This is a genomic window from Legionella resiliens, assembly GCF_021344005.1.
In the GTDB taxonomy this organism is placed as follows: domain Bacteria; phylum Pseudomonadota; class Gammaproteobacteria; order Legionellales; family Legionellaceae; genus Legionella; species Legionella resiliens.
In genome coordinates, this window is the sequence record NZ_JAJTND010000005.1 from 288,358 (window position 1) to 346,028 (window position 57,671).

Consider the following 57,671-nt stretch of genomic DNA (forward strand, 5'->3'; position numbering starts at 1 on the left):
CAGACATAGCAGCCAAGCCATCAACTCCGGAGCCACGAAAAAGTTGCAAAAGAACAGTTTCTGCCTGATCGTTTAAATGATGTCCTGAAATTAAGCAATCTTGCTCTGTAAGTAAAGAAGAAAAAACTGCATACCTGGCAATGCGTGCCCTCTCTTCAACATTGGCTGAACAATCAAATTGTACCGTTTGAGTAATTAAAGGAATACCTAAATTCTGGCAAAACTGTTGGCAATGTAATTGCCAACGAGGGGCATTCGCACTGATACCATGGTTTACATGCACTGCGATTAATTTAGCAAGCAAGGTAGGGTGGGAAGCCAGAACATGCAACAGCACTGTTGAGTCAAGTCCACCACTAAAACCTATAATTAATTTATTAAAATGACTTAGGCGAGAAAACCACTCAGTGCTCAATAAAGGTTTAATCACTTGCTCCCATAACCATAAACTTTTGATATCTGTCTTCGACTAACTGTTCTAAAGAGGATTTCATTAAAGCTCTCAATTCGGTAACTAAAACTTCCTTTAAACGTGCTGCCATTTCATCGACATTCCGATGAGCCCCTCCTAAGGGTTCAGGAATCACCATATCAATTAACTTATTTTCCAGAATCTTATCTGCGGTAATCCTCATTGCGCGGGCAGCTTCACTCGCTTTGGAGGCATCTTTCCAAAGAATCGAAGCACAACCTTCAGGAGAAATTACTGAATAAATGCCGAATTCGAGCATTAACACGCGATCACCAACACCAATTGCCAATGCGCCACCGGATCCTGCTTCTCCTGTGATCACACAAATAATTGGCGTTTTAAGACGTGACATCACGAAAAGATTGCGGGCGATTGCTTCAGATTGATTACGCTCTTCAGCACCGATTCCAGGATATGCTCCTGCTGTATCAATGAAAGTAAAAATAGGTAATTTGAATTTTTCAGCCATATTCATTAAACGTAAGGCTTTTCGATATTCTTCCGGACGAGCCATACCAAAATTACGATATACCTTTTCTTTGGTTCGTTTCCCCTTCTGATGACCAAGTACCATAACTGGTTCACCATTCAAGCGCGCCAAACCACCAATAATTGCAGGGGCTGAAGAACAACTTCGGTCACCATGCAGTTCCTGAAAATCAGTAAAAATGCGTTCGATATAATCTGTTGTCTGTGGTCTAAGCGGATGTCTTGCAACTTGTGCAATTTGCCAAGGCTCTAAGTTTGAAAAAACTTGAGAGGTTAGCTCAGAACATTTTGCTTGAAGTCGCGCTATTTCATCACTTAAATTCACTTCGTTATCATTACCTATCATGCGAAGTGCATCAATTTTCTGATTCAACTCTTCGATGGGTTGCTCAAAATCCAAAAATTGTCGGCTCATTGAATACTCTTTGGTGAATTAAATATCATGGTATATGATAACCTTAACCGACAATTGATGCCAGATTCAAACAAGTATATGATCATTACCGAATTCAACCCTTTAAATACAGAAAACTGCATTTTAAATGAAGCTCGAATTGATCTTTGGCAATTTTCTTTAGTGCATGAATTAGAAAATGCATATGAACTATTAAATTCTGAAGAGCAAGCGCGCGCTGAACGATTTTATTTCAGTAGGCACAAACGACGTTTCTCTACTGCCAGAGCCACTATGAGAATCATCTTGGCAAATTATCTCAATATGCCAGCAGGACAACTGGAGTTTGCTTATAATAACCACGGCAAACCAGAAGTCATTAATGCAGCAAAGTTACAATTTAATATAAGTCATACGGGTGACTTAGCACTCCTTGCAGTAGGGAAAAACTTTCCTCTGGGAATAGATATAGAAAAGTATTCCGCTCGACCTTATGAAGGGATTGCAAAAAATTTATTTTCTGACCAAGAATATGAAGAGTTTATTAAAGTCCCTCTTGCTCTAAAACCAGCTGTTTTTTTTCATGTTTGGGCGCAAAAAGAAGCCTTTATCAAAGCCTGTGGTTTAGGCCTTTCTTATCCAACCAAAAATTTTAGTGTTCCCATAACTATGCCAACCAAACAATTGGTAAATGACCCATTACACAATATGACTTGGCAGCTGCGTTCTTTTATGCCAGAAGTAGCTTGCAGCGGCGCTTTATGTTATCACCCGACTGTAAGGGAAATCAGGCATGGATTTATAAATCTGCAGCAAAAAACTCAATTGATTTTTTAGGTTTATATCCATGCACTTCACCCCCGCACAACTTACATTATTAGAATTACTTGGCGATGGCGACTGTCATAGTGGTTCTGAATTAGGGGCAGCTTTAGGTATCACCCGATCAGCGATTTGGAAACAAATCAATCATTTAATTGCATTAGGGATCCCTATAAAACGAATAAGACATCAAGGCTATCAGCTTCCCAATCAATTGATTCTATTAAATAAAAAACAAATTATGGAACATCTTGCTTCCCAAAAACAATCTGGTCCTTTCAATTTACATCTCTTCACTTCTATTGATTCAACAAATCGCTATCTAAAGGATTTACCTCCCACAAATACTGTTGATATTTGTTGTGCCGAAGCTCAAACTCAGGGCAGAGGTCGATTCGGCAGACACTGGCACTCCCCCTTTGGTGAAAATCTTTATTGTTCCAGTCGTTGGAATCTTAACTATGATCTTAGCAAGCTTTCAGGATTAAGTTTGGTCACCAGCTTGGCCATCTTGGCAACTTTAAATGAATTTGACGTTTCATCTAATATCAAAATTAAATGGCCCAATGATATTTTATGGACTCACAAAAAACTATGCGGTAGTTTGATTGAAATATTGGCTGAATCCAATGGCAATGTTCAAATCATCATAGGTATTGGTTTAAACGTTAATACGGATACAGAGAACCATCCTCTTCCAGATAAACCTTGGTGTTCATTATATGAAATAACCAAGCAGCGTTTTGATCGTAATGCTCTTATTGCAAGGCTGATTATCAATTTGGAACACTATTTAATCAAATTTATTCACCATGATCTCAACTCCTTTATGGATGAATGGAACAAATCAGATTATTTGTTTGGAAAAAACATCAAAGTGACTCAGTCTTTAAATACTTTATCTGGGATTGCTTGTGGAATTAATCAGACCGGACAATTAATATTGCAAGATGAATCTGGCACAATGCACTTCCTTTCATCAGGAGATACATCGCTTCATGAAAGACCGTAAAGGGTTACAAGATAAGGTGAGAATAAAGAAAATTTAAAGTTTGTCCCGAGCATTTTTAAGTGCTCGGAACTGGATGACTGCGAGGAAATCGATTTATACTGCTTCTTCAGATTCGTCTGATTGTTTTTCTTGTTGTATGCGCAAATAAATTTCTTCACGATGGACAGATACATCTTTAGGTGCATTAATACCTAGGCGAACTTGATTACCTTTTACACCTAACACGGTAATATTAACATCATCACCAATGATTAAGGTTTCACCGATACGCCGAGTCAAAATTAACATAGAAATCTCCCTAACAAAGCAGCTACCTATTCCTCCACAGAACGCAATCCATGGTATTCTTGATAGCCAAAAATACGATCTAAAAACAAACTAATATTTGTTATACGTGTTTAATTTTACACTCTGATTATTAACAGAGTATTAAGAAAACTAGGAAATGTACCTCTTTTTACCTGTTAGGGCAAAAAAATTGTGAATTATTTTATTTCTAAAATTAACTAGCCCCTTTAAGTGACAGTTGATGAGACTATATTTTAGACATGGGGTGAAAGCAGATAACCCTGTTTTTTGTCAAATACTTTAAATGATGTTTCTTCTAATTTACCTACGAAAAATGACTCATACAATGAGCTATTCACTAGGTATTAGAAAGTCAAGGAAATGAATTAAATAATTTTTCCTTAATCACCAGTCGCAAATATCCTACATTTAGAGATATACTTACCAAACCTTTTTAAACAGGAAATTTTGCATGTCCTTGAAGGCCATGTACAACGACAACTCTGAAAACTATACTATGGCCAATCGTTTTGGTGCGATTAGTCAAAGTCATCAAATAGCAATTGAACAAATGAAGCACTTTTATTTGGGAATGAAACCACATTATAAAGTTCTTGATTTGGGCGTTGGCGATGGTGCTTTTCTGAAAAAACTGCAACAAATTATGCCAAAAGCAGAGTTTACTGGAATTGATGTTTCTTCGGAGATGTTGAAACATGCCCGTGAAACGTTACCGCTGATCACTATAGAAGGCAGCGCTGCAAAAGCGAGTAAGTTCTTACCACCTCACAGTCAAGATTTAATTCTGGCACACTTTATTAATGCGTATATTCCAATTAAGGTTTTATTTCATGAGGCCAAATTACTGACCCGGGCAAATGGTCATTTTTCAATGATTACCACAACTTATGATTCTTTTCCGGTAGCACAACAACGTTTAGCTGAATTTATTACAGAAGATTCAATTTTAAGTAGTGTGGTTGGCCATTATTACAAATCCATTGTAAAAAATACTACAGTTGCTGCAAATAACAGTGAATTGATGCAGGCATTCAAACAAAATCAATTCGAAGTCATCGCGCATCAACGTTTGGAAATACCCATCACCTTAAATACTATTGATGAATTGGCGCTTTTTGGTATTGAAGGGACCTGGTTTCTCAATACTTTATCCATTAGAATGTTGCCAAAAATATTTTTGCTCCAAAGAATTAAGCGTCTTTTTAGCAAAATTTTTACTTTCCCCTATCATGATACTCATATAATTGATGTCGTTCTTGCCAGAAAATGATAATCTGATAATTATCCTTAGGTGGCGAGGTAAGAAAAATGATTTCTCAAGAAGTGAAAAATTATTTGCCTGAATTAGCTCTGCGACAAAAACAAGCCAATAACATCATATTTATTACTTTTTGGAGTCAATTTTCAGTATATGCACTCAATACCATATTGGTTTTATTTTTAACTCGTCCTGTGTGGTCTCAGGGGTTGGGTTATAGTCAGGCTAAAGCATACGCTTTTATTGGGGTAGCTCATGCAATGGGTTACTTAATGCCTATGCTCGGTGGCTACATGGCTGATACTGTAGTTGGGATTAGGCGATCTATTCTTCTTGGGAGTATTCTATTAGCCTGTGCTTATTTGCTTATTATGATCAGTGGATACACAGTAAGCTCCCTGGGAGATACGTTTTTCATTGCTGCTTATGCATTTATACCTGCTACCAACTCCCTTCTAATGGGGACTTCTTCAAGCATGGTATCACATATTTATTCAGATGATGCCGTCAAAGCAAAATCAGCTATGACCTACTATTACATAGCAATAAATGTCGGCGCATTATTAGCCACCTTAATTGCTCCACTGCTTTTTGAAAGCCGTTATGGCCCGCTTTCTATCCTTACTTTGACATTTGTAGGTAAATCAATTGCGGCTTTGAATTTTGCGAAACGCTACTCCATTTATGAAAATGTCATTTGGGGCAAAGATCAATCCAAATTTTCTAAATCAGGCATACTTCGTTTAATTGCCTACATAATTATTATTTATGTCCTGACTTTATTTGCTTACTCCCATGTTTACATTGCCAGCACCATCATCGCAGCAGGTTGTGGCATAGGAATTATATGGTTTTTAAGAAAAACGCTAACACTTCAAGGTTTGGTACGCGACAAGCAAATGATTGCTTTATTGCTCATTGTTGAAGCAGTAGTGTTTTTTGTTATCTATAACCAAATGAATAGCACATTAATTTTATTTGCCGAAAATAATTCAGATCATAATTTATTTGGTATAACTGTTTCACCAGCTCATTATCAGATATTAAATCCATTACTCATCTTAGCTATTGGCAGCCAACTGCCTCGTTTTTATAAAGTATTTCCACGCTTCACTATTCCCTATCAATTTGCCGCAGGTACCGCGCTAGCAGGGATTGCTCTTTTGGTGATGGCATTCGCTGCTACAACTACTATTAATGGAATAATTAATGGGAACTACATTGCATTAACCTACATTCTCATTTCTATTGCAGAATTATGGGTCAGTGCTATTGGCTTAAGCATGGTAGGTCTATATTGTGACAAAAATTCAATTGCCTTTGCTATGGGCGTATGGTACCTCGCAAGCTCTCTTGCACATGCCATATCAGGAAGAATTGCTGCTTGGGTTGCGATTCCTAACACGATTACCTCTCCCATAGATAGTCTCCCATATTATGAAAACTATTATTTAGCTTTAGGAGTAAGCGCCATAGCACTAGGTATACTCATGTATTTTCTCGCCTATATTTTGCAGAAAATAATGAGGAACAAAGGAGAAATCTTAGGTTAAATACGTACATTTTTTGTAATCGTCCAGGCGGTATAGACTTTAGCTGTACCCGAACAGAAAGATTTTCTCTCAAGATGGACAAATATGGCTGTTCCTTCAAGGAGGCTGAACATTACCAAATTTTTTACCCTTACGCACCGCACTCTATGTGCGGTATTCAGAGTTCTAACTTCATAAACCTAAATTATCTTGTTTAAATATTCGGTCAGCACGATAACTTGAGCGCACTAAAGGGCCAGAAGCTACTTCAAAAAAGCCCTTCTTTAATCCGATCTGCCTTAATTCGGCAAAAGTCTCAGGGGTCACATAACGCTCAATGGGCAAATGGTTTTTTGTTGGTTGCAAGTACTGTCCCAGAGTAAGAATATCTACTTTATGCCGACGCAAGTCATCCATTGTTTGAATAACTTCTTCGTCTGTTTCGCCTAAACCTAACATCAAACTGGTTTTAGTGAGCACATTGGGTCTATAGCGTTTCGCAAATGCGAGAACGTTTAATGTTTGTGCATAACCGGCTCTATTGTCACGTACTGGATGGGTCAAACGCTCTACTGTTTCTACATTTTGCGCAAATACATCAACACCACTATCCAGTAATACTGCCACATCTCGTTCTATACCTTGAAAATCAGGCGTTAGTGCTTCCACTTTAGTTTTGGGAGAACGTTGTTTAATCGCACGGATGGTTTGTGCGTAATGATTTGCGCCACCGTCTGGTAAATCATCTCTGTTTACTGAGGTTAATACAACGTAGTCCAGATTCATTAAGGCTACTGTATTTGCTGTATTTTCTGGTTCCTGCGGATCCAGCCAACCATGAGGATTTCCTGTGTCTACTGCACAAAAACGACATGCACGCGTACATACTGCACCCATCAACATAATTGTTGCAGTACCGTGTGACCAACATTCAGAAATATTAGGGCATTTTGCTTCTTCACAAACAGTAGCTAAACGATGCTTTTGTACTTGTTCTTTTACTTGGTGATACTCAGGGGTAGTATGATTTATCACACGTAACCATTTAGGCTTAGGTAGCCGTTCATAAATTTGCCCAGTTGGTTTTACTCCATCTTTAATTGCTGTAACACCATGAGATGTTTTATATTTTTTTCCGCTCTCCACAACAACGGGAATATTAATGGGCTTGTTCATGTTATCACCTGAAAAACAAAGGTAAGTGCTCAGCTCCTATCAGGGAACGGCCGTATTTTGCGTATCTTGCGAGAAAATTTTCTCACAACCCGCACTCAAATCCAACCGTTCGAGTAAACATGAACATAGAGGGATCTGAGCTATTGCAAACAAAGAACGATGATAATCCCAAATCATCAAAATAAGATCAAGTCAAATTTAAAAAGCAGCCAATAACCGTCAAGATAAATAAAAGCACTATCGATAGTCCAAAGTAAGATAATGCGAATGGATAGACGATTAAACTGACAGCAATAGCGAGTAGGAACAATAAGCCTATAGTGGCTAATTTTGTTTGCCATGCGGTGAAACGTTCAAATTTGAGCAAAATAAAATAAACTAGCAAAATCAAAAGCAAAGGAAGAATATACACTCCCTGATAGATTAATTGATATAAACTTTCCTGCCGACTGGTCAAATGTTGATCGCCCAGCCATTGCTCAAAAATTGTAGACCAATTCATCACACAGGTTTGTTGATAAATTGTTGTGATCAATCCTAATAAAAAAGCCAATGAAAAATATAAAGTCATAGAGGGCTGCTTTTTATAATATTGCATCACAAAATAAATCGTTACTAAACCTAATAATACCGCCGGAATACGCATCCAAGGCAACAACTCAAAAAATGTACTGGTGTACACTTGCTGAAAATAATGCACAATTGCTACAGAAAAAATAAATAAGAGGCTTGCAATAAGCTGCTTTTTCTTCTGTGTTTCAATTAAAAGAAAAGCCAGGAACCCCGCAAAACAAAAGAACGCACAAGGACTAAAGGAGTCCATAAATGCTATAGTGGTTGTAAAGCCCAACTTCGAAGGCTTTTCGACCAATCCAGTAACAAATCGATTCGCATTTGCCAAATGACGCAGTGCATTCACTGTTTCTTGAGTTAATTTACCTTTATTTTCAATTTGTTTTTTACAATAATTAATTGCTTGCAATAAATCCTTTCCAGTAGTTTCTGCAGAAGTAAATCCAACCCACCGTGAATTACAAATATAAATTGACGGAACAGCAAAATCATCCATTTGCTGCGCACTCAATAGTTGATAAAAACGACTCAATGCACCTTTATCCTGATTAATATAATACCGTTGAACATTCAGATCAGGATTTTTTGCTTCTACTTCCTGAAAAAACACATCAGCTTTTTGACAATGAGGGCAAGTAGACGTAAGAAACATTTCTATGTTGAGAACTACTTTGTTATCTGTCTTGGAATACCATGTGGGCGATAATTCGGCGGCCCACACAGGAGCATGAATTATTAAGAAAATTAGAAGGAATCTGAAGACTGTTTTCATATATATTATAAGTGCATTAAAGAAGATACTATATCATCCCTTAAAGATCTGTTAATAGGTATGAATGTAATTTTCTAATTGTTCTATAACATGCAACTTGTCTTCCAATATGTGATAAAGCAAATCACCTATGGATAAAATGGCCACAAATTCATTATTTTCATCACGAATTAATACATGTCTTCTTTTGGTTGCAGTCATAGCTTGCATTGCTTTTTCTACAACATCATTAGGGCTAAGAATAGTAACATCCCTATACACCACATCGGAAACCTTTCCTGTTTCCAGATTAATGCACTTATGCAAGCAAGAACGCACTATATCTCGTTCACTTACTATGCCGACTAACTGATTATCATTATCAACTACAACTAATGCACCTACATCATATTCTGTCATCATATCGATGCTTTTCTTAACAGAATCATCTGGATGTATATAAATAATTTCTCGTTTAGGCCTTGGCAAGGCATTATGAATTAGGTCAGCCATTTTTATTCTCCATTTGAATATATACTTAACCTCCTTTATAAATATAGTACAAATGGAGAATATTAAAGTCTATTGTCGGATAATTATATGATTTTCTACAGAGCGCACACCAGGAACCTGACGAGCTATTTGTTCTGCAGTATCACTAAGGCGAATTTTTTTAACATATCCTGTAAGAATCACAACATCTTGTCGTGTTTGAACATGTACTTGTGACACAGCAAGATCATCATGACGCATTAAAGCTTCTTGGACTGTTTGTGCCAAATTTGCACTCGGAGTAACCAAAGGTGTAAAAGAACTAAATAAACCGGAACCCGCCTTATTCGACTGGCAACCAACTAATAAAAATAGAAAAAAAACAACAAGAGTACTGAGTAAGTTCTTATGCATAAAGGTCTCCGATATAAATTCCAACAATCCTGCCATACTTCATGTAGTTGTTACTATTATTTTTTATTCTACTGTCTTAAGAAAGGCAGGAAATCGCAGCTAAAATGAGCTACGCCCAAAGTGCATAGTATGTACTTTAACTAATTAATATACAAATAAATATCCAACAGACTATACTATTTTATAATAATAACTGTGATAAGAACTGAACCCATGAAAAAAATGGCTAAAGTTGTTCTAAAAGAAAAAAAGCTATCACAAAAAATTAAAGCAAAAAGTGGGCAAGCAAACACAAGCCATAAAGAAAATAATTCATCTGTCCCGTATGATTTCTTTAATTTAATCGATAAATATTACCAAGCTAATCTGGGAAAATTTACCGCGAGCATTAGCCCTGCCTCAGTAGCAACTTCATTTTTTTCATGGGGAGCACAACTATTACAAGCTCCAGGTACCTTTTTAAAATTAAATTCTCATCCCTTATTGCATTGTTCTGATTTCATTGAACGACTCATAAACCAGGAAAAACCTGGTAATGGTGAAGATGTGCGTTTTCATACGGAAAAATGGGCGCTTTATCCATGGCGCTTGTGGGCTGAGCAGTTTTTACAAATTGAGGATTGGTATTTAACTGCAGCAAATGAAATTCCTGGATTAAATGAACCCAATCGTCGAATTGTATCGTTCACTATAAAACAACTCCTTGATGCAATCTCTCCTTCCAATTTTGTCTTGACTAATCCAGATTTATTACAGGAAACATTAAATTCATCTGGAGAAAATCTAATTCGGGGAACACAATTGGGTCTGCAAGATTTAATTGAAAAATTAACTGGTACTCCTCCAGCAGGAGTTGAAAACTTTATCCCGGGAAAACAAGTTGCCTTAACCAAAGGTAAAGTGGTCTTTAAAAATCACTTAATTGAGCTCATTCAATATGAGGCACAGACCCCAAAAGTGTATAAAGAACCTGTACTCATTATTCCAGCCTGGATTATGAAATATTATATCCTGGATCTTCTGCCTGAAAATTCCTTAGTGAATTGGTTGGTTCAGCAAGGTCACACAGTATTTATAGTATCTTGGCTCAACCCATCATCTGAAGACAGAAATTTGGGAGTCGATGATTATTACCGGCAAGGCTCTATGGCTGCAATTAATAAAATATCAACCATAATTCCCAATACAAAAATTCACTTAATGGGGTATTGCATTGGTGGAACTTTAGCCATGATTACTGCAGCAACTATGGCCAAAGACCATGACAATCGCTTGAAAAGTCTTTCTCTGCTCGCTGCCCAAGGAGATTTTACCGAAGCTGGTGAATTATTACTCTTTATTAATAACAGCCAGGTATCTTTTTTGGAAAATATAATGTGGGAAAAAGGTTACCTAGATACCAAACTTATGGCCGGAAGCTTTCAAATGCTTCGCTCATACGATTTGATATGGTCAAAAATGGTTCAAGATTACATGCACGGAACACAAAGAGGAATGATCGCTTTACTTGCTTGGAACGCGGATACGACACGTATGCCTCATAAAATGCACAGCGAATACCTTGAAAAATTGTTCCTCAAAAATGAATTCTCCGAAGGTCAATATACTATTGAAGGAAAACATATAGCACCTGAAAATATCAGATTACCTGCCTTTGTAGTCAGCACAGAAAAAGACCATGTGAGTCCCTGGAAGTCCGTGTATAAAACCCATTTGCTGATCAAGCAAGAAGATATTACTTTTGTTCTGACAAATGGAGGTCATAATGCGGGTATAGTTAGTGAACCCGGACATCCTGGACGAAGTTATTTGATTCGGGAACAAAAAAAAGAGGAAACATATATTTCACCCCAGAATTGGTTGGAAATTGCCGAAACTAAAAAGGGCTCGTGGTGGATTGCTTGGCATGAATGGCTAGTGAGACAATCAATTAGTGAGATGAATTTACCTCCTAAAATTGATAAAAATTTACCTGATGCACCGGGAAAATACGTCTTACAAAAATAGGGTACTGTTTTTACATCCCGCACCGGAGCGCAGAAATTTGGCCCCAGATAGTAGGAATGTAAACACCCCCTAAACCACGTGCAAGAGGTCTAATGAAAAATGATTCTTAAATTGAGTATAAAAATATGGACAAAGACTATTACAAAATAATGGGAGTAAGCGAAGACGCTTCTGATAAAGACATTAAGATGGCATATCGAAAACTGGCGCGGAGATACCATCCTGATATAAGCAAAGAACCCCATGCAGAAGAACGCTTCAAAGAAATGGGCGAAGCTTATGAAGTTTTAAGAGATCCCGTAAAACGAGCAGAATACGATAGGTATCGAAAAAGCAAAACATTTCATCAACAAGAAGCATATAATCATTGGGGGCCTGCACAATCGGAACACGTTTATACGGGTCAATTTAGTGAGGACTTATTTGAAACATTATTTGGTCATTCCCGCTATCGCCAGCAACCCATAGCAGGACAAGACTATCATGGAAAAATTAATATCAGCCTGGAGGAAGCATTTACAGGAACAGTGAAAAATATCCAGGTTCCAATTGAACAAGATTCAAAAGTCACAATGCAAACCCTGAAAGTGAAAATACCAGCTGGTGTAAAATCAGGTCAACAAATTCGCCTTGCCGGACAAGGAGCCCCTGGTATACATGAAGGGCCCCGCGGTGATATTTATTTAACGGTACATGTTGATAAACACTCTCTATTTGATGTAATGGATAGTGATATCTATCTCACCCTGCCTATTACTCCATGGGAGGCTGCTTTAGGTGCAACAATAGTAGTCCCTACTCTGGGAGGAAAAATTGATTTAAAAATTCCCCCCGGCTCCCAAGGAGGGCAAAAATTAAGGCTTAAAAATCGTGGTTTGCCTGGAGCAAAACCTGGACACCAATACATACTATTGAAAATGATAACCCCGCCACCAACAACTGAAACCGCAATAGAGTTTTACAAAAAAATGGCGCAAGTAATGCCTTTTAATCCACGTGACAAAATGGGGGTCTAAGCATGAAGCAAAACAATACACTAATTGGCGTGCTTGTTGAAGAAACTACAACAATCTCATTGACTGAAGTAAGTCAAAAATATCATATATCTAAAGAATTATTACTTGAAATGGCAGAATATGGTTTATTTTCTTGTAAAACAATGAAAGCAGAGCATATAAAATTAAATCAAAACGATTTACGTAAAATGGAATCTGCCTTCCGCTTACACAAAGATCTGGGAATTAATCTTCCGGGAGTGGCGCTTGCATTAGAATTATTGGAAAAAATAGATCAATTAAATGAAGAACTCAATATTTTTCGTAAACATTTTTGATTATTTTATCTCGATATATCTAACTCGCAGATAGGTTAAGCACAGCGGCACTCTAGAGCAGAGACATCTACTTGCAAGCCTCCGTTCTATACTTTATGTGCGAAATCCAGCCCCTGTTCTTCGTTCATGATCAACTGGATGCCGTGCATAAAGCACGGCAAGTAGGTAAAAAAAGTAGCAGGAAAACACTTCAAATAACATAATATATAATCAAAATGACTAAATCCAAAAAATCAAAAATCCTACTTTCCGCGCTTTATGCGCGGAATCCAGCCCCGGTCTTCATGCAAGATAATGTAAAAAATTACTCAGGCAGATATTGCTACATATTGTGATATGGTAATAAAATGGTACAAGGATACCTTTAAATTAAGCAAAACGTATGCGCCCTGTGTTTATAATTTTGATAGTCTCCTTGGTTGTTTTACAACATAAGCTATGGCTGGGCGATGGAAATTTGATTCAGTGGCATAATCTTGAAAAAAAATTGGCAGCTCACGAACAAGAAAATAATAAACTGGCTACACGTAATCGTGCACTTGAAGCAGATATCAGAGAGTTAAAAAATGGTGATCAAGCTCTGGAAGAGCAAGCACGCTATGAACTCGGGATGATCAAAGGAACTGAAGTCTATTATCAATTTATAGACTAGAACAAGAGGTTATGCATTCAATAATTCGAGATTATCTGGAGGTTGCTTGTCCCAAAGGCTCAGTACAAACCCCCCTCCTCCGGAACCTGTAGGTTTTACAGCTAAGGCGCCTGCAGCAATTAATCGATGTATATGTTGCTGTAAACTCTCACTAACCAGTTTCCATTGATAAAAACAATCAGCAGCTTTATTAATTGCTTGCGCCAAAAAAGAAATTGCATCCGCCCCACCCTTTTCCAATGCATTTCTAGCTTCTTCAACAGCCATAACCATTTGCAGATCAATTTGCTCGGCCAATACAGGATTTTTAGCCCATAAACTTTGGACCTGATGAATACAATGAGAAGTAATTCCAATTTGTTTACATGAAGATAAAAAAAACTGAGGATGAATTTTTTGCTTTAATGGAGTAGTTGTTCCTTTTTTAAAATAAAGACCAACTTCCGTAGCAACCCCAGCAACGTCAAGCCCACTGCTTTTTCCGTGAAATAAGTGCTCTAATTCCTTTGCAAAATCGTTGCATTGGCTGAACTCTATCATGTTCTGGGCACAGAACCAACGACTCATCGCCACACAAAGTGCTGCTGAAGCCCCCATACCTGCTCCCACAGGAATTGTGCTGTGTAAATGAAAATAACCGCCTAATTGATTTAAAGAGCGCCCCAGTAATTGCATGCCATGTTCTAGTACACTCCAGAATAGAAGCTGCATATCGGCGCCGCTGCTTCCCGTATAATCTGCTCCCAAAGAAGGCGCATCAGCAGAATAATTTAAAGTTAATTTTTTTTCCTTCATTGGAAATACCAGAGCCGGATGTCCTCGTACTACAGCATGTTCACCTGCTAAAATCCATTTGCCAAAAGTTGTGGTTTCAAAATCAAAGAACATCATAATTGCCCAATAAATAATCACGTTTGAATTCACGTGCCAATTCTGTTTGATCGGAACGATACAGCAAATGTATATTTGGCCCAGCATCCATAGTCACTATAGGACCATCATTCTTTTTACTCCAAAAACTTTCTAGGCTGTGTAACAGATCAGTACAACTTTCAGTCATGTATGAAAAAGGCTGTTCACAAGAACTAAACAAGCGATGCATGTCATGAAATTCACGCCAGCAGATTTGATAGGCTGCAGTCCAATCTTTGCTCATGAATGCATCCAATAGAAGTTTTAAGTTCTCCTTTGCCCTTTGGCTACGAGTTACATAAAAGGGACTGCTTTTTACTCGTTGATGTGCCTCACTTGAAGGAACCTCTTTCTTTTTGTTGCTAATCACAACCCCTTGATAGATTAATTCCTTATAAGGTAAATCTAATTCTTTAACTTCATTTTCATCCCATAAAGCCCAGGGGGAATAAAAAGACCTGCAAGATGACCCTGATCCCAAACGGCTTAACTGCGCCTGTTCCTCAACCGAAGGCATGGGTTTATTTGTCAATTCACTCAATGCAATTACAGCACATCGAGTTAACGCAGCGAAACTTGAAGCAGAACTTGCCATCCCACTACTATGAGGAAAATTGTTACAGGACTGCACTAAAAAACCACCTTCATACTCAAAATATGCTTTTACTCGAGCAAGATGGTCAAGAAATCTTTTTTGCGCTTCTGGGGAAAGAACAAAATTTTCGATTCCAGCAGGTACAATAAGGGGTTCCCAAATATCCTTTTTTGAACTCATTTTTTCCAGTCTTACTGTACTTTTAAGCTCATTTAAAGTATAGGATAATGAAGGATTATCAGGACTATTTGAGTTGTCATCCTTTTTTCCCATATATTTAATCAAAGCAATATTAGCTGGGGCATGGGCTAGCCAATACATAATTTCTCCTTGGGATCCATAAGTTATTTCAATGTAGCCTGGTTAAAAGCGAAACCAGGGTTTTCCATCGTAGGTTTCCAAGTTTACGTTTTCTCCTAGGCTACAATTTTTACAAATTTCGGAGCTACGTATAAAAATTCATTAATTATATTGTATGTAATTTTGAATTAGCCAATTGAGCTGTAGGCGTACCAGGATAAGCTCTCACTACTTGTTGCAGGAATTTCTTGGCCTCCTGCGTGTCACCTTGTGCAGCATAAGCATAACCAATCTTTAACATGCTTGCAGCAGATTTACTTGAGGTAGGAAATTGTTGTAAAACTACAGTAAAATGCTCTATGGATTTTGGATAATCTTTTTTGACCAAATAAAGCTCGCCTAGCCAATATTGTGCATTCGCTGTATAACCGCCTCTGGGATATTTTTGCACAAATACATTCATCGCATTTATAGCATCATCATACCGTTTGTTTTTTACTGATTCATAAGCTGCTAAATAGCTAATTTGCTCGTCTGCAGGATTAACTCTAGAAGTAGTAGTCACGGGTACTGGAGTTGGCGTAGGAACAGCCGATTTGGCTGCCTGAACATTAGATGCAGATCCGGTTGCCTTAGGTGTAGTTTCTTTTGATCCAGCAGAAAGGTCCAAAGCCGGTTTACTTGAAGATTTGGCAGAACTACTTCCACTTAAGCGTGCATCTAAATCTTTATAAAAAGCAACTTGTTGTTGCTGTAATAACTTTAAATCATGAGCTTGTACTTCCAATTGACCACGCAGCTCTTGTATTTCTTGTTGTAGGCTTTGGATTTTGTCTATCAGTTTAGCATTGTTGGTAATATTAGTACTTAAACTGGTTGCCTGATCGTCTTTAGCAAGTGCAGGCTCATCATCGGTTTGAGAATTATCTATTGTATAATTCTCATTTCGAGCCACATCAAACTGACCACTTTCAATTTGTGGTTCATCGTACTTAGGGCCGTAAGCAGGCGTTTCATACGCCTGTTGGCCCTCAATAATTGCAAAATTATCACTATCATCAACCACAGGTGCTTCTGCCCAACTGGCTAAAGGAAGCATTAATATAAAACCTGTAGCGATAATGTGTTTTTTGCAATTTATCATCTTGTTGCCTCATAAGTAAATTCTACACGTCGATTTTGTGCATGTGACGCGTCATCATGCCCTAAATTAATTGGACGCTCTTTACCATAGCTCACAATGCGCATTTGTTGTCTGTTAACACCAGCCATACGTAAAATATCAGCTACAGTATTTGCACGACGCTCGCCAAGAGCTACGTTATATTCACGGCTACCACGCTCATCTGTATGTCCAGCTATTAATACATGGGCACCTGGATGTGTCTTCAAATACTCTGCCTGAGCATTAATCGATGGTAAATATTTAGGAGCCAAATTACTGTCATCATAAGAGAACAAATACAATTGATTATGGGGTGCCTTAGTTGTATAAGATTCGCCTGGCTCTTGACCAGCAAAATGAGTGAATTGTCCTAGACCTTGGGCCTCAGCTTCGCTCACGCCTACTCCTCCTTCAGCACTACCTGGTGCTTTAGAACAAGCAACAACGAAAACGGCACTCGCCACAAGCAGACCTAATTTACTTAATGATCCGGCTTTCATCCTCAATCTCCTTCGTTCTTTTTATTATTAATAAACTTCGAAATACCCATGCAGGGTTCATGGGGGCACATTGTACAATTCTTTTTATTTTTTGGCTACAGTACTATTAATCATCGTAAGTCATTCCATCTACGATCGGAACCTGGCTGTTTATAGTTTTTCCTGGTCCCACTTCATTGCACCCGAGCGTTTTAATTGGAAGGATCATTCATTAGGGTTTAACGTGAGATCCCACAAAATGAGCAAGATTCGCGGTAAACTGCTGGGTTGCTTTATTAGCCGCGATCACCCCACCATAAGGTGTATCACTGGGGCATGGGATCCGTAAAGTAATAATTTTTGAAGCTAAGACGTTATTATCACTAACATGAGTTAAAACAACTTTGGCTGAAAACTCAAGAACGCTCGGTTTTTTAAGAAAGTTTTGTTGTAAAGAAAGTAATTGAGTATCTAATCGATAAGTCGCACCTAAAGTATAAGCATTGGAGGTAACTGCTTCAAAAAGATTTGTCCGTTGTAAGCTTTGCAGAATTAAAGGATAAAGCATATCTGCAGGCGGATTTACCCATGCATTTTTTACAAAAGGCTCCAATCCATATGGTTTTTTAATATAAAGCATCTGTTCTGTTTGATACCCCGCAGCAGCATCAGGCAGAGTCACCAACAAAGTCATAGCTATGGGTTTTTTAGTCAACTGTTTGGTACTGTACGCACTTAATTGATATTGATTTTTTACAGAGACTTTAACTGGTGAGCAGGCACTTAGTACTGCTGCGCTTAAACCCATAAGAAGTACAATCAACTTTTTCATCTTTATTCTCCAGGCCCAGGCTTTGGTGGCTTAGTTCCACGAATAACCACAGCAGGGTTTTGACGCATTTCCCTACTCACCTTTTCCAAATTTGCAGAAATTGTATTCAATCGCCGCAGCAAGATTACGACAGGTGGCAGCGCTTCCTCGGAAATTTTATCTATGGCATTTTTTCCTGTACCCATAGTTTTTGATACACTGCTCCCAGCTTGACTCAAACTTTCCGCCATAGTATTAAATTTAGATATTCCCACCCTTAATTCGTCAAGCATATGCGGAAAATCACGGCTTGTTTTGGCAAGGTTTTTAGAAAAATGGTCAATATTAGTTAAGATATGGCGTACATGTTTTGCATTTTCTTCATTAAATATACGTTTTGCTTCATCACTTACAGAACCTACATCTTCAGAAACCTTTTTTAAAATGCTATCCAATTGAGTAAATACAGAAGGTTTTGAAGGAATAACAGGAAATGGTTCACCAGGCATTTGGGGAATTGGCGTCAGATCAGAAGTACTTGCGCTCAAACCAATATAAGTGACGCCGGTAATTCCTTGTGAATTTAAAGTGGCATAAGTACTGGTCGTAACGGGCGTTCCATCTTCGATATTTAACAAAATTTCAACTTGCCTCGGATCGCTTTGATTCAATTGTATTTCTTTTACATATCCAACTTGCACTCCATTGAATTTTACCGGAGCATCTTTGGTCAGGCCAGAAGCTGCTTCATGCATATAAACGGTGTAGGTAGTATATTTTTTTTGATTAAAACCAACGGATAACCATAACATTGCAGCCAGCAGCCCTACCAGTAATATAAGTACGACTACACCTACTATGGTGTAATTGGTTTTCGCTTCCAAGTATTCTGTCTCCAGTTATTGCCCAGGTTACATTTTACTAAAATAACCCGCAATTATTTTATTCTTATTCTTCATTAAATCATCAATCGGCTCAACACTTAAGATTTTTCCATCGCCAATAAAGGCTACTCTATCTGTAGTGCGTTTTAAAGATTCTATATCATGACTCACCATAACTATAGTGAGCTTTAAAGAATCTCTTAAAAAAACAATCAGCTCATCAAAAAGCCGTGCACTCAGTGGATCTAAACCTGTAGTTGGCTCATCCAAAAACAACAATTCTGGATCCATTGCAATTGCACGCGCTGCAGCGGCTCTTCTTTGCATTCCACCACTCAATTCCGAAGGTAATTTACCCGCAGCTTCTTTGGGCAAGCCTACTAAAGTGACTTTTAGCAAAGCCAGCTCATACATAAATTCATAATCCAGATTAGTAAATTCTCGCATAGGAAACATGACATTTTCCAACACATTCATTGATGAAAATAATGCACTATGCTGAAAAAGCATTCCCCATCGCCGACGAAGCAAAAACGATTGTTCCGCATCAAGATTACTAATGTCTTTTCCAAATATCTTAATATAACCTGCCGTAGGCTTCAGTAACATCAGTAAGCTGCGTAATATCGTCGTTTTTCCACTCCCAGAACCACCAATAATAGCTAGGATTTCTCCTTTTTCTACAGTCAAATTCACATCGGAGTGTACCCATTGACCTCCGAGACGATTCTTTAGCCCTTTAATTTCGATAATGGGTTCGCTCATCTATAAATGCATCCGGCTATAAATAACTGAATAAATTGCATCAGCAATAATAATTAGAAATAGTGCTTGCACTACACTTCTGGTCGTTTGGCTTCCAATATTTTTTTCCGTACCGGCTTCAACCCTAAACCCCTGATAACAACCAACCAAACTGATTAACAATGCAAATGCTGGTGCTTTATAAAGACCTAAATTCAACTGTGAAATTCCAACAGAGTCTCTTAATCGTTGTAAAAAATCAACAAAACTAATGCCCAGCATGTTATTGGACATGATCATTGCACCTAAGATACTAAAAAGATCAGACCAAAAAATCAATAAAGGGAATGCGATCAATAACCCCAGAACTTTAGGAAGCACTAATAATTCAGTGGGAGAAAGCCCCATCGTTAATAGCGCATCGACCTCTTCATTGAGTTTCATACTGCCAATTTGCGCTGTAAATGCGGAACTCGTTCGTCCAGCAACAATAATTGCTGTCATTAACGGTGCAAATTCACGAAAAATAGCCATTCCAGATAAATAGGCAATAAAGCTATTGGCTCCATATGTTTGCAATTGCAATCCCATTTGATAAGCCAAAACCACACCAATTAGAAAAGAAAGCAAAGCCAGAATAGGCAAAGCAGTCACGCCTGTAGCGTGAATATTTGAAATAATACTGGGTAATTGAAAGCGGCGCCAATTGCCAAATGCTTTAAATATTTTAGTAGACAAATCACCCACTAAAGCGAGAAGACCATCTACCTGACGAAATTTGCTCTCAGATTCTTTCCCCAATTGGTAAAACACATTTTCTTTAGGTGGGGAAGGAATTTGATAACCTAATATGTCTTTTTTTGATTTTATTAAATCGACCAGTTGCTGTTGTGTTTCGGTAAAATCGGTGAGTTCAACCTGATTTTTTCGTTCTTCAAGCGTGTCAATACATTTAATGAGGGCCAAAGCTCCTGCACTGTCAAAATGACTGATATCCTTGCCGCTAATAGTCACTTTTTGAGTTTTAGGCAGCTCATCTACATTGAATCGAGCTAATAAATTCTCAATTTTTAAAACAGACCAGGCACCCGTACAGTGAAATCTGGCACGTTTCTTATCGTAAGTGATTTGCGCGCTATTTGGTACCATAGTGTTGTGTATTGAAAAATAATCTCAAGAATAATATGACTATTCTAGAAGAACAAAAAACAATAAAACATGGTAACACAATAACAAGATATTCGGGTAGGGTAAAAATATAGTCTGAGTGCAGAACAAACCCAGACTACTTATTTCTTGTAAATGATTAAAGGGTTGCTTTTACGGAACTAATTGCGTTACTTAGATCGTTAATTTTGTGTCCCCCATCGGTTGTTGCAGGTTTAAATATCGATAATTCATGCACACGCATTGAAGAACCCATACGAGTAAGCCCTGAATTTATAAGTTCAACCAAATCGTCTAAGAATTTTTCCCACCAACCACGGTATGCCCGTAATGTTTTCACATCATCATTCTTCTCATCACCTAGAATTTTTTGGCTATTTAATTTAAACGCGTCTAAATCCCCATCTCGAATGTACTGATCAACCAATCGGGATATCTGAGAATGAATGTTTCCCGCAGCTTTTGCAGCTTTTCGATATTTAACTTCTCCTTCTTGGTCCTTCTTCCTATGAAACTCTTTAGCCTTCCCGTCATATTTTGTCTGTTTTGTATGAAGCGTCTTTAATTTGTCTTTAACCTCAGAGACTTGTCTGGTTCTATGTCTTATTGATCTCGAATCCCCATGCTCCTGATGCTGGTTTTCCCGAAGCTGGTTTTCATTCCAAGTGACATGCCTGGATTTTGGTTTATCTTTATCATCAACAGGAATTCCAAAGGACACACTTTGCTTTGTTACAGAGTGAGTCCTCTTCCCTCCCACCTCATTTTTAGGAGATTCCTCAGCAGTTTTAATTTGAGTAAGGGAAGTACTTTTCTCTTTTTTTGCAACAACTTTGGCTTGAGCGCCTAACTCCTGCTCTTCAATATGAGACAACTCATCTAAAACGCGTGCTTCAGATAATGAGGCCGTTGGGTCTCTTTTTACTGTTTCTTCAACTCTTGGTAATGATTGAATTGGTGTTTTTGGATAAAATTTATTATTTAATTCTTCGGTTAATTGCTGGATCTGTAGATCTAATCCACGAATAACTCCGTTATGATGTGGAGTTAAATTAGCAGGCTTAGGATTTTTTCTCTTTTTCTCTTCATATCTACTTGAAAAAGTTTCAAATTGGGCAGCAGATTTACATTTCTGCAATTGCTCAATGTATGTTGTTCTCATACTTGAGGCGGATTCAAAAGCTTTTTTTTCCTTAGCATCTTTTCCCATGACATCTCCTAACACATGAAGTCCAAATTAAAGTGCTCTTAATTTACACTTCATGTTAAAAAAACTCCAGGGAATTTAAATTAAAAAACAATCGCCTGATCCAAAAAAACATCATTAGATTATTAGTGAATCATAAAAACCAAAAACAGCGCATACTTATATGACAAAGGATATGCCTTTCCACATTAAACAATTTATACATTGATGAAGCAGATAAAAAATACTGATTATGATGATAAATTTAATATCATTTACCGGATTGAATATTCCTTTACAGAAGACCTCCGCACTTTAATAATGCGGAGACAGCTTAGACAAATAGACTTATTCGGAACCTCGCTACAGAGAGACCCGCGAGAAGACGTGGCGCGCAGAACCGGGATGTGCATCTCAGTACATGAGGATTCGGGCACCGCATCGACAAAGCAATTCTACCCTGTTGTAGAGTTTTTGAAGGAGTCTAATAAAACAAAATCATATTATACCTATGATTTTCAGGTAGTTTGCTTCTCTATTTTATGATAAAATTGCTTTCATTTTTTTCAAGAAACTAAAATCAGGTATGCAAGAAAATTACAGCCAATTTGAACAACGCAAACATGGCATTACAAAACTTGCGTCAATGCCGGCTACTCAAAGGAGAAAGCATGCCTTTATCTTCTAATACAGATGAGCTATTCCGCGGGTTTTCCAAACTCTCTCGAGAAGAACGTTTTAAGCGTTTGTTAGCTCTTGGAGCAATAACCCCTGAAGATATTTCTTTTCTTAAAAGCGGTGGCATAAAGGATCTAAATTTAGCAGATAAACTCATTGAAAATGTAATCGGCTATTTTCAGCTTCCTTTAGGCGTAGCAACGAATTTCAATATCAATGGTCAAGACTATGTTATCCCAATGGCTGTTGAAGAAACATCCATCATCGCGGCCTTATCTAAATCTGCTAAATGGATCAGACAATGTGGCGAAATAAAAACCTGGGTTCAAGGCGAATGCATTTTGGGCCAAATTCAATTAGCAAAAGTTAAAGATTTTTCTAAATTTTCTCAGATTTTTTATGAAAATCGAACCTATCTGATTAATAAGGCTAATAAAGATGTTGCAGATAACATGGTAAAACGCGGTGGTGGCGTCATGGATTTGCAATTACGTCAGCTCAAAAGAGAGGATAATCAGGACATGGCCGTAATTCATTTAACTATGAATAGCTGTGACGCCATGGGAGCCAATATTATTAATCAGGTTCTTGAATACTTAAAAACACCTATAGAACAGTTAACTGGTGAAGAAGTCACCATGTGTATTTTGTCAAATCTAAATGATCAAAAGTTAACAACCGCTCAAGTGACGATCCATACTATTGATTCTGAACTAGGCCAAAAACTACAAGAAGCATCGCTCTTTGCAGAAATGGATCCTTATCGAGCTGCCACCCATAACAAAGGGGTAATGAATGGCATTGATCCTGTTTTAATCGCAACTGGAAATGACTGGCGTGCAGTTGAAGCAGGGGTACATGCCTATGCCGCTCGCCAAGGACAGTATCAAGCCATTACACGTTGGCGCTATCACGATGGAATACTCACAGGACAACTTACCGCACCGATTATTGTAGGAACTATAGGCGGTGTTACTTCATTGCACCCTACTGCAAAAATGTGTTTACGCATGATGAATATTTCTTCAGCCAATCAATTAGCTCAAGTCATTGCTGCAGTAGGCCTGGTACAAAATTTGGGTGCAATTAAGGCATTATGTACTGAAGGTATTATTCAGGGCCATATGAAATTACACATTGATAATCTGCTTTTGGCAGCAGGTGCCAATGAAAATGAAATGCCGGTACTTAAAGAGCATTTACAAAAATGGTTGGATTTACATAAAAGAATTAGTCTTAACAATGCTCATGATTTATTAGCTAAAATCAGACAAACACCGATTGCTGTATGAAATGGTCAATTCCCGCAAAAACCTTTTTACTGGGTGAATACGCTGCTTTAGCTGAAGCATCTGCACTGCTTCTAATGACTGCTCCCTGTTTTGAGCTTACATTAACAACTCAAGAAAAGTTGGCTGGAATTCACCCTGAATCCCCAGCTGGACTTTGGTGGTTACAACAAAACTCTGGGCAAGGTCTTTTATGGCATGATCCTTATGCAGGCCGTGGAGGATTAGGCGCCTCCAGTGCACAATTTTTAGCAAGCTATTTAGCGGGTTGCTTCGTAAATAACACACTGCCTGATTTAAATAAAATGCTAAGTGCTTATTATAAATCATCATGGTTCGGAAAAGGCTTGAGGCCTAGTGGATATGATGTCATAGCACAGTCACAACAAGGATGTGTGTACATAAATAAGCAACAAAAAACGATAAAGTCTTATAATTGGCCCTTTAAAGATTTGTCGTTTTTTCTCATCCATACCGGGATGAAACTTGCTACTCACCATCATTTACAAGACTCTGCCCTTCCAGATCAAATCGATTATTTATCTTTTTTAGTAGATGAAGCAAAACAAGCATTTGAAAAGATTGATTCCAAAAAATTGATTACCGCCATTAATAGCTATCATCAAAAATTAGCAGAGTTAAATTTGGTAGCAGAACACAGTTTAAAATTTATCAGTGAGTTTAAACAATATCCGGAGATATTGGCAATCAAGGGTTGTGGGGCTTTAGGTGCAGATGTTTTACTGCTTATTACTTCAGCAGACAAGGGTGCAATTCTTGCTGATAAACTAAAAATACAAAGCTGGACTATTCTGGCTACAGAAAAAGATCTTTATTTTCAAACCCAATTAACTCAAGAATTTTATTTTTTATAAAGCGTCAATTTGTATAAAAAAAGCATTTGTGCCCTTAAAAATGACAAAAATAATAGAAACATCATAAAAAGACTTGAAATTCTGTGCTAATCCGGTATTATTCCAGCCTCTTTAGGGCCGTTAGCTCAGGTGGTAGAGCAGGAGGCTTTTAACCTCTGTGTCATAGGTTCGAATCCTATACGGCCCACCAGTTTTAGAGTACAGTTTTAAAAAATATTTTGTCCTGCGGGCCGTTAGCTCAGGTGGTAGAGCAGGAGGCTTTTAACCTCTGTGTCATAGGTTCGAATCCTATACGGCCCACCAATCTGGTAACTAATCAAATATTAACCAGAAAGCAAGCGGCAAAATATTAAATCTATACCCCATTGCGCTCGTAGCTCAGCTGGATAGAGTACTTGGCTTCGAACCAAGGTGTCGGGGGTTCGAGTCCCTCCGAGCGCGCCATTTAAAATCGGTCTATTCCGAAGACATCGGTTACAAATTATAGGCTCTTCCCCATTTCCGGGGGCATGAATCTTTTTTTAAATTAGACTATTGCTCTAATTCCACACTGATTGTATGGACCTCACCTTTTTTACTTAAGCTCTTTACTCACTTCGGCTTGGATAATTAAATTCGAGCGTCCAATAGATTACTTAATTCTGCTTGAGAATAATGAGTGCTGATCCTGCCAGAACGATGTCCTAACAAATCCTGCCTATCCTCATAACTAACACCAGCGGCTCGAAGTCTTCGTCTAAAAGCATGTTTCAAATCATGGATAAGCTACTCCGTTAAGGATTACAAAATCCTTAATTGATAAGGCATTTTCTTCGTCGTATCTCATCACTGAACTCTTAGAGCAAGAGCTAATGAAGTATGGGGCCAAAAACTTTCCAGCCTATTATGGCTAATAAAATGAATAACAATATATTGCCGCCGACGATACCATAGTTGCCACGAGAAAACTCAGTTCGATGCCAATATAATCCGAAAAGTAACCAAACGAACATCAGAACCCAAAACAAAACTCCAATAGGCATTTTATACTCCTTGTTTGTTAACCAGAAGCCGCATTTTCAATTTAATCATTAAACTACAAACACCTTAGTAAATTATAGCTGATAATTGCTCCCATTTAGATCGGTTGGTTTTATATGCCGTAATTTTATGAAAATGAAAGGTGATACTACTATAAATATTTCGCTGCAATTAAAAGCACTTTTCTATGAAAAGATTATTTTGTCCTATTAGCTTGATTTCCTCCCTCATTATCCATGGCTTGTTTTGCTTCGCTCTCTCCTTTTTCCTGTGTTTGTTCAGGTTCTTCTGAGTGATAAGAATGAGGCATATCACAAACAGGGCAAGATAAGTGTTTTGATGGGCAAACATAACAACACAGCTTATTAAACAGACATAAAACAACTCCTGCAGCAAATAATGCGACTATTCCAAGACTACTGTGGGTAGAGATAGTTAAACCGGTTGCGATAACCAATAGGATAACACCTAGCACTTCAAAGCGAAGCGTCCAGAGACAGGTGATCTTCGAACATTCCATTTTCTTCATTATATTTCTCCTAGTATTAACGATGGATTGATGTTATTAACTTAAACGAGCTTTCATTAATTCTAGACTACTATTTGATTCTTCGTAACTTTGCGTTGAAGGTTAGCCCCCATTAGGTGAAGCCCATAGTATTTTCCTTTCCATGTCTGGATAAATGATGGAGTAGTGACTCTATTTTTTCTTTGTCTTTAGAATTAAAGAGAATTTGGATTTATTTTTGGGAGCAGTCCCTCAAGCCCTTGCTTAAAAATTTAAATAAGTTGTAGACTATTAAGTATGAAACCTCTTGCACGTGGATACATACATCTAGCAGCATTTTTTATCGCTCTTTGTGCATGCACTATACTAGTCCTTTATAGCAAAGGGGATTATGCCATTGTTGCCAGTATTATATATAGTGTAAGTCTTATTGGACAATATGGTGTGAGCGCGCTTTATCATACCCGCATGTGGACTCGGCAAAAATATTTATTACTGAGACGCATTGATCATGCCGCTATTTTTATTTTAATCGCAGGATCAGCAACTCCCATTTGCCTACTTAAGTTAAAGAACGCATCTGGATTGCAGCTTTTATCCGTCTTTTGGCTAGTTGCACTAATTGGACTTTTAACGACTACCATATGGACTCACGTACCCAAATGGGTTAGAGCGCTTCTTTATGTTACAACGGGTTGGATTGGCATTCTCTATTTTCCTGAAATTAAGTCTTCGCTAGACACAACAAATATCCAGTTCTTAGTCATAGGAGGAGTTACCTATACACTAGGGGCCTTGATCTATGCTTTTAAGTGGCCGGATCCCTTTCCTAAAGTCTTTGGATATCATGAAGTCTTTCATGTTTTAGTTGTCTTAGGGAGTGGGTTTCATTTTTGTCTTAACTATAATATAGCAACTTAATTCTGTATCTGAGTTTCGCATCGATTGGTGAGTTGCCTCAAAATAAAGGTTACCAAAAATAGGAAATTTTTGATTCGTTGCCATAGTTATGGCTTCTTGACTCAAACTATACACGACCTAACAAATATAGGATTAAAAAAATTATTAAAATAGTCCCTATAATTCCTGATGGACCATACCCCGCTCTCTACTATGGCCCCATGTTGGCAACACACCAATTAAAATGAGTATCAAAACAACAAAATTTGTGAAACCAATGAGATCAACAAACCCTACGCATCTTTTGCTATTTACTGTTTAAAAGGATTTTTCCCCTTACCTTCCTGCTCGGTTAAGGGATGCTCGGACTGACTTGTATGATGCTCAGATATACTATTCTGAATGTCAGGTAGATTACTCGTTGAGTCATCCAGTATACTCATCTCATTTAATAATAAACCCTTTCCTGGTTCTGGCATTCCCATCTTACGCTCTAATTTCGTCATCCTGGTTTTTAGCCTATCTTCCTTTTTATCAGAAATAGCCTTACTGAGCACTGGCGCATCTTTTTGTCTCTCGCTCGAAATGATAGGTTTATTTATTGAGATAACCTTCTTCCTCTCTGACAGGACCGTTTTGCGCGCGGGTATATCTTTCTTGCTTTCTGGCAAAGCGCTTTTGCGAGCAGATACATCCTGTTTACGCGTAGACTCCGTTGTTTTTTGTTCTGGCTTAACTTTATTTTGTATGGGTATCCTATTGGATGCGGTTTTATCTTTTGATTTCATCAAGGTATTCTTAGTCACAGCAATTTTATTTTTATTTGCAGTTTTCTTACGCTCTGAAGGTTTCACCGTTTTCGTTATTATTTCAGAGACAGTCTTCCGATTTTTAGACGGCTCAGCACCTGAGTTTTTAATTGATTGAACGGCATTTTCTTTAAATTGTTTTGAGTGCGATAAAAGAGCATATTCAAAAAGTTGAAATGATTTTGTTACATAATCTAGAATCATATGACTATTTTCCATCATAAGCTTAACCTGTTTATCCAGTAATTCTCCAGGCTGTTTCACAGAGGACATTTCTTCAAGCGTTAAATACTTTAAGCCTTGTAATGTTTTAACATTAAGCGCCAGCATTTCTTGAAATGGTTTTTGCATTTCACCTGCCATCCTAGTCCAATTCTGTAAATAGTCCTGATTCATGATCATCTCCATATGATTACAACATATAATTTTAGACTAGCAGATAAATTAAACCATCGCGAATTATTGTTACTGTAAAACTGATTGTGAAATAATTTACACTAACAATCGAAAACAGCGATGGTCAAAAAGGATATGTGATCATCAATTTTAAAGGAAATTACACTTAGCAAGAGTTCAATCAGCGGAGGTCCATTGGATTCAGATGAAGCTTTTACCAAAAGTGTATTTGTTGTATCACCAAACGCTTAGTCGAACAGTGATGGAGTCACTGTACAGGATCATAAATCATTCTTTTTTGACCGATAAAAACCTAATGCCTAATAGAAAATCCGATTAGGCTTTAAAATACAGCCTCGGGTACCACTGACAAATGACGTCGGCCTTTTTATTCGACTACTCTTGCTAATTTTGACTGTGGGGATTTTGTGGGGATCAGTACAGTGCTGTTATGCACTGTACTGCAATTGTAGTGGGTGGTGACATTTAATTATATAATAAATTCAATGATTTAATTTTCAATTACCGGGCTTCGAACCAAGGTGTCGGGGGTTCGAGTCCCTCCAAGCGCGCCAATTTAATGGGCTCTTTCGGCTCTTTCCCATTTAAGGGGGCAGCTATAATCACCCGCAGAGCACCTTAACACGCACCCTGTAATTTTCAAAATTTCTAAAACCATAAGCTCTTCGCTGAATGAGTTTCATTTTGCGATGGAACCCTTCTGTTATTCCATTAGATTTACTAAACCGCCACATTCTGGCGACCTCATCTTTCCAGGCATCTAGTGTTTTTCCTAGCGAGGCTAATGCTTTAAATGCGCTCTGCTTCAATTCAACAAGCATATCCAAGAATGTAGGAATTACTTTACGACATGCATGTTGAGTTAATCCTCTTTTTTTAGAGCGGTGTGAATACAACATTTTGAAAGGGTTGCCACGGCCCCACATTTAAGGGTGGGGATTCAACATACTTTCTCTGGTAGTAATGCATAATGATCTGAGCCTGTTGTTCTCGATTGAATAATTCAAACACCTCAGCAGGAGTCAATCCAGGATTATTAGTGATCGCTTGCGTCAGGTCGGGGCCTGCGCCGTCACCATTGATATAACCAGTAGCGCCTGAACCCGTCGTGTATCCGTAATTGTATCCAGCTCCCAATGTTTGAGCATGAATAGCCTGTATCATATATATCGGACCAGCTTCCTGGTATTGCCAGACATGGGTTAGCTCATGGATCATCGTCCGATCAGTCATTGGGCCGTCATCCAGATCATGATTGACAAGCTTGAACGTGACAAATGGCCTGGAGCTTGGGTTGTTGGTGAAAAAATCCTGGACGCCGAAAATGATCGCATTTGCCGTCCCCACTTCAGAAAAGTAAATCGTGTCATATTCCAGCGAGGAACCAAAAATCAACTGAGCGGTAGCGATCTCGGCAGCAGTCATTTTCCGGGCGACGAAACTAATCATATAGTTACATACTTCATCCAATGCCTCCTGATGAACGTCCTTTACTGCTTGTAAAAATTCGCTTATCGGCTTTTCTAATTCTATCCATTTCCTTACTAAATCTTCCAATAACTGACGGGAGTGAGCAATAATGACTGATCTTAAAATGTCATCCAGGGTTTTTCCAGACTGACTGGCGGCTTCCAGAAAATCATTGAGAAGGTTATTATTCAGGGCATTCTCCAGCATTTCAAAGAGAATCCGGCTTTCTTCAGATGGCTCATCAGCCATACCGATCGTATCCAAAAGTTTTTGCAGCAATTCCATCAATTCTGCAAATGGATTAGTGGCAACCATAATGTTCGATTATTCCGGTAAATATGCGTATTGATATATTAATACATTGTCCTTGTCTGTCAGGTACATTGTATCTCCTTCATTATTCCACACTGCTTTTTTCCTGCCCATGAAGAGCAGCTTATTCTTACGGGTCTTGTTAATTTTATTAAGGTTAATGTTGCCTCCGGTATAGATTCTCAAATGATCATCCGGGCGCAGAGTAAATTGAGGTAGAACATATTTGTGGCCGGCTTTATCCTGTAGCAGCCATCCTTGCACCTCCAGATCTGAACTGCCCCTATAAATAAACGCCACATGCTCTGCCTCTACATCAGGTCCCGCAGGATCACTTTCAATCGACACGTCAAAATTAGCCCTCTTATAATGGGCTTCTGCATTAACAACAAATGGAATGGTTTCTCGTATGGTGCCCTCACTACCGTCTGCTTTGATCCAGCTCACTTCCAGGATATTCAATCCGTCTTCAGTTTCATCCAGTATTTTCTCCAATACCATGTCATTGCCCAATTGGGACCAATTCGAAGCGCTTAGTGTGATTGGAACGGAGTTGAGCGTGACTTGTATTCTCCTCGAGGACGGATCGGATACCATATCGTGGTTTCCATTTTTTAATCTCATACGCAGTGTGATCTCCTTGGGGTAAATAAACGGAAATCCTCTTACTGGATCACTCACTTCAAGTTCCACCAAGGGGTTAAAGTTATTTCTGTCGTATTTAGCTTTGGTTTTGTTCTTTTCTGCTTCTAGAAAAGCCAGTTCTTGTTCATGATTCAGTTGCTGTCTTTCCAGCTCTTTTTTATCCCTGCGTGCGATCAGGTATTCCTCAATTTTGATCAACATCGATTCAGGAATCAATGCGTTTAGCAGCTCAGTAGCCGTTTCGTCAATGGGTTTTAAAACAAAGCCAATGAGACCATCAATAATGGCATCTTCAACGGTTTGTTTCAAAGCGATCATTTCCTCCGCGATATCTGTACTCTCATCCACGTTCTCTGCCATTGTATTGACAGAAGTTTTTAAGGTGGTGCTTCCGGCCGTAATGGCAGTGTCCAGAATTGCAGACTCCACCGGCCAAACCGTATTCTCGAACGTTAGGATGGCTCCATCCCTTGTTGCTCCAGCTGGAATGGATTGTTTGATCGATTCGACATGGTGATAATGAATATTGGCTTTGATCAATTCCGCCCAGGTGTCCAGGTGTTCCTCGAATGCGGTTTTAAAATCGTCAATCAGAGTGTCAATTCCGATCAATATGTCTATGATATAATCATCTATGTAATCACTCAATTGATTGTATGCATCCAAGGCCTTTTTTGCCGCGAAAGATAATTGTTTTATATAGGACAGGAGGTCGGATTTGAGTTTAGTCAGAGCAGGCAGACTCAGTGTTAGGAAAAAATCTCCAAGTGCCGGTATCACCTTTTCGATGAAAACGCTGAATGCTTCCACATTGATTTTGAGCAAAAGATTGCCTAATTCTCTGACCAGCTCAATGTTTGGAATAAAGCCGCAATCCAGCAGCTTTTCGATATAAGAATCAGGGGATTCTGAATAATCGATACTTCCCGCCGTGGATAACAAAATATCTCTTTTTAATACCCGCATAGTGTTTCTACGCTCTGAGGTAAAAATGGTCGGGCCGCTTATTTCCTTAAACGCGTAGGTCAGGTCCAGCAACAATTGGCGTAATGCTTCCACATGATCATTGAGATTAGATAAGTTCGGAAAGGTTTGTGAGAATAAATTCTTGCAATGGATAAAGAAGGGATCCTGCGGATTGTTCAAACGGGTTCCCATATAATCAAAACCCTGATAGGTATAATCCAGGATAAAGTCGTTTATAATCTGATCAAAAAACGCAATATTTCTGGCAAGCACAGTATAAACCACTACGCCACAGCCTGATGATATGCCATTCACAAATTGTGGCAGGTTAGTTATACCATTCAGGTCCTCGATGAGGAAATTGTCCAGTTTTTTAAAAACAAATTCAGAAAACAGGTAAATTGAAGGACGGATGACTTCCTCGGTATATTGATATAAATACTCATTGCCAATATCATTGGTAATTTGAGGAAGCAGTTCACCCATGATCAACTGTTCGACGAATTGGGTTTTGACCAAGCCCTTAATTGCCTGATAAGAATGATAAGTAGAAAGATTACCTTCTCCTTTTAAGCCGCGTAATGCATCTTCGAAAATTTCCCCAAAAGTAAGGTCGAAATTGGATTCGAAATACTGTTTGAAATCCTCCAGTTCAGGAAAGATTTGATTTGCTACATTAGCTATTCCCACTTCCACCAAATAATCTACTGCGAGACTGATATCCACTTCGATAACGCTTTCATTGAGCGTCAAACTGATTTCTTCTTTTATGAATTCGGGGGCTGATGGAAGATTTGAGTACTGTATGGATGTTCTCGCTTCACCGACTATCGTAGAGCCAATTCCGATTTCAGTTGAGTAAAGGCTCAGAAGTTGTTTGATCTCAAACCCGATAACACTACTTGCCCAAAATAGAGTCAGCGGTCTTTTGAAGCCATCCAATGCGCCACTGTCCAAAATATCTATGATATTGAACGCTTCAGTGATGAACTCGTTTAAGTCTGTCAGTCGCAGGTCATCTTTGCGCAGAGTATCGACTAGGCGATTTATGGACTCTTCCAGATCCGCTTTCTCAGGATCGCCAAGCTGGATGTTAAAAACTTTGTAATAGATCTTAGAAAATTCATTGGTAAGACTGCTGACTGCCGATTCAATTATCTTATCAACCGCATAACGCTGGAGGTTAGCGATAAAATTGGTAAACACAACTCCGGCAACGTCTTCTTTACTGATAAACTCTCCGCGTTCCACACTTTTGTGACCGAGATCGTAGGATATCAATACCAGTAAGGGAAAGCTGAAATCGAAACATTCTGCAAGCAGGTATTTATTAGAGATATCGGATTTGAGAATATACTTTTTAATTTCTGAACTGACCCGAATGGATGACCGATTAACCGCTCTGCGCAAATCTTTAAAGCCCGCATCACAATAGAAGTCATATCCAGCTCCTGCCTTAAGCCCGTATTTATACCCGCCAGAGATCTCAAATCCAGCACTGAGTTTTTTAATATCACAAACGATGTTGACATTTCCCTCTGCCATTGCAGAAAAGGCAATTCGCCCCCACACCCCCACTTCTGCTTTGACTTCTTCCAAAAATATGAGAAAAATATCTGCGGTAAAATCATCCAGGTGATTTTGAATCTGCTGTGAGAAAAACTCTGGGGTCAGGTAAATGGCAAGACTTCCAGACGCCATCGCCCTGGCGTAAGCTCCAAGGTAAATTGATAGTCCCAGCTTTTCCAGGAGATTGGGTTCCAACCGGACCAGAGCCCTTGCACCGGCAGCAGCAGAAACATTCCCTTTGGCCTGTGCTCCGATGAAAAGAACATCCATGTTGCCCAGGATTTGACCTATTATCTCTCCATCCAGGCCTAAATTGATGCCGTGACAGAGATGGGCGCTAACTGTCACACCTGCTCTAATGGAGCCTTCAATATTTCCATTGATAATCCCTTCTCTAAAGCCAGCATTTCCAGAAAGGTTAACTATTTCTATAGGTATTTCAGGCATAGTGATTACTCAATCTTTCCATCCCTGGTTTCTTACAGACCACCCCCGCTTAAAGCCGTCAAATACATTCTGATTTTCACCTGATTTCCAAACCTAGTCAATTATGAATTTTTACCGATCAAAGCTATGTCTTTGACATAGCGATTGCATTAAAAAAATAAATTCAATTGATCTACACTGCTTTCACTGCCCAAGGCCAATTATAACTGCTTTACAAAACCGTGGTCTATTCCGAAGACATCGGTTACAAATTATATCGGGGTCTTTCCCAATTACAGAACTCGTGTCAGGGTGCTGTGCTGTTAAATCTGAGTGCCCCTCAATTGGTGTAGAGTCCCAACTTGTATTATGGGATATAAATGCGGTTTTCATGAGTGATTATTTGTTAGATTACATTAGTAATGTAATCTAACTCCAATCCGTACAAGCTGTATTAAATCGAAACGGAGCCTATCATCAATTACGCAGTCATATTTTCTTGCAAATAAAAACGCGACCTTTGCAGTTAAAACAATCCCTAATAATGATTTTTTAGAGAAGTAGATAGTACCAAATTAATACATGAGCACGCGCATATTTTAGTCAACGTTTCATAGAGTATCCAGAAATAGATTTTTTCAATAAGACTCGGAAAAATAATCATGAGTCCCTTGGGCTGCGACAGCTTCCGCCTGTCGATTTAATGCATGAATATAAGCAGCAGTACGCTGGTCAACTTGATAAGCTTCCTGTAACTCAAAAACTTTGTTAAATTCTCTTGATATGATAGCCCGCAAACGTCTTTGGACCTGTGCTAAGGTCCAATAGTAACCTGATTTATTCTGAACCCATTCAAAATAACTTACCGTTACCCCTCCTGCATTAGCTAAAACGTCAGGCACGACGAGAATATCTTTTCTCTTTAGAATATCATCGGCATCTGCTGTAGTAGGTCCATTAGCAACCTCAATAATGATAGGTGCTTTTATCCTTTCCGCATTTTCTTTAGTTATTTGGTTTTCCAGTGCCGCCAAAATTAAAATATCAACCTTTAATTCTAAAAGTTCTTCATTAGTTATCTGAGTTGCTTTAACCATTTGGCAAACTGAATCTTCACAGTAGACGGCTTGGACCTGTTCAAATTTGTTTTTTGCATAAATAATACTTGAAATATCAAAGCCTTGTGCCCGGTATATACCACCTCTGGAATCACTCACTGCTACAAGTTTATAACCATCTTGATGTAACAATTGCGCTAAAGGTTGTGCGGCGTTTCCAAAACCTTGAATAGCTACGCGCATTTTTTGAGGATGCCATTTTTTTATTTTTTCCAGTTCTTTAATACAATAATAAGCACCTAAACCTGTAGCATTTTCCCGGCCCTGGCTTCCACCCAACGGTAAAGGTTTCCCTGTAATTACAGCCGGTGTTGCTTGACGGACAATTTTAGAGTATTCATCCATCATCCATCCCATAATCATAGCGTTTGTATACATATCAGGGGCAGGAATATCTAAATCAGGTCCAATAAAATCTGCTATGGATGTAATGTAACTTCGGCTTAATCTTTCTAATTCAAGGCGTGATAATTGTTTCGGATGAACAATAACGCCACCTTTTGCGCCACCAAAAGGTATACCAACTACAGCACACTTAATGGTCATCCAGAAAGCTAAAGCTTTTATTTCAGAAAGACTCACTTCTGGATGGAAGCGAATGCCTCCTTTAGTGGGGCCCCGTATAGAATTATGATGGACACGATAACCGGTAAATATTTTTAATTGCCCATCGTCCATTCGTACTGGTATCGCCACCTCAAGGCATGCTTTCGCATGTTTTAACTTTTCAACTGCTTCTGGATCAAGAGAAGCGAGAGTAGAGGCATTATCGAGCCTGAGTAATGCCTCTTTATATAAATTATCATCCATAAAAATATCCTTAAAAACATCCTCTTATTACTATAACAAACATAATTATGTCCCATCTACTATAGCTATTTTTTAAAATGGATCCATCTTCGTAAAAGATAAATGTTTTAAATTCGCTCATTAATGATGAGTAATACTAAGCCCCATGCGAGAAAGCGTATTAAATACTATAATTTCAACAATACCAGTTGGGCGTTTAGGCCTCCCACAAGATGTTGCAAAAGCCGTTGTCTTTTTAGCATCCCCTGCTTCAGGTTTTATCATCGGGGCTAATCTAGATGTGAATGGCGGCCAGTACATGTAAGAGGCTCAAAAGCAATGGTTCAAACACTATGCAGAACCATTGCTTTTCAAACAAACTCTTTTCAAGGAGGAATAACTAATGCAACGATTTCATAGTATCTTATTTGTAAGCCATGGAGTGAAGGATGAAACAGAAGCTTTAAAGTTGGCACTAAAATTAGCCTCTAAAAACGAAGCACAACTGGGTATCTTAATTACGTGCCCTCCTTTTCCTGACACACTGAGTGAATACAAAACTTCTTATGAAGAATCGTTAATTGGCAAAATGAACAAACACCCGATTAATTTAACTACGTGTTAGAGAATAATCAGATGACTACAGTCAGTGAGTGGTGGATGTGGTTAGGTTTTTTGGCCTTTGTGGTCATGATGCTTGCTATTGATCTGTTTTTATTGGGCGGGCGAAAAGCACATCGTGTTTCTACGAAGGAAGCACTGTCCTGGACAATAGTATGGTTCACATTAGCCCTCATTTTTAACCTGCTTTTATGGTGGTATCTTATTCATAATTCCAGCACCCAAATAGCTAATGAAAAAGCACTGGAATTTCTCACAGGATATCTCATCGAGAAATCTTTATCTATCGACAATGTGTTCGTTATTCTCATGATTTTTAGTTATTTTTCCATCCCCGCAGAATATCAGCGTCGAGTCCTAATCTATGGGGTACTAGGTGCCATCGTCATGCGCTTAATCCTTATTTTACTGGGCATATGGATAGTGAACCAATTTCACTGGGTACTCTATCTCTTTGGCTTTTTGATGATAATTACAGGCATTAGAATGGTTTTATTCGCTGAACACGAACCCGATCTGGCAAAAAATCCTATTCTTCGCTGGATGCGCCAGCATCTGCGAATTACTAATGAACTACAGGGCGAACGATTTTTTATCGTCCAAAACCAATTACGATATGTTACACCCCTTTTTCTTGTATTAATTCTTGTTGAAGTCAGCGATCTGATTTTTGCAGTAGATAGCATTCCTGCTATTTTTGCAGTAACGAATGATCCCTTTATTATTTTTACCTCTAATATTTTCGCAATACTTGGATTACGTGCCTTATATTTTTTATTGGTAAATATGCACAGCCGCTTTCATCTGCTAAAATATGGGCTTGCATTTATTTTGATCTTTGTGGGCTTCAAAATGCTCATTGCACCCTGGTTTAAAATCCCTATCTTCATTGCTTTGGGTATTGTAGTAATCACCTTGATCTTTTGCATAGTACTAAGCATCTATCAAACATCGCTATTAGCAAAGAAAACAATTTCCCGTAAATAATTTTATTGGATAGATAAAAAGAAAAGCCCGTATTACGGACTTCGTCTAATACGGACTACGCTGTAACGCTTGTTAATTAAGATCTTGTAGTGTCCATAGACGATTTATTATTAACAACAGTGAGCGAATAGAAAACTTTTATCTTATCAATTATCCAATACCTAATATTAAATTTTAATCTGGATCTAATGTCGCCAGACTTTAATCAATATGCTATGTTTCATGCTCATTGGGTAGTTAAGGAGTAAGTATGAGATTGACCATTAAAACCATACAATATTTTATCATTACAGCTTTATTATTTAGTTTAAGCGCTTGTATGAAAATAAAGCCTGATATGGCTTCTTACAAAGTTAAGGGGAAAGTATATACGCCTCTTAAATCTGCAAAAGGATATAAAGCACGAGGACTGGCTTCTTTTTATAGTAAACGCTTCCATAATCGTAAGACATCAAACGGAGAGCGGTACAATATGCATTCTATGACGGCTGCGCATCGTACGCTTCCATTTAATACCCGACTACGGGTTAAGAATGTAAAAAATGGACGAACAGTGGTGGTTCGAATTAATGATCGTGGTCCCTTTTATAGTACGCGAATTATAGATCTTTCTTATGCAGCTGCAAGTCATTTGGGAATCACAAGTACTTCTATGGTAGAAATACAGGCTCTAAATTAGTGCTCTTTCCCATTTATTGCTTTTTATTTCACTGGAGAGTTCTCGGTAAGTCATCATAGATTGATGTTGCAATTAACGGATCATATGGAATCTATCGGCAACTATCATTGCATTAGCAATGAGTAGCCCGTATTAGACGTAGTCATAATACGGGTTTTTCTCTCTGATTTTGGTACGTAACTATGTTTTACCAGTTAGATTTTATTCTTTGACTTTTAATAAAATTGGGATGAGGATGAGACTATGCCCGTATTACGACTTCGTCTAATACGGGCTACGCTTGCTATTCATTTAGTATGCTGGTGGTTCGTGCGCACATGATTATATTTTTTATTATTATGTATTCATTAATCATTCAACAAATTCTTAATGATAGTAGGGAATTTTCTCAATGCAAATTAGAAAAGTAATGCTGGTTAATTCAGGACTCGTTTCTTCTGCTCCCAATTTTTTAATGTTTCCAGGTTGATGGTAGACGGATGAAAATTCTTTTTTAGTGTTCTTTATAGCTCTCTAATGTCATTAGGTAATAAAGACACAACTTCTAGAATGGGATGTAAATTAAATGTATAAAAAACCACTGGGAGATGGGTGAATGATTTAGAATAATGTACAGGAATAATATACAGTATGTGAAAAGAATTAATTGAATAAGTCCCAATACGATTTATCATCTGCAATTTACTGACCAAGACTCGATCTACGCTTATTATCTTTCAGGAGGCCATCACATAGTTATGCTAGTTTCATAGGTCTCTGGCTTGAAATCTGTTCATTAAGCCAATTCTCTAGAAGGGTTTTTGCTTGTAACGGCTCACTAATTTCAAATGAATTACTCGCTTCTAATCCTTTACCAAGACTTGCATTATGGATAGAGCTTTGACTTTCGTCTAAATAAGTTCGAGCTAAATCACACGATCTTATTGCAGCTTTGATAGAAGCGGTTGTTCCACTTAGATTATCTTCTCGAATAGCCCAATTGGCATAATGAAAATACGCTTCTGCCAACATCATATAGGCATAGCTTCCATAAAGCTCAAGTAATTTTTTACAATTTCCTATAGCTTCTTTTAATAGTTTGTCACAATGCTCGCTATCGAGCTTAGATCGCTCAATCTTAGAGTAGATATATTGATTATATCGCTGAACTGCGTGTACCGAATTAAAGGTAATTGCTTTTTTTAACCAGAAAATTTCCTCTAAGGAAAAATGGTCTTGTTGTTTTTTCGCTCGCAGTGCTTTCTGAAAAAAATAAGCTCCTTGTAATAAATCGAACATATCTACATTTTTATGAGGCAAAAAAACAATCTGGGTAGTTTCTGAAGCAGATAAATAAAGTCCATATAAACAATATTGTTGCTCCCATAAAGAATTGTAGATGTCCCTTTTGCAGAGTGATTTAAAGATTGGGTTTATATTGGCCAGTTTAATAATTAAATTAAGATTGCATGATACTCTCATTCGTCTAAAAAATGCTTCTTCATCGAATGTATTGTTTTTAACTTGCTCCAACAGTAGTTCATCGGCGGCGTTTAAATGATACCTATTTCCTGATACCACTTTATTTTCCACACCTTTGAACATTGAGCACCTCCACAGCATAAATGTGTCAATAATAGTACAGTTATTTGTATTAACAATCAATTCCAACTTATAGGCTACGCTCCGCTTTCGATCTCTATGTAACCTCCCTTCCACAGAATCCAAAAGTCCTACTGGCACATCAACCATTGTTTCTCAATAAATAATGACATTCCACGAAAACGATCAAATATTTATCTTATTTAAGAATTCGTTAACATTAAGACCTTATTATATACAAATAAACAAATGTGACAGGTATAAAAATGCATTTAAAATTTGATAAACATAGTCGAGCGAAGAGAAATATTCTAGCACAAAGGTCAAACGCTAAATTAGCAAGTGAGGAAAATAATCATTCTCCTGTAATTACTACCCCGCATTCAACAGAATATCTAAAAAAAATGACTACTTTGGTGACCTCTACTTTTTCGACTTACGACAAAGAAGCGCAAAAACAGTTCCAAATTAAACCTATTGTTCAAGGAAGCATGGGACTTTTGCTCCACGGAGTCGATTTTCAGAAAAAAGATAACCCTGGTGATGTAGATATCCTTGTATCGAATGTGAAACTAGCTCATCAGTTAGTCCGTTATTTAGGAGAGCAACTGAAAAACACGGGGTCACCTTATAGAATAGTTACTCGTGGTAATATATTAGTTTATGATTGTACTATTGTGGATACAACTAAAGAAAACCCAGATTTAACAGTTCAGCTCGTCAATAAAGACGATTTTGGTGCTAGCCATATAGTTGCTATAGAAAAAGAGGGAGTTCCTGTCTTGCCACCGAAAGAGGCCTTCATTAGCTTACATGATCGAATCAATCGTCAGGGTGGCAGAAGAAAAGATTGGTGTGCATTTTATACGCTCATAGAGAAATACGGCGAAGAATTTCTGCAAGATGGCTCATTTAAAGAAGAATGGCAAGATGAGATGAGAGAGTACTTTGCTCTGCCTAATGATGAAAAAGAACAGCGTAAATCTCATGGAGTTGGCCCTACCTCCGCGAGCAAAGATGATACGTTTGCTGTTCCAAAAATTAGTACAGAGCAACTTGCTAAACCAGAATTACCCCTTGAAAAGGGTTTAATTGCCCAAGTCGGCATGTTCAGTAAAGAAACTGAAAAACAAACAACTACTACTAAGCCAGCTAACATTGCCGCATCATCAGTGTTAATTTTGACCAATAAAGGATAATGGTAATGCACCAAGATTGCAGGAGAAAGTTTATCATGTAACCAGCATAGCCCTTGATGCAGCGAAGCGTAATCAAGGTTGATTTTTATTACGGGGCATCACGTTTTTCTTTACCGTCATATGACCTTCTCTATTCTATGATTTTAGGAGTTTATCCTTAAATAGCATTTTTATTTTTTTAGACAATAATTGTTGGGTCAAAATGATCCATCCTACTTGCTAACTCGACAAAACACATAGCAGTTAGCGACTCGCTTGGACTCATTTTTAAGCTACACTTAAGAAGAAGGCTAAATTTTAAGTTCTCTATGGATAATGAGGAATAAAATAATGGCTATGTCGAAGCGTAATGTAACAGTAGAAGATCAGGAATTAGAAGTTATTACCCTTGATGTTAAACAAGTGACCTCATCTGGTGAAGCGTATGATCTCCTTAAAGCGCTTTTAAAAGAATATGGAATAAATGATGGGGAAATTAAAAGCATTAAACCAGGGAAGATATATCCGATTAATTACAATTCCCAAAACGTTTACGTAGAGGTAAGCGCACAACTTGATCCAGAAGAACACCCAATAAAAAAGGATCAAAAAAAATGGCGGATAAGGGGAGATCGTTTATCCGATGAAGGAGGAACTGGAATTGTTTATGACACTGAACGAACTTATCGCCTGACTGATAATGATGAGTTGATCATCAAAGAAAAACAAGAAATAAAACACCCTAAAGTATTAAAAGAAAGAAGATATAAAAATGAAGGTACCGAGGATGAGGTTGAGAATACGCGAGAAGTTGGAAAAAAAGCTTATCTTAGCGGAAAATATGGATTCTTTACTAATAAAGCACTCGGCACAACGCTTGATAAAATATATTTTCAACGTGGTACTCCTTTCCCTGAACTATTAGCTTTTGTTAAAGCATGTACTCAAGAATTATATAATGTGCACAAAATAAGCGGCAAATCACATAGTGATTTGTCGCAACTGAATAATATTTTTTATGATCTTAATACAAAGCAAGCAACAATAGTTGATTTTGAAAATCTTGGTTTTGAATATGATCAAGATAAAGCTAAAAGAACAGATATTTATGATTTAAGTGTTATATTGATGGATAAGGTAGGATACTATCTCTCTGGAGAAGAAGGCGAAAAATTAAAAAAAATAATCCAGTCTATGAATCAAGTACAATACAAAAAAGATGGAGATGGAAACATTGGTAAATTTTTGGATGATATCAATGAAATGGAAAATAACACCTTTAAACCACCTTTATAGCAAGCTAGGTTGACCCACAAAATCAATCTCAAGTCACTCACTATATTGAAATCCTGGCATTATTACTTCGATATTCCATGATTTTAGGAGTTTATCCTTATACAGCTTTTTGATTTTCCGGACAATAACTTTAAAATGGTTGGGTCAAAATGACATGAGGTATCGTCCTTTTTTTGGGAAAAAATTATCTTACATCTAATAATAATGGTTGATAGCTGCTCACTTTTACTATGGAAAATCCAGGTAAATTTAGGATAAAATTCAAATAAGTGAACTGGCTATTCTACTCACTCCCAACCTCTACTGGTAATATGAGTTATGGTTAAAGCCCTCATACAGGGCTATGCATGCTATTGATTTAGGCTCATATCTTAGGGGAGTTCTCAATGTCTGCAACAAATTCTGTTTGAGGAGCTGTCAGCTCAGAGGACCAAAAACTATCTGGATGCCATTTTGTATCCTGCTTATTTTGAATGGTGTAATCTATAAAAATATCTTTAAAAAGTTTGAGCCATTCTGCATGCCACAAATGAGTAGATAAAAATTTTGATAGTTTATTTACTTGCTTCTCTTCAGAATCATTTTGTTTTACAGATACTGAATTGTCTTTATCTGAAATTGAATAACTAAAAGATCTGGATTGAAGTCGGTAAAAATCTTTTTCCATACTCCAGACAGACTTTAAAGAAATTGTAGGCTTTTCAGTTGACACAGGCATATCCGCCATGACTCTTTGACAAGCTGTTTTGATAACAGTAGGAGTGTATCCATAGTTTGCCAACAAAGTGTCCATATAATCCTGCATCAATAATTTAAGATCTTCGATATCGTTTGTATCATTAGGAGCGTATTTATCACTCATAGAGCATAATTGTTCCATATCTCTAATAAAATTATTTAAATTAGGGAAAAACCTTTCTACAACAGGGTAGAATGACACCTTGGCGGGTAATTCCTTAAGTTTTTTATCACTTACAAAATGATGCGAGAAAAATTCTTGGCCTTCTTTAATATCATCTTTAGATAAATCAGCTGAAAGAAAGCCAAAATAGCCACGTGCAAGCAAATAGGAAAAGTGCTGTAAGGGCTTTGCTGAACTACCAACATTTTTTGCTGGAATATTCATAGGTTCATGAACTATATAGCCATTTTCATCTTGTCTATACCAAGTTTCGATTTCACGGTAAAACTTACTGGCATTTATATCCATGTTCCTTTTCATTGCTATGATATCGTATAAAGTTGGCATAAAGGTTCCAATAATAAAATACAAAAACGCATCATGTTGCTTCAATGCGAAATGGCTATTCTAACGGAACATTTTTGCAAAAACATTATTTTTGAAGTGTAGCACTGCATCGTTATAAATTCCGGGACATCCATGCCCCTGAAATTCACACGCATTTTGTCCTGCGCCCTTCTGGCGTCATGACTAAAATTCTTCCCTAAAAACCATCGAATAGATTCATTAATTATCCATAATTATATTCCATATAATTATCTAATTGGGGTGGCTCTTTTTTTGCTTCTCTATTACCAAATAACCCCAGGTTAGGCTCCCCTGAGAAACTCATCTTTTTTGCTGATGGTTTTTGAAGATCATTTTTATAATTCTCTTCAATCACCTTCTTGACTAAAATATTGGAGTAAAGATTCTTTGTTTGTTTAAAACCCTTAGGCGCCCCATCTGCTGGTGGTGTCATTCCATTATGATCGGCTAAATATTGTGTAATCCATGCCTCTTCATATGATTTACCATCCATCGCAACAACAGGGTTTCTATATATTTCATTAGTTTCTTTACAAATCAAACATGGGGGTAGTTGAGCAACATTTACCCCAGGACGTTTGTAATGCGTTAATAAATCCTTCACCAATAAATTGGGAATTAAATCTTCCTTTGTTAATGGCTTTCGTGATAAAGGGTCCATTTTTAAGTGAGTCGCTGTTTGTATGTCGTAAGTAATACCCGTAGGAACAATAACGGGCTCTTCAATGGGAGTGAATGATACTGAATCTTCAAACAGCTCCTCTACTTCATAAGGCAATTTACCAAATTTAAATAGCAAAGGATTGATAACTTCCGGTCGTCCTTCTGTGATTAATAAAGTAAGAATTTCTTTTTGTTGGGTCTCAATTAGTTTTTTGAAATATTCCTCACCCTCTTCAAGGGTAAAATAGGACATCGGCGCGCCAGCTTTTAACAGAGCTCGGGCTACTTCGATTTGATCTGCCTGTAATGCATAGATCAAAGGAATATCATATTGAGAAAGCATGGATTTATCACTGGGATGAAGGACTGCAATTGCCCCAATGCAGTTCCAGGCTTTACGAGTAACTGCCAGTTTCATGGGTGACAAACCCGATTTATTCAACATCGTCAAACTGGCTCCATGATCGAGCAGTAGTTTGATAAACTCAATACTCCCCTCTTCCACCGCTTTATGCAATCCGGTATTCCCATTGGCATCAAGAGGAGTATTTGGAGAAACTTTTGCCTTTAAAAATTCTTCCACTGATTTTAAATTTCTCTCTGCAAATGCTTTTTTGTAATTTTCCCTATTTTTTTCTTCCATCATTTTCTCAAGGGAGTACTTTTCTTCAACTAACATTTTAACTAGGCGATTTTTGTATAAAGGCCTGTTCAGCTGCTGGTGACCACAAGGAGTTTGGTTATTGTTTTTTTGCAAATAATCAGTAATCCATGCTTTTTCGTACGTGACTCCATCACCAGTAACAACTGGTTCTTTATAGACCTCGTTGGTCTCGGGGCATATTAAACAAGGGGGGACATCCATAAGATTAACATGAGGATGTTTATAATAAGCCAACAAATCATAGACGATGAGATTTGGAACTAATTCACTCTGTTGCAATGGTGCTCTGGTAATTGGATCATGAACCAGCTTTTTGATATCTTGTGCGTTATAGGTTGTCCCTTGCTTGGTGATAACGGGATTTGTTAACTCTTCACCCATAATAATTTCTTCAAAATAGTCTTTTACTTGATTAGGTAAAACACCAAATTTCATTCGAAATTCGTTACTTCCTGATAATAAAACATAAATCATATCATTCCATTGATTAGTAACCATTCGGTGGTAATCTTGCACGCCTTCATCAGTATTAAAATAACCGGGAAGTACTTGCATACCTTGTCTTAGTAAGATCTTCAGTATGTCTGGCTGATTCGCTTTTAAAGCGTGCATAAGAACTAATTGATATTGAGCCATATTACTTTTATCAGGTGGCCGTTTTTCCAAAATTATTTTGATTAGATCCCAGGACTGCAACTTCAAGCCCAACTCAATAGCTGTTAATTGATTAATGTCTCGTGCATTAAGTTGAATATGGTTATCTAAAAATAATTTAACCATATCCGCCCTCTTATTAGTAATGGCGATATGTAATCCGGTCTCTTTATTGGGGCCCAGTAGAGCATCCACAGAAACCTCCTTTCGAGCCAAAGCACCGGCAACAAGGAAAAGGTCGTTATTACTGATTGCAACTAAGTACATTAATTCTTGAACCGCCGGGGATGTGGATAAAACGGCGAGCATTTCATCCTGCTTGTTAGCTACCAGTTTTTCAAAATAAAGTTTACCTGCAAGAGTAGTAAAATATTTCAACGAGGCACCAGCATTAATCAAAACTTGAACCAACTCAACCTTATGGGCACGTAAGGCAGCGAGTAAGGCCGCATCAAGAGATTCGTTATGTTCAGGATCATTTTCGACAATTGTTTTAATACAGCTCCAGGCTTCATTCTCCAACGCCAACTTTAAAGGAGTTTTACCTTGTTTATTTTTACGATTTGAAACAGCTCCATTTTGCAGTGCAAGCCGAATTAATTCTAAATTTTGCGTTTTTACACCTATATGCAAGAGGGTATTGAATTGAGCATCAACGACTGTATTAACAGATACCTTAGCCGCTAATAGTTGAGTAATTTCAGCAATATTACCCTGCTGAACCGCTTCTTGATATGCCATTCTTGGAGATACTTTTTTCGCGATCTTGGGTTTGTCTATCTCCATTATGTTATTATTATTAATATTATTAGAAATTTCCCGCTTGTTCCCGTAATCAGCAATGAGTTGATAGCACTCCCAATCCTCTATTTCCGCTGCCAATTGAAGTGGTATCCTCTGTTTTTTATCGGCAAGATTAAGATTAGGTCCATATTGTAATAATAACGCAATTAATTCTTTATTTTGTTGTTTTACTGCCTGATGCAGTGCTGTGCTCGACTCACTATCAATGATCATGTCGACGGATGAACCTGATTCAAGGCATTTTTTTACTTGGGTAAGTTCCCCTCTCTTCACAGCCTCTATGAATGGATTTGTCACCGATTCGTTTTGAGAGGAATGGAAAATTTCCAGCAAATTCTTATCAGCTGCTTCGAGTTTCAGATTGTTATTGAGCAAACAAAAATCGGCAATGATGGATAAACATTCATAACTTTCATTCGAAGCCGCTACCTGAATAGCGGTTAAACCCTTTCTGTTTTTAAGACTAATATCAGCATTATGTTTTAATAATAATTTTAGCAAATCTTTATTTGCTACCATAACGGCATGATGCAAGCCTGTATTCAAATCTTTATCGCGGATATTAGGGGAAACTTTATTAACAGTTAAGCAATGTTCTACAGTGCTGGTATCGTTATCGGATAAAGCAGTTAAATAAATTTCACGTACAGATCTAGTAGCATACACAGCGGTATTCTCCTTAAGTATTAAATTATTGAGGTAGAATTTCTACATTCCACCTCAAAGAGTGAGTTTCTATTTTTAATTATCATTAGAAAAATATGTGGTTATGATGGTGATGATGGTCAGGTATTGATCTACTCTGATATGACGCTTCATGGGTAGTACGCCCTTTGAGTAATGAATCAACCTTTCTCTTGAAAAAACCCACCTTGTTCACAAGACTCTGATAACTCTGACTAATATCCTCAATGCGTTCAGCCATGCGAATGGTATTTGCCACCTGGGATTTGACTTTGTGATGGATGGCTTCACTGGCATTAACCTGTTTTAACACATCCATTAGTTCTTCAGTCGATAATTCTTTTTGGAAATCTCGTAATGCCAAAAGTCCTTTACGTACTCGCATTAAATAGCTGGTCGGCTCCCCCGCTTTAAGTGCTATTCGGATATGCTTTGTTAACAGAAGATCAAAGCTGGTATTAAACAACTTGTTTTTTATAGCCGCTTGAGGGATATCGGACAGGACGTTCGCCAATTGCTTTAACTCCACCTCATTGGGAGGTTGCAAAGACATTTCACCAAAATCATACAATCCCAGCTGATGGTTCTGATGGCGCAATTGATTACCATGGCGGTCGGAATCAAAACACTCCCCCTGAAGAATGTTAATGAGCTCCACCGTGATGATTGCTTTAGCAATGGCTCGGCGAATTTCGTTGTCCTCTGGAGTTTGGTTAGGAAGCTCATTAAATTCGGTTCCATAAATACGTTCGATGAACCGATAGCCTTCCCCACTTTTAATCAAATGAGCCGGATTCATGGCAAAAGTATGTGATTTACCATCAACGTTCACTGTGATGGAACGGGCGTATAGCTCGGCTGCAATCTGGTTTTGCTGTTCACTTAACTTCCTGTCCATTTCAATTTTCGATAGTTCTTTGGCTTCACTGATAATCGATAAAATACTCTCCCGAATGGGTGTCATATCGACGTGCGAACAAGACTCAATGGTTTTTTGCAAATGCATAAAACCTTCTTGCGCATTTTTTGCTGCATTTTCACGCAGCATCAATAGCACCACGTCCTGTCCATTTTCTAACTCTGCTTCCAGTGCTAAGTTATAGGAGGCTGAGCCTAAAAGGGCACCGACACGTTTAATCATTTTGCGATCGTCACGAGAAACCACTTCGCGCAGGAGCCGCCACAATTGCCAACGATGGGGTGGGTTCGCTCGTCCCTTCAAGTGATCCAGATCGCGGCGAATATGCTCAGGTGTATTCGGATGACTATGCACTGCCTGAGCCAGTTTGACATAGGCAGGTCCCATGTGTTCACATAACATGGCTAATTTTTTACCCGCACTCGGTGATTGCCCAGCCCCATTCGACTGATTGGTGGCTACTAACATTCCTGCTAACAAATGGCTGCGAATGTATTTATCCGCTGTGTCCAGATAAGCTTTCAACAAGGCGTAAGCAAAATTTTCCTCTTTATCTGTTTCGGCATGCGGGAATAATTTATGAGCAACGTAGGAAAAGGCCTCTTCGTAGGCATCTTCCATCTCATCAGCGGTTTTTACTTTATTGGCAGGAATAAGCAAGTGATCCACAATAACCGCTCGCTCTTCCAGGCTCACATCCCAGAACTGCGCGTAAAAAGTTCTTAACATTAACGCAATAGTTCCTGGCTTTTCTTTTTCAATTTCTGCCAAATTCTCACTGTAGCCTAACAGTTTTGCCAGCTGGTTTATTTTATTATGGCTTAATAAATAACTGGAAAATTTATCTGTGGTTTGACGACTGATAGGAGAAGAAATAAATTCCAGAAATTCCTTTATGTCGTTCTTGTCTTCACTTAGTTTCCGTGAAGCTGCGGCCAGGCTACTAATAGAAAAATCGATCTTTTCCTGTTGATGAGTCGGTAAATATTTATCAGGCTCTAACAAAATGCCTAAATGTTCAGTTACTTCCCACTGAGATTCGATTGCATTGGCCAATCGCGAAAGCATTAATGTGACATCTCGTTGTGACATATTTTTATACAGACGATTAATCACGGCAATCATCTTTTCTTTATATTCCTGAGATTGGTCATCCTGACCATATTTATCTCTTAGGTCTTTGACTAACTGCTCAATGGCTTCATTACGCAGAGAAATATAGCTAATCGGGAGACTGATCGCATTCTCTACGAAGAGAAGCTCTTCCAATGCTTGGATACGCTCATCGCGGTCTGAAATCCCTTTTATCCGTTCGATAACCAGTTGAGCAAAATGCTCTTGCACTTCGGTAGAAGGAAATATCAGTTGTGAATCAAACACACGATAGATAAGGATTAAATCATTCGGTGTTAAATGATTTGTTCCATTAACGTCTTGAGGTAAATACCAGAGGAATGATTTAAATATGTCAGCACGATCAACAGGATTGTGCACAAACTGAATGGCAAGTTTCAGTAAGGCTATTGTCTCTTGGGTTAATACCTTATAATTTCCATATTGTTTGATATGTTCCTTAAAAAAGCCAGGTGCAATAGAATATCTCCGCCCCCAATCATCATCTATTTTAATAGTTAAAGGGAGTAACTGTTCCAAACAATCAAGACTGAGTGATTCAAAAGGCAAGCGAAAAATCTGAATAAATGCCTGCGGCGGAATTTCATGAAAATACATTGAGATAGTATCAAGTAATTTCAGTTGTTCTTCCGTGGTAAATAAATCAAATTTTTTGTCCTGAAACTGCTGATTAATAAAAAATTGAACATAGGGAGTGTTATAATGTAATGTCGATTTCATTTCATTAGAAACCTGTTGCAAGTGCTCCAGATCTCGTTTATCTTCTCGTCCCAGGAAAAAGCTTTTCACAACGGCTTTCTCTTCTGGAGTCCCATTCATGGCTATATTGGTAAATTCAGCAAGCAAAAATTGAATGGCCAGGTTGTCAATATTGCGAGTCTCATATTCTGAAGGTTTGACTAATACAGGCCAATTCAAATCATAATACTGCTTGAATTTATTTTCAAAAGAGTCCTCACTAAAAAACATCTCGCAGTTGACGTTAAATTTCTGAAGCACATTCTCAGATAAAAATGTCAATATAACTTCAGAGTAATTATTACTGCCATATGCGGCAAACTGTTGAGGCAATTGAGTAATCGGTTTGTATTCACGATAATTAAGGGCGAAAGACAATAGTCTTTTTTCAGGAAATAAAAGCCATAAGTTTTGATCGCGAGTCACGCCAAGGCGCCATAATGTCTCAGCAATAATTGAGCTCTCATCTTTTTGTGCCCATTCAAGATGACTCGACCAGGGCACCTCAGTCACATTATCCTGCGGTACAAAAGTATTCCACTCAATGTGTTCACCAATAATTGAACCAAAAAATCGCTCGTTTCCGACAGGCATGCGCTGATGCACTTTCTCAAATTGATAGGTATGGACTCTTGCCCGACCATGCGAATAGTCAAGATGACCTATGTATTTTTCTTGCAACCCCTTTAGTGCCTCCGCTGCCTCTTTCGCTTCCTCAAAGTTTTTTGCTTTAACGAACGCATCAAATGCATTGTTTATGACCTTGAAAACTCCAAGTGAGGGTACCCGGACGTTATCATCTAAATAATTTTGACTCGTGAAAGGTTGATGAATAAGAGCCAGATAAACACGTTCAAAGGCTGGGATTCGCAACTCAAAAGCTCGTTCAATCAATTCTTCCGCTGCTTTTTTCACTTCCGCATCGTTTAAGTTAATATCCATCGCATACAAAATCCGACAGAAATCCCTGACCTTAATTCCAATACTATAGGTTACTTCATAAGGTAATAATTCAACTGTTAGCTCTGCTAATTTTGACTCTAAAAATTTGAGTTTTGCTACGGTATTCTCACACGCATCACATTCTTTTTTAAAGAAAATTTCTCGGCTAATCGGAGCAACAGCTTTTAAAATGGTATTTGGTAAAGACGTTTGTTGTTTTTCATCGCGTTCATTTTCTTTGATGGCCAACCAGGTTAACAAATTTTTTATACGTTGATGGTAATCGGCCAAGGCCCCTTGTCGATAATCACGAACCAAATAAGAGCGATTGACATGACTAACATCCCATTTATGTTGCTCTTGAAAGTTGATGCTTTTTCTTAAGTAACTAATACCTGCTGGTATATTATGGCATTGTTCAATCGTTAATTTATCGAGTTTGAATTGCTCACTGGCTGAAATCTCATAATAAATTCCAACACCTTCGTGTTTCATGTAAAGTAACTCATTGGCTAAAGCGAACTCTAACTCTTCAACCGTATAAACACCATCTCGCATTTGCTTAAGAAAATCGCTGTGAATGACAATCGCGGGTTTAGTGAATCCGGCCAGCGAATTAACTAATTTATCGCCCGTAGTTGTAATAAAAATTTCAATGGGTTCTTTGAAATTATTGGGACGTAATTGATTAACCAATTCAGTAAGGAAGGCTTTCGTATCTTCGAATCCTGCTTCATCCAACGAATGCAACTGATGTTCTTCCATAAGCATTTGTCTTCGTTTTTCTATGTCGCCGTTCCCTGTCATCTGATAATATTTGTTCGCGTCTCGCATCTTAGAACGTAGATCATAATCAGCATCCGTAAATTGGATGGATTCCCAGGTTGCCCCTTCCGGGTAAGAAATATAAAAATAAGGTAAGGAATGATAATCCTCTGTAAAACAGGCTATCCCATTCCATGGGTCTAAAAGGATCCCCCCCCATTGACTGATGTCATTGAGAGGGCTATCGGGATTACGGCCAATGACCAAAAACGTGTGGCCATCTGCCGGACTACCATTATCATCAAAGTACTCAATACTAATTTTCTCAACGATGGTATTACTATCAATTAAATATTCATCATATAATCTTTTAAGAGCAATGACGGTATGTTCATCACAAAAACCCGTACTGATTTCCGGTTTATCAAAATATTCTGCTTTTGCAAATATATTTGATTTTTGGATTGTTTCTATAACCTTTTTATCACCCCCTCTTTGAAAAAGCAGAGCATTTTCTCGCTTAAATTGCTTTTGAAAGGAATCTCGATGTTCAACCAATTCAAGGTTTTTTTTAAACCGATAAGCTAATTCTTTATCGGTAATCGTTAATTCCTCTCCCTGGCACAAAATGTGGATGAACTGATCGGCATGTTTTTCAAGATATCCATCCATTTCAGTGACGTTAATGACGCTGCTTCCTCTTCCCAGCAGTTTTTGGGCTCTTGCAATTTTTTCACATAAAATCGAAGATTGTTTGAAGATAATTTGCTTGAAACTTTGCTTCTGATTATTGTTTAGATTGTGCGGCGATTTTACCTGCTTATCGAGACAAAATTCCTTGAAACTCTCGTTAATGAACTCAAAAATATAGTACTCGATTTGCTTTTGTTTTACATAGTTTTCATACTCTTCATACTTCTTATCATGAGCATCAAGATATTCCATTTCGTATATACAAGATTCCAATTGCTCCTCTTCCGGGGTATTTGCCCTTCTGGCCTGTTCATACGCTTTTATTTTGCTGCGCTCAATCTGTTCAAACTCTTCATATCGATTCGCTGCCAAAGGAATTTTTTGATTAATTGAATCTTTAATCTCAATACATTTTTTTAATAATTTGGTTCTCTGTTCTTTATCTTTCATATGAATCTCGTTAATAGTCAGTTTACAAACAAGTAACTTGTTAAAATTTGAGTACTTCGTGTATAAATAAAAACTATTAATCGAATATTAAGAAAATATTAAGACCCATATAAAGGTATCGTTCGCCTTTTACACTACGTTGCATTTTCATCTTATCAACCTAACTTACTGTATGTTTGAATCTTTTTGCTACGATATGGATACAGTTGTTATTTTTATCTTCAATAATGAGAGAACGTTACACGCTATATGAAAAAATTGACTTTGCAGAAACAGCGACCTCTTTAAAAAGATCACTAGCTATGCTGTCTTAGGTAATGTACGTGACTCTCAACAGAATAGATTCCAGTTGAGACTTAGCTAATCTCAGACTAGAGAAAAGAGTTGAACGTTTGGGGGTCAGGAGGAGTTGTAGCTATTCTAACGATGTCAATAACTCCCGAAGGTGGAAATTGAAATAAATTTCTTCCTCGAGAAGAAAGAGTAATACTGTTATCTGTGTTTCGCTCATTCATTTTTCTATTTGGAGCTTCAATTTGTGGCTTCTTACTAATAACTAGCTCAGGATTAGCGGTACTAATTCCTAAGTTGTTGGAAGCTGGATTTAAAGCCTGGAAAAATAAAACAATCATGTAAAAAACATTTTTGCGAACACATTGTTGAATTATTACACAATGAGAATAATTTAACAATAGGAGAAAGAACTTTTTTAAATTTTTTAAACCGTGCCTGGAGGCCCACCGAGTTGTTGACAGAATCAATGTGTTTAGAAAACTTATCATTCACTATAATATAATTTCCAGTTTCCAATTTGGAAATCGGAAACTATTGATGTATGTAATCAACTCATAAATTCAATACGGATGATGTTTTTATTCAAGGGCTCTCATTTTTTAAATAAAACTATGTCCGCTTTGAGCGTTCCATAGTGTATTATAAAAACCGCCAGCCTCAATAAGCTGTTTATGGTTACCCATTTCGATAATTTTACCATTGTCCATAACTAGTATTTTATCCATAGACAAAATAGTTGATAATCTATGTGCTACTACGATGACCGTACGATTACTCATAGCAATGTGTAATGATTCTTGGATTAGCTTTTCTGTTAGAGAATCCAGTGAACTAGTGGCTTCATCTAATATCAAAATAGGCGCATCTTTTAAAATCGCTCTTGCAATAGCAATTCTTTGACATTGTCCGCCGGATAATTTAATCCCTCTTTCTCCAACAGGGGTGTCATATCCTTGCGGTAAGTTGAGAATAAATTCATGGGCATGAGCTTTTTTAGAAGCATTAATAACATCCTCATAACTGGCGCCAATTCTGCCATATAGTATGTTTTCATAAACAGTTCGATGAAACAAACTAGGGTGTTGAGGTATAAACGCTATGTTTTCTCGTAAGCTTTGTTTGTTTATCGTGCTAATATCCTGTTGATCTATTAATATTTTTCCGTTTTGGACATCATATAGACACATGATTAGTTGAACCAGCGTACTTTTTCCGGCTCCACTGTAACCAACCAAACCGACTTTAGAGCCTCCCGGTATATGTGTGCTTAAGTCTTTAATAATATCTACAGATTTATATTTAAAACTAATATGATCAATGAAGATTTCACCCTGAGTAATGTTAAGAGACGGAGCTCCTGGGTTTGGTTTTTGATAATGCTCTGTAAAAATCGTATCAATGGCTTGTTGACATTGTCCTGCTTGTTCACCCACAACCAATAAGCTCTCAGTAAGAAACCAGATCTGATCAATCACTGTAATTGCTAATATAAAGATAAATACAAAATCCCCAACAGAAATTGTTCCTTTATTCCCAAGAAAAAGCAGTAACAGTATTGAAGCCCCTTGTAAAATCCAGGCAAACCCACCAAGTAATGACGCATTGAGCATATTTTTAAATTGCATGGATTGATCGTGTTTCACAGCACTGGCTGTTGTTTTTTCTAAATATTGCGCTTCGTAGTTTTCTCTGGCAAATAAAAGCATGTTGACCACGTTGGAAAAACAATCAACAATGTTTCCTATATTTTTTGCTCGTGCTTCAGCATAGGCTTTGGCATAAGGTTTAATGCTGTATGAACAATAATATGCAGTGGCAATAAACACGATTGAGATAAGGAAAAAAATCAAGCTGAAATAGGGACTAACCAAACTCACCATAGCGATAGAAAGAATAATGGTTAAACCTTGCCTGGATATATTAAACCAAGTATTAACAATATTCTGGATGTTACTTGCTAAATCAGAAATTTTAGCAGAAATTGAACCACTTAAATGATCTTGAAAAAAAACGTATGACTGCTCTCTTAAATATGCAGTGGTTACAGTAATGATGTCCGCTTTTATTTTGGGTAGTGACCGCAAAACGATATAATTATAAAGACGCCATATAAAAGTTATTACAAATCCCAAGATAATAAGCAATAACGCAGGTCTTAAACTCACATCAAGAAATTGTTTCGTTTCGGCATGAGCGACTGCATCCAAAAGAATTTTTAAAACATAGGGCTGTAACACATTATGGATAGATGAATAAATGCCCACAAGCAACATAGCAAAAAACCACCAACGATAAGGAATTGCTATTTCGAAGAAAAAACTACGAAAATTTTGTGGTCTATTTACTTTTTTTGACATTAAAATCCTATTTAAATCTTTATCTTAAGCACTGAATGAGGAAAAGTTATAGAAATTTGTTGTAGTATAGCAGTTCCTAATCAGAAGATTTAAGACATTATGAAATGAATGTGTGCGTTTAATTTTTCTAATTTCTTATCCTTATTTCTCAACTGTGGCGGCACTACGCTGTAATAGGCAGTTTTAGACTATTCCCGATGAATTTGACGCTTCACAATATATTGATTTATAACGAATTTAAAACTAGACCATAAGGCTTCGAACCAAGGTTTCGGGAGTTCGAGTCCCTCCGAGCACCATTAAATTTCCGATTATTATATTGCATTAATTTCACACCATGTTGAGTCTGTGCGCATAGTGCAAAACCATTTCATACATCAGTCTGCAATAGAATTTTATAATTTTATATTCTTCATCAATTCCACTCCTAAAATTTAATTCTCATTAATTAATACTTGCTTTTTATAACACAATATGAATAATAAATGACTTACTGCGCTTAATGTGAACACAAGCAAGGAGGGAAGACCCATAGCTATATAACCATTTTTCAAAAGTAAATAGGACATTTCCTCATAAAAATAGGTCATTCTGTCAGAAAAAAAGACGGAAATTGTAAATAGCCACTATTTATTAAATCAAATATCGGGTAGTACTCAGCAATCTAACTTTTACATGCAGTGAAATAGCATGTAAATTATGACAATGATATTTTACTGATACTGTGACAGGTAAGCTCATCTTCCCGATTTATCATTTTATAATTGGGAAGAACTAATATGTACTCACATTTATTCGCAAATAAAAAAGAAACTAAAGTCAAGCAACTGAAACAAATCATCACACGCACAAGATTAGATTGGTCAGATTTTATATTGCTTACGACCTCACTATTAAAGCAGCTTATCGGCACTCAAATTCAAGATAAGTTATATGAAATTGAGCATCTATATCTGGATAATCGAAAAGAGGAAGCAATACAAGCAATTTTGACTGTTTGCCAGACTGAGACTTCCATTTCTTATAATAAAGCGCTACTAAATGCGATTTGCACCCAGGCTAATCATTTAACCAATGATCCGATGAAATTAGAGAGTCGTCGATATTTTGAAACAAAATTTTCTTTAAATATTTGGCAATCACTTGAGCAAGAGGAATTTTCTACCTTAACAAAACTATCTGCTCTCGTTCATGATATCGATCCGACAATTGATATTCCGAAGAGAGTTAATACATTAAAAGAGGCTGAAATTGTCATTGGTAGAATGGAACAAATTTGGGGAACAAAAGAGATCCAAGAGCAAATGCGGACAATAATGAGTTCTGGATTATTTCAACGTAAAGACCGTGGGACTACTCGTATTGACGAAGAAAACGATATAATTGGAAGTTCTAATTTAGGGATAATGCATTCCTCAGCGCCTAATCCAGACAATGCATTTCCAATCGTCAGGTTCAATCGACATCCTGATGTTAATCTTATTAAACCTAATCATAAAAATGGATATTCCGCCACAAATACCCATGTGCCTTTCGTCTGCTCCTTATCCGGGCATACGGGTGTTTTGTTATTAACAATACGGCGTTTTCTTGATAAATACCGAAATGATGATCAAGAAGTAAAGGAAAAAGACATCAAAAATCTCATAAAGATATTTTTTTCATTCACATGTAAGTCAGGGTTTCATAGTTATGGGGAAATATTTACTGTGTTACGTGATCCTGAAGTACAGAAAATGGCACTCTCCAATTATATCATTCCTTCCAAACTTTCTTTCCAAGAACAATGCTTACATAATACATATCAATTAGCATGTGATTATGCGTACCAGTTACAAATCAAAAAAACGATTAATCATGAGATTAGCACCACCCCTAACCTTCCATCAGAACAGTCGCGTTGGTCATCCATACAACAAAATATCCATGAATCTCATATTAGGAGTAAAATGACAGGTCATTGCCAAAGTACGACCACGACTGTCCCATTAAAAAATACCTGTCATTCCGAGCATACCGAGGAATCTCCCGCAAAATGGCAAGTTCTGTGTTAGTAGTGCATTGGTTAAAAATTTTTTTCTCTTAAAAACACATAGGCACACGTCTTATCGCTTTTAAATTCACCTTTTCAGTACATTGTGTAGAAAATTCAGGGGTTTCACCAAAGGTTACAATCAGGGGAAGCTAACCTCTATTCCTCTGTATCCGCGTTTCAACCATAAAAAAATTTATGTCCATTATAAAAATATTAATGCATGAATTAATGTTCAATTAATATATATACTGCATAATATATTGCTCAGTAGATTATTTTTTTATCTATTAAAGCAATCTTAAGTTTCAATTAATGTCAATGTGAGTAAATATTATGTTAGAAAAGAGAGTCTTAAATATTACTACCGATGAAATTGAAAATGATTTTCAAAAGAAAATTGAGGAATATCTTCATAGTAGTAATTCAGTGACATCCTACTATGCAAATATGTTTTTTACAGATTCTATGTATACCAGTCGTTCTAAAAATAAGAGCGTTTGTATTATGTATCGGGGAACAACTCAAACACCAGAAAGTGTGTTC

At 37.6% G+C, this 57,671-nt stretch carries 45 protein-coding genes, 3 tRNA genes and 6 pseudogenes (2 of these 54 only partly in view); 22 read left to right on the top strand and 32 right to left on the bottom strand.

Annotation, left to right across the window (positions count from 1 at the left end):
* Both tilS and LXO92_RS13845 read right to left on the bottom strand, forming a co-directional pair.
* Positions 1-430 carry the 5' portion of a tRNA lysidine(34) synthetase TilS gene (gene tilS / locus LXO92_RS13840; RefSeq protein ID WP_182350129.1) on the bottom strand. It extends 899 nt beyond the left edge of the window, so 430 of the gene's 1,329 nt are visible here — the first part of the coding sequence; its start codon is at positions 428-430; its stop codon lies off the left edge, out of view.
* Positions 423-1,376, bottom strand: coding sequence for an acetyl-CoA carboxylase carboxyltransferase subunit alpha (locus tag LXO92_RS13845; protein WP_182350130.1), 954 nt, complete (start codon positions 1,374-1,376; stop codon positions 423-425). The genes tilS and LXO92_RS13845 overlap by 8 nt, the downstream gene beginning before the upstream one ends.
* 78 nt (positions 1,377-1,454) lie before the next feature.
* Between LXO92_RS13845 and LXO92_RS13850 the strand changes: the two genes are divergently transcribed.
* Both LXO92_RS13850 and LXO92_RS13855 read left to right on the top strand, forming a co-directional pair.
* The gene (locus LXO92_RS13850; RefSeq protein WP_232891304.1) at positions 1,455-2,192 is read left to right on the top strand and encodes a 4'-phosphopantetheinyl transferase family protein; all 738 of its coding nucleotides are present in this window, start codon (positions 1,455-1,457) and stop codon (positions 2,190-2,192) included.
* 10 nt (positions 2,193-2,202) lie between these two features.
* Positions 2,203-3,189 carry a biotin--[acetyl-CoA-carboxylase] ligase gene (locus LXO92_RS13855; protein WP_182350131.1) on the top strand — a complete coding sequence of 329 codons (987 nt, stop codon included), beginning with the start codon at positions 2,203-2,205 and terminating at the stop codon, positions 3,187-3,189.
* Positions 3,190-3,282: 93 nt separating this feature from the next.
* Here the strand turns inward: LXO92_RS13855 and csrA are convergent, their stop codons facing one another.
* The gene (csrA, locus tag LXO92_RS13860) at positions 3,283-3,477 is read right to left on the bottom strand and encodes a carbon storage regulator CsrA (RefSeq protein WP_010654169.1); all 195 of its coding nucleotides are present in this window, start codon (positions 3,475-3,477) and stop codon (positions 3,283-3,285) included.
* A gap of 472 nt (positions 3,478-3,949) precedes the next feature.
* Between csrA and LXO92_RS13865 the strand changes: the two genes are divergently transcribed.
* The gene (locus LXO92_RS13865; protein ID WP_182350132.1) at positions 3,950-4,768 is read left to right on the top strand and encodes a class I SAM-dependent methyltransferase; all 819 of its coding nucleotides are present in this window, start codon (positions 3,950-3,952) and stop codon (positions 4,766-4,768) included.
* 38 nt (positions 4,769-4,806) lie between these two features.
* Positions 4,807-6,309: a peptide MFS transporter gene (locus tag LXO92_RS13870; protein WP_182350133.1), complete on the top strand. Its 1,503-nt coding sequence runs from the start codon at positions 4,807-4,809 to the stop codon at positions 6,307-6,309.
* 171 nt (positions 6,310-6,480) lie between these two features.
* Here LXO92_RS13870 and lipA read toward each other — a convergent pair whose 3' ends face one another.
* The 4 genes from lipA to LXO92_RS13890 all read right to left on the bottom strand — a co-directional run bounded on the left by lipA (position 6,481) and on the right by LXO92_RS13890 (position 9,694).
* Complete coding sequence (gene lipA / locus LXO92_RS13875) at positions 6,481-7,464, bottom strand: lipoyl synthase (protein ID WP_182350134.1); 984 nt, start codon at positions 7,462-7,464, stop codon at positions 6,481-6,483.
* Between the two features lie 187 nt (positions 7,465-7,651).
* Positions 7,652-8,689: a thioredoxin domain-containing protein gene (locus LXO92_RS13880; RefSeq protein ID WP_232891180.1), complete on the bottom strand. Its 1,038-nt coding sequence runs from the start codon at positions 8,687-8,689 to the stop codon at positions 7,652-7,654.
* A gap of 171 nt (positions 8,690-8,860) precedes the next feature.
* Entirely contained in the window at positions 8,861-9,301 is a 441-nt protein-coding gene (locus LXO92_RS13885) for a CBS domain-containing protein (RefSeq protein WP_182350136.1), read from the bottom strand.
* Between the two features lie 69 nt (positions 9,302-9,370).
* Positions 9,371-9,694, bottom strand: a complete 324-nt coding sequence (locus LXO92_RS13890; protein ID WP_182350137.1) for a BON domain-containing protein — start codon at positions 9,692-9,694, stop codon at positions 9,371-9,373.
* A gap of 213 nt (positions 9,695-9,907) precedes the next feature.
* Between LXO92_RS13890 and LXO92_RS13895 the strand changes: the two genes are divergently transcribed.
* The 4 genes from LXO92_RS13895 (at position 9,908) to ftsB (ending at position 13,686) form a co-directional block, all read left to right on the top strand.
* On the top strand, positions 9,908-11,701 hold the full coding sequence (locus LXO92_RS13895; RefSeq protein ID WP_182350138.1) for a PHA/PHB synthase family protein: 1,794 nt from the start codon (positions 9,908-9,910) through the stop codon (positions 11,699-11,701).
* 125 nt (positions 11,702-11,826) lie between these two features.
* The gene (locus LXO92_RS13900) at positions 11,827-12,717 is read left to right on the top strand and encodes a DnaJ C-terminal domain-containing protein (protein WP_232891181.1); all 891 of its coding nucleotides are present in this window, start codon (positions 11,827-11,829) and stop codon (positions 12,715-12,717) included.
* Between the two features lie 2 nt (positions 12,718-12,719).
* Positions 12,720-13,034 carry a chaperone modulator CbpM gene (locus tag LXO92_RS13905; RefSeq protein ID WP_232891182.1) on the top strand — a complete coding sequence of 105 codons (315 nt, stop codon included), beginning with the start codon at positions 12,720-12,722 and terminating at the stop codon, positions 13,032-13,034.
* A gap of 382 nt (positions 13,035-13,416) precedes the next feature.
* Positions 13,417-13,686: a cell division protein FtsB gene (ftsB, locus tag LXO92_RS13910; protein ID WP_182350141.1), complete on the top strand. Its 270-nt coding sequence runs from the start codon at positions 13,417-13,419 to the stop codon at positions 13,684-13,686.
* A 9-nt stretch (positions 13,687-13,695) separates the two neighbouring features.
* Here the strand turns inward: ftsB and LXO92_RS13915 are convergent, their stop codons facing one another.
* From LXO92_RS13915 to LXO92_RS13955, 9 genes are all read right to left on the bottom strand, one after another.
* Positions 13,696-14,574 (bottom strand): mevalonate kinase family protein, encoded by an 879-nt coding sequence (locus tag LXO92_RS13915; RefSeq protein WP_182352851.1) that lies wholly within the window; start codon positions 14,572-14,574, stop codon positions 13,696-13,698.
* Complete coding sequence (locus LXO92_RS13920) at positions 14,564-15,514, bottom strand: diphosphomevalonate/mevalonate 3,5-bisphosphate decarboxylase family protein (RefSeq protein ID WP_182350142.1); 951 nt, start codon at positions 15,512-15,514, stop codon at positions 14,564-14,566. Before LXO92_RS13920 ends, LXO92_RS13915 begins: the two co-directional genes overlap by 11 nt.
* Positions 15,515-15,659: 145 nt before the next feature.
* Entirely contained in the window at positions 15,660-16,637 is a 978-nt protein-coding gene (gene ybgF, locus LXO92_RS13925) for a tol-pal system protein YbgF (protein WP_182350143.1), read from the bottom strand.
* Positions 16,634-17,158: a peptidoglycan-associated lipoprotein Pal gene (pal, locus tag LXO92_RS13930; protein ID WP_182350144.1), complete on the bottom strand. Its 525-nt coding sequence runs from the start codon at positions 17,156-17,158 to the stop codon at positions 16,634-16,636. Before pal ends, ybgF begins: the two co-directional genes overlap by 4 nt.
* 211 nt (positions 17,159-17,369) lie before the next feature.
* Positions 17,370-17,969 carry an ABC-type transport auxiliary lipoprotein family protein gene (locus LXO92_RS13935; protein WP_182350145.1) on the bottom strand — a complete coding sequence of 200 codons (600 nt, stop codon included), beginning with the start codon at positions 17,967-17,969 and terminating at the stop codon, positions 17,370-17,372.
* Between the two features lie 2 nt (positions 17,970-17,971).
* Positions 17,972-18,832 carry an MlaD family protein gene (locus LXO92_RS13940; protein WP_182350146.1) on the bottom strand — a complete coding sequence of 287 codons (861 nt, stop codon included), beginning with the start codon at positions 18,830-18,832 and terminating at the stop codon, positions 17,972-17,974.
* 27 nt (positions 18,833-18,859) lie between these two features.
* Complete coding sequence (locus LXO92_RS13945) at positions 18,860-19,597, bottom strand: ABC transporter ATP-binding protein (RefSeq protein WP_182350147.1); 738 nt, start codon at positions 19,595-19,597, stop codon at positions 18,860-18,862.
* On the bottom strand, positions 19,598-20,725 hold the full coding sequence (locus tag LXO92_RS13950; RefSeq protein ID WP_182350148.1) for an MlaE family ABC transporter permease: 1,128 nt from the start codon (positions 20,723-20,725) through the stop codon (positions 19,598-19,600). It abuts the gene before it with no gap.
* A 157-nt stretch (positions 20,726-20,882) separates the two neighbouring features.
* A complete protein-coding gene (locus LXO92_RS13955; protein WP_182350149.1) occupies positions 20,883-21,953 on the bottom strand; it encodes a hypothetical protein in 1,071 nt (356 codons plus the stop codon).
* A 647-nt stretch (positions 21,954-22,600) separates the two neighbouring features.
* On the opposite strand from LXO92_RS13955, the gene LXO92_RS13960 reads away from it, so the two are divergent.
* From LXO92_RS13960 to LXO92_RS13980, 5 genes are all read left to right on the top strand, one after another.
* On the top strand, positions 22,601-23,899 hold the full coding sequence (locus tag LXO92_RS13960) for a hydroxymethylglutaryl-CoA reductase, degradative (RefSeq protein ID WP_182350150.1): 1,299 nt from the start codon (positions 22,601-22,603) through the stop codon (positions 23,897-23,899).
* Entirely contained in the window at positions 23,896-24,771 is an 876-nt protein-coding gene (locus tag LXO92_RS13965; RefSeq protein WP_182350151.1) for a hypothetical protein, read from the top strand. The genes LXO92_RS13960 and LXO92_RS13965 overlap by 4 nt, the downstream gene beginning before the upstream one ends.
* Positions 24,772-24,885: 114 nt before the next feature.
* Positions 24,886-24,961, top strand: a tRNA-Lys gene (locus tag LXO92_RS13970).
* 37 nt (positions 24,962-24,998) lie between these two features.
* Positions 24,999-25,074: transfer RNA gene (locus LXO92_RS13975), tRNA-Lys, on the top strand.
* 64 nt (positions 25,075-25,138) lie between these two features.
* Positions 25,139-25,215 (top strand) — tRNA-Arg (locus tag LXO92_RS13980).
* A 130-nt stretch (positions 25,216-25,345) separates the two neighbouring features.
* Here the strand turns inward: LXO92_RS13980 and LXO92_RS13985 are convergent.
* The 3 genes and pseudogenes from LXO92_RS13985 to LXO92_RS13995 all read right to left on the bottom strand — a co-directional run.
* Positions 25,346-25,533: pseudogene (locus LXO92_RS13985) on the bottom strand (site-specific integrase); the annotation flags it as partial.
* Positions 25,534-25,619: 86 nt separating this feature from the next.
* Positions 25,620-25,793, bottom strand: a complete 174-nt coding sequence (locus LXO92_RS13990; RefSeq protein WP_182350152.1) for a hypothetical protein — start codon at positions 25,791-25,793, stop codon at positions 25,620-25,622.
* Positions 25,794-25,987: 194 nt separating this feature from the next.
* Complete coding sequence (locus LXO92_RS13995; RefSeq protein WP_182350153.1) at positions 25,988-26,320, bottom strand: hypothetical protein; 333 nt, start codon at positions 26,318-26,320, stop codon at positions 25,988-25,990.
* A 276-nt stretch (positions 26,321-26,596) separates the two neighbouring features.
* Here LXO92_RS13995 and trhA point away from each other — a divergent pair, with 276 nt between their 5' ends.
* Positions 26,597-27,220, top strand: a complete 624-nt coding sequence (gene trhA / locus LXO92_RS14000) for a PAQR family membrane homeostasis protein TrhA (protein WP_182350154.1) — start codon at positions 26,597-26,599, stop codon at positions 27,218-27,220.
* Positions 27,221-27,326: 106 nt separating this feature from the next.
* Here the strand turns inward: trhA and LXO92_RS17230 are convergent.
* The 6 genes and pseudogenes from LXO92_RS17230 to LXO92_RS14030 all read right to left on the bottom strand — a co-directional run bounded on the left by LXO92_RS17230 (position 27,327) and on the right by LXO92_RS14030 (position 35,741).
* A pseudogene (locus LXO92_RS17230) lies at positions 27,327-27,454 on the bottom strand (DUF3309 family protein).
* A 56-nt stretch (positions 27,455-27,510) separates the two neighbouring features.
* On the bottom strand, positions 27,511-28,404 hold the full coding sequence (locus LXO92_RS14010) for a hypothetical protein (RefSeq protein WP_232891183.1): 894 nt from the start codon (positions 28,402-28,404) through the stop codon (positions 27,511-27,513).
* Between the two features lie 623 nt (positions 28,405-29,027).
* Positions 29,028-29,324, bottom strand: a pseudogene (locus tag LXO92_RS14015) (transposase); the annotation flags it as partial.
* The gene (locus LXO92_RS14020; protein WP_182350155.1) at positions 29,302-30,210 is read right to left on the bottom strand and encodes a hypothetical protein; all 909 of its coding nucleotides are present in this window, start codon (positions 30,208-30,210) and stop codon (positions 29,302-29,304) included. The pseudogene LXO92_RS14015 and the gene LXO92_RS14020, both read right to left, overlap by 23 nt.
* A gap of 9 nt (positions 30,211-30,219) precedes the next feature.
* On the bottom strand, positions 30,220-33,834 hold the full coding sequence (locus tag LXO92_RS14025; protein ID WP_232891184.1) for a lamin tail domain-containing protein: 3,615 nt from the start codon (positions 33,832-33,834) through the stop codon (positions 30,220-30,222).
* A gap of 617 nt (positions 33,835-34,451) precedes the next feature.
* A complete protein-coding gene (locus LXO92_RS14030; RefSeq protein ID WP_182350157.1) occupies positions 34,452-35,741 on the bottom strand; it encodes a Glu/Leu/Phe/Val family dehydrogenase in 1,290 nt (429 codons plus the stop codon).
* A gap of 133 nt (positions 35,742-35,874) precedes the next feature.
* Here LXO92_RS14030 and LXO92_RS14035 point away from each other — a divergent pair.
* The 4 genes and pseudogenes from LXO92_RS14035 to LXO92_RS14050 all read left to right on the top strand — a co-directional run.
* Positions 35,875-36,045, top strand: a pseudogene (locus LXO92_RS14035) (SDR family oxidoreductase); the annotation flags it as partial.
* A 78-nt stretch (positions 36,046-36,123) separates the two neighbouring features.
* Positions 36,124-36,318, top strand: a pseudogene (locus LXO92_RS14040) (universal stress protein); the annotation flags it as partial.
* A 38-nt stretch (positions 36,319-36,356) separates the two neighbouring features.
* Positions 36,357-37,328, top strand: coding sequence for a TerC family protein (locus LXO92_RS14045; RefSeq protein ID WP_232891185.1), 972 nt, complete (start codon positions 36,357-36,359; stop codon positions 37,326-37,328).
* Positions 37,329-37,578: 250 nt separating this feature from the next.
* The gene (locus LXO92_RS14050) at positions 37,579-38,007 is read left to right on the top strand and encodes a septal ring lytic transglycosylase RlpA family protein (protein ID WP_232891186.1); all 429 of its coding nucleotides are present in this window, start codon (positions 37,579-37,581) and stop codon (positions 38,005-38,007) included.
* Here the strand turns inward: LXO92_RS14050 and LXO92_RS17305 are convergent.
* Positions 38,002-38,121 (bottom strand): annotated as a pseudogene (locus LXO92_RS17305) (ISL3 family transposase); the annotation flags it as partial. The gene LXO92_RS14050 and the pseudogene LXO92_RS17305 sit on opposite strands and share 6 nt — an antisense overlap.
* Before the next feature lie 621 nt (positions 38,122-38,742).
* Positions 38,743-39,591 (bottom strand): DUF5630 domain-containing protein, encoded by an 849-nt coding sequence (locus tag LXO92_RS14055; protein ID WP_232891187.1) that lies wholly within the window; start codon positions 39,589-39,591, stop codon positions 38,743-38,745.
* A gap of 263 nt (positions 39,592-39,854) precedes the next feature.
* On the opposite strand from LXO92_RS14055, the gene LXO92_RS14060 reads away from it, so the two are divergent.
* Positions 39,855-40,787 carry a hypothetical protein gene (locus LXO92_RS14060; RefSeq protein ID WP_232891188.1) on the top strand — a complete coding sequence of 311 codons (933 nt, stop codon included), beginning with the start codon at positions 39,855-39,857 and terminating at the stop codon, positions 40,785-40,787.
* 330 nt (positions 40,788-41,117) lie between these two features.
* Positions 41,118-42,062, top strand: a complete 945-nt coding sequence (locus LXO92_RS14065; RefSeq protein ID WP_182350162.1) for a hypothetical protein — start codon at positions 41,118-41,120, stop codon at positions 42,060-42,062.
* 364 nt (positions 42,063-42,426) lie between these two features.
* Here the strand turns inward: LXO92_RS14065 and LXO92_RS14070 are convergent, their stop codons facing one another.
* From LXO92_RS14070 to LXO92_RS14090, 5 genes are all read right to left on the bottom strand, one after another.
* Complete coding sequence (locus LXO92_RS14070) at positions 42,427-43,311, bottom strand: hypothetical protein (protein WP_182350163.1); 885 nt, start codon at positions 43,309-43,311, stop codon at positions 42,427-42,429.
* A 223-nt stretch (positions 43,312-43,534) separates the two neighbouring features.
* Complete coding sequence (locus tag LXO92_RS14075; protein WP_232891189.1) at positions 43,535-46,783, bottom strand: ankyrin repeat domain-containing protein; 3,249 nt, start codon at positions 46,781-46,783, stop codon at positions 43,535-43,537.
* Between the two features lie 85 nt (positions 46,784-46,868).
* A complete protein-coding gene (locus LXO92_RS14080; protein WP_232891190.1) occupies positions 46,869-52,442 on the bottom strand; it encodes an ABC transporter in 5,574 nt (1,857 codons plus the stop codon).
* Positions 52,443-52,813: 371 nt separating this feature from the next.
* Complete coding sequence (locus LXO92_RS14085) at positions 52,814-53,074, bottom strand: hypothetical protein (protein WP_182350166.1); 261 nt, start codon at positions 53,072-53,074, stop codon at positions 52,814-52,816.
* Positions 53,075-53,335: 261 nt separating this feature from the next.
* A complete protein-coding gene (locus LXO92_RS14090; RefSeq protein ID WP_232891191.1) occupies positions 53,336-55,093 on the bottom strand; it encodes an ABC transporter ATP-binding protein in 1,758 nt (585 codons plus the stop codon).
* A gap of 779 nt (positions 55,094-55,872) precedes the next feature.
* Here LXO92_RS14090 and LXO92_RS14095 point away from each other — a divergent pair.
* Both LXO92_RS14095 and LXO92_RS14100 read left to right on the top strand, forming a co-directional pair.
* Positions 55,873-57,147 carry a hypothetical protein gene (locus LXO92_RS14095; protein WP_232891192.1) on the top strand — a complete coding sequence of 425 codons (1,275 nt, stop codon included), beginning with the start codon at positions 55,873-55,875 and terminating at the stop codon, positions 57,145-57,147.
* A 314-nt stretch (positions 57,148-57,461) separates the two neighbouring features.
* Positions 57,462-57,671 carry the 5' portion of a hypothetical protein gene (locus LXO92_RS14100; protein WP_182350169.1) on the top strand. The gene runs 507 nt beyond the window's last position, so 210 of the gene's 717 nt are visible here — the first part of the coding sequence; its start codon is at positions 57,462-57,464; its stop codon lies beyond the right edge, outside the window.

What these genes read in the sequence shown, in the direction of transcription:
- LXO92_RS13960 (WP_182350150.1), top strand. Translation starts at nt 22,601, where the DNA reads ATGCCTTTATCTTCTAATACAGATGAGCTATTCCGCGGGTTTTCCAAA.
- LXO92_RS14020 (WP_182350155.1), bottom strand. Translation starts at nt 30,210, where the DNA reads ATGGTTGCCACTAATCCATTTGCAGAATTGATGGAATTGCTGCAAAAA.
- LXO92_RS14030 (WP_182350157.1), bottom strand. Translation starts at nt 35,741, where the DNA reads ATGGATGATAATTTATATAAAGAGGCATTACTCAGGCTCGATAATGCC.
- LXO92_RS13950 (WP_182350148.1), bottom strand. Translation starts at nt 20,725, where the DNA reads ATGGTACCAAATAGCGCGCAAATCACTTACGATAAGAAACGTGCCAGA.
- LXO92_RS13905 (WP_232891182.1), top strand. Translation starts at nt 12,720, where the DNA reads ATGAAGCAAAACAATACACTAATTGGCGTGCTTGTTGAAGAAACTACA.
- csrA (WP_010654169.1), bottom strand. Translation starts at nt 3,477, where the DNA reads ATGTTAATTTTGACTCGGCGTATCGGTGAAACCTTAATCATTGGTGAT.
- LXO92_RS13895 (WP_182350138.1), top strand. Translation starts at nt 9,908, where the DNA reads ATGAAAAAAATGGCTAAAGTTGTTCTAAAAGAAAAAAAGCTATCACAA.
- LXO92_RS14065 (WP_182350162.1), top strand. Translation starts at nt 41,118, where the DNA reads ATGGCTATGTCGAAGCGTAATGTAACAGTAGAAGATCAGGAATTAGAA.
- LXO92_RS13935 (WP_182350145.1), bottom strand. Translation starts at nt 17,969, where the DNA reads ATGAAAAAGTTGATTGTACTTCTTATGGGTTTAAGCGCAGCAGTACTA.
- LXO92_RS13995 (WP_182350153.1), bottom strand. Translation starts at nt 26,320, where the DNA reads ATGAAGAAAATGGAATGTTCGAAGATCACCTGTCTCTGGACGCTTCGC.
- LXO92_RS14080 (WP_232891190.1), bottom strand. Translation starts at nt 52,442, where the DNA reads ATGAAAGATAAAGAACAGAGAACCAAATTATTAAAAAAATGTATTGAG.
- ftsB (WP_182350141.1), top strand. Translation starts at nt 13,417, where the DNA reads ATGCGCCCTGTGTTTATAATTTTGATAGTCTCCTTGGTTGTTTTACAA.
- LXO92_RS13865 (WP_182350132.1), top strand. Translation starts at nt 3,950, where the DNA reads ATGTCCTTGAAGGCCATGTACAACGACAACTCTGAAAACTATACTATG.
- LXO92_RS13850 (WP_232891304.1), top strand. Translation starts at nt 1,455, where the DNA reads ATGATCATTACCGAATTCAACCCTTTAAATACAGAAAACTGCATTTTA.
- LXO92_RS13920 (WP_182350142.1), bottom strand. Translation starts at nt 15,514, where the DNA reads ATGTATTGGCTAGCCCATGCCCCAGCTAATATTGCTTTGATTAAATAT.
- LXO92_RS14085 (WP_182350166.1), bottom strand. Translation starts at nt 53,074, where the DNA reads ATGATTGTTTTATTTTTCCAGGCTTTAAATCCAGCTTCCAACAACTTA.
- lipA (WP_182350134.1), bottom strand. Translation starts at nt 7,464, where the DNA reads ATGAACAAGCCCATTAATATTCCCGTTGTTGTGGAGAGCGGAAAAAAA.
- LXO92_RS14050 (WP_232891186.1), top strand. Translation starts at nt 37,579, where the DNA reads ATGAGATTGACCATTAAAACCATACAATATTTTATCATTACAGCTTTA.
- pal (WP_182350144.1), bottom strand. Translation starts at nt 17,158, where the DNA reads ATGAAAGCCGGATCATTAAGTAAATTAGGTCTGCTTGTGGCGAGTGCC.
- LXO92_RS14090 (WP_232891191.1), bottom strand. Translation starts at nt 55,093, where the DNA reads ATGTCAAAAAAAGTAAATAGACCACAAAATTTTCGTAGTTTTTTCTTC.
- LXO92_RS13845 (WP_182350130.1), bottom strand. Translation starts at nt 1,376, where the DNA reads ATGAGCCGACAATTTTTGGATTTTGAGCAACCCATCGAAGAGTTGAAT.
- LXO92_RS14045 (WP_232891185.1), top strand. Translation starts at nt 36,357, where the DNA reads ATGACTACAGTCAGTGAGTGGTGGATGTGGTTAGGTTTTTTGGCCTTT.
- LXO92_RS14010 (WP_232891183.1), bottom strand. Translation starts at nt 28,404, where the DNA reads ATGAATCAGGACTATTTACAGAATTGGACTAGGATGGCAGGTGAAATG.
- LXO92_RS13880 (WP_232891180.1), bottom strand. Translation starts at nt 8,689, where the DNA reads ATGTTTCTTACGTCTACTTGCCCTCATTGTCAAAAAGCTGATGTGTTT.
- trhA (WP_182350154.1), top strand. Translation starts at nt 26,597, where the DNA reads ATGAAACCTCTTGCACGTGGATACATACATCTAGCAGCATTTTTTATC.
- LXO92_RS14070 (WP_182350163.1), bottom strand. Translation starts at nt 43,311, where the DNA reads ATGCCAACTTTATACGATATCATAGCAATGAAAAGGAACATGGATATA.
- LXO92_RS14025 (WP_232891184.1), bottom strand. Translation starts at nt 33,834, where the DNA reads ATGCCTGAAATACCTATAGAAATAGTTAACCTTTCTGGAAATGCTGGC.
- LXO92_RS13990 (WP_182350152.1), bottom strand. Translation starts at nt 25,793, where the DNA reads ATGCCTATTGGAGTTTTGTTTTGGGTTCTGATGTTCGTTTGGTTACTT.
- ybgF (WP_182350143.1), bottom strand. Translation starts at nt 16,637, where the DNA reads ATGATAAATTGCAAAAAACACATTATCGCTACAGGTTTTATATTAATG.
- LXO92_RS13900 (WP_232891181.1), top strand. Translation starts at nt 11,827, where the DNA reads ATGGACAAAGACTATTACAAAATAATGGGAGTAAGCGAAGACGCTTCT.
- LXO92_RS13915 (WP_182352851.1), bottom strand. Translation starts at nt 14,574, where the DNA reads ATGTTCTTTGATTTTGAAACCACAACTTTTGGCAAATGGATTTTAGCA.
- LXO92_RS13870 (WP_182350133.1), top strand. Translation starts at nt 4,807, where the DNA reads ATGATTTCTCAAGAAGTGAAAAATTATTTGCCTGAATTAGCTCTGCGA.
- LXO92_RS13885 (WP_182350136.1), bottom strand. Translation starts at nt 9,301, where the DNA reads ATGGCTGACCTAATTCATAATGCCTTGCCAAGGCCTAAACGAGAAATT.
- LXO92_RS14055 (WP_232891187.1), bottom strand. Translation starts at nt 39,591, where the DNA reads ATGTTCAAAGGTGTGGAAAATAAAGTGGTATCAGGAAATAGGTATCAT.
- LXO92_RS13955 (WP_182350149.1), bottom strand. Translation starts at nt 21,953, where the DNA reads ATGGGAAAAGATGCTAAGGAAAAAAAAGCTTTTGAATCCGCCTCAAGT.
- LXO92_RS14095 (WP_232891192.1), top strand. Translation starts at nt 55,873, where the DNA reads ATGTACTCACATTTATTCGCAAATAAAAAAGAAACTAAAGTCAAGCAA.
- LXO92_RS13965 (WP_182350151.1), top strand. Translation starts at nt 23,896, where the DNA reads ATGAAATGGTCAATTCCCGCAAAAACCTTTTTACTGGGTGAATACGCT.
- LXO92_RS13890 (WP_182350137.1), bottom strand. Translation starts at nt 9,694, where the DNA reads ATGCATAAGAACTTACTCAGTACTCTTGTTGTTTTTTTTCTATTTTTA.
- LXO92_RS13855 (WP_182350131.1), top strand. Translation starts at nt 2,203, where the DNA reads ATGCACTTCACCCCCGCACAACTTACATTATTAGAATTACTTGGCGAT.
- LXO92_RS14060 (WP_232891188.1), top strand. Translation starts at nt 39,855, where the DNA reads ATGCATTTAAAATTTGATAAACATAGTCGAGCGAAGAGAAATATTCTA.
- LXO92_RS13945 (WP_182350147.1), bottom strand. Translation starts at nt 19,597, where the DNA reads ATGAGCGAACCCATTATCGAAATTAAAGGGCTAAAGAATCGTCTCGGA.